Source organism: Kitasatospora papulosa (assembly GCF_000717245.1).
GTDB lineage: Bacteria > Actinomycetota > Actinomycetes > Streptomycetales > Streptomycetaceae > Streptomyces > Streptomyces papulosus.
The window spans coordinates 282,978-339,656 of sequence record NZ_JNYQ01000005.1 but is presented as its reverse complement, the minus strand read 5'-3'; the positions used below and the strand labels follow the sequence as shown (position 1 = coordinate 339,656).

Genomic DNA, 56,679 nt, shown 5'->3' with positions numbered 1-56,679 from the left:
AGGCGACGGGGGCGGTGTTGGCGACGAGGGAGACGACCGCGGCCTTCACCGGGTCGAAGCCGAGCGCGACGAGCATCACCGAGCAGATCGCGACGGGTGCGCCGAAGCCGGCCAGCGCCTCCAGCAGCGCGCCGAAGCAGAAGGCGATGACCAGCGCCTGGATGCGGGGGTCGCCGGAGACACGGCCGAACGAGCGCCGCAGGATGTCGAAGTGCTGGGTGCGGACGGTCATCCGGTACACCCAGAGGGCGTTGACCACGATCCACATGATGGGGAAGAGCCCGAAGAGGACGCCCTGCGCACCCGCGGACAAGGTCTGACCGAGGGGCATGCCGAAGGCCGGCCAGGCGACGAGCACGGCGACGGCGAGCCCGATGAGTCCGGCGCGGTGGGCCTTCATCCGGACGACGCCGAGCAGGACGAGAACGGTCACCAGCGGCAAGGAAGCGACAAGAGCGGACAGGGCGAGCGAATCGGCTACGGGTTCGAGTTGCTGGACAAACACACAGACCTCCCCGGATTCCGTGATGCGGAAGCGATCTCTCACGGGTGGGGGCATGGTCGTGTCCGCGACAAGCCGACGTCAATGCTCCGCACCGGAAAACTTCCCGCCGCCCGGCCCGGGACGGGTGTGACAGGCGGGACGGGCGGTGCGAGCGGAAGGAGTTCAGGACTCCGGGGAGCGCAGCACCCGGAGATGTCCGCGACGGGCGACCTCGACCGGGTCCGCCGCTCGCGGTCCCCGGCCGCCCTGCTGCCGGTCCTGGGGACGGGCCGCCTCACGCACGGCGTTGGCCAGGGCTTCGAGATCGTCGTTGCTGGGGCGCGTGGGGGCCGACGGGTCGGCGAGCCGGACTACCTCCCAGCCGCGTGGCGCGGTGAGCCGCTCGCCGTGCTCGGCGCAGAGGTCGTAGCAGTGGGGCTCGGCATAGGTGGCGAGCGGGCCGAGGACCGCGGTCGAGTCGGCATAGACGTACGTCAGTGTCGCGACGGCGGGACGGCCGCACGCGGTTCGCGAACAGCGACGTACAGGGCTCACGATGTTGGACGGTACCGCACTCTTGAGCGGGCTGCGACGACCCTCCCCCGGCTCACCCCCTCGTGTCGCCCCTCGGACCGGCTCCCGCACACCTCCCGCGCAACCGTTCCGACCTGCGCGGAAGGCGTTGAGCGCGGGCGCGTACGGGGGTGCGCGGGCGGGGTGGTGGTCATCGGGAAGAACATGAGCGGTCGTTCCGCGCCAAGCCGGCGATCGGAGCAGGGCCCGAAACAGCACTCGGTTCCGGCCCGAACGCTCATACCGGATCATCCGGCGGGCCGGACCGGAAGCCGTGATCGTCCCCGCCCGAGGAGGGTTACGCTGCGTCGGTGATGGACAGTTCCGTACCGCCCCTCCCGCCCGAGCCGCGGCCCCGCCGCCGCGACCGCCACGGCCGCGGCATGCGTGGACCTGTCGCACCGCCGCAGGTGCCGCTGTCCGTGAGCAGGGCCGAGAGCTTCCGCGATCTGGTGCAGGACTCCGTGGAGCGGCTGGAGCGGCGCTGGCCGCAGCTGACCGATGTCGACTTCCTGGTCCTCGACGTGCCCGGCTCGCTGGAGGACACCGTGCCCCTGGGGCGCGCCCTGTCCGCCGTGAAGGGGCAGCCCGCGCAGATCGTCGTCTACCGGCGGCCCGTCGAGATCCGCACCAAGAGCCGCGACGAGCGCGCCCTGCTGGTGCACGAGGTCGTGGTGGAGCAGGTCGCGGAGCTGCTCGGCCTCTCCCCGGAGTCGGTCGACCCGCGCTACGGGCAGGACTGAGCCGCCCGTAGCGCGCGCCCTCAGTCGTCCAGGACCGTCAGGTCCTGCTCCGCCGCGGGCACTTCGACCGTGCCCCCGTCGTCCGGCAGCGTCTGCACGGTGAACATGTCGATCCCGCTCTCCTTCAGCGTGAGCGTGCGGGCCGCGTGCACCGGTCCGCCCGACTCCGACTCCACCGTCAGGGCGTAGCCGCCCTTCAGGCCGGCCGGGATCTCGGGGGTGACCTCGAGCGTCGTACCGCTCTTGACCGTGTACGTCTTGACGGACGCCGAGCCGCCCTCGCTGCCCTCCGACGTCGTGACCTTGACCTTGGCCGTCTCTCCCGGGGCGGTCAGGGAGAGCACCGAGCCCTTGGCCCGGTTGTCGGCGACGGTCGCGCGCTCGCCCACGGGGCCGGTCGCGGGAATGAACGCCACTTCCTGCTTGGCGCCGGTACCGCGCACCACACGCAGCGCGGCGACCACCGGGGTCCGGCTGCCGTCGGCGGGGGACAGCCGGAGTGAGCCGGGTTCGCCCCGTGTGACGTCCTTGAGGTCGATGCTCGCGGTCATACGGGACTTGATGTGCAGGGTGGAGTTCCCGGCCGGGGAGAACGTCGCGTTCTTGCCCATGAGCTGCACCTTCACATCGGCGTCGTCCTCTCCGGGCGCGAAGGCCACCAGGCGTACGGAGGTCGCGTCGGCCGGGATGCCGGGCAGGATCTGGGTGCTCGCCGGGTCGGCGGAGGCAGCCAGCCAGTCGCTGCCCACCTCGTCCTCGGCGGCGCTCACCACCGCGCCGACTCGCCCCGTCCGGGTGGTGACATGGACGGTGACGTTCTCGGCGGCCTCGCTGGTCAGGGTCGAGATCAGCATGGGGACGCTCGACCTCGCCGGGACCGTGATGCCCTCCCCGACATCGGACTTGAGGGCGCCCTCGGCGCCGTAGAGCTCGATGTCGGCGACGGCGGCGGTGTCGTCGGGGTTGGTCAGGTGGACGTAGTCCTGGCGGGACGCCCCGGTGCTCGCGCCGGGGAACCAGAAGTCCGTGTCCGGGGCGGTGCAGCTGGCGCCGAGAAGGCCGCGGGCACCGCCGGCGGCGGCGACGGTGGTCTGCTGTGCGGCCCAGCCGGGGGCGAAGCTGCCGGTGGCGGTGCCGACCAGGGCGGGGGCGTCGGACTTGGAGGTCTCGGCGGTGGCGGGCTTCCCCAGGCCCTTGAGGGAGATGACGGGCTTGGAGTCCGCCGCCTTGTCCTCGTCCCCCTTGTCGCCCTTGGCGTCCTCGTCCTTCTTGTCGTCCTTCTTGGCCTCGTCGTCCTTGTCCGCGGGCGTGTCCTCGTCCGCGGGGAGGGGCTCCGCCGGCGTCAGCTCGGCCGCGCCGGCCTCACCGCCGCCCTCCCCCGCCGGGGTGAAGGACGTGTAGGTCGTGTCCGCCAGATCGGACGTGCTCGGCGCGGGGCAGAGCAGGCTGGAGCGCTCGACGGGAAGCCGGGCAGCCGCCTTCGCCTCCGTAACGCCCTCGTCGCCCGGCGCGGTGAGCGCGGCGAAACCGGTGACGGCGGCGAGGGCGACGACGCCCGCGACGAGGGACAGGGGGGTGGACTTCACTCGGTCTCGCCTCGCGATGCGTTGCCGTTGCCGTTGCCGTGCGGCCACGGGCCCTGGCCCGGGGTCGTGTTCTCGTCGTGCCCGTCATGCCCGTCATAGGGGGCGGCTTCGCCCGTCCCGGTGGCGTAGGGCTGCTGCTGGGCGTAGCCGTACGGGTCGTAGGCGCCCTGCTGCTGGTACGGGTCCTGCTGGTAGGGATCGGGCTGGTAGTACTGGCCGGCGTCCTGCCCGCCCTGGTACCGGCCGGTCTCCTGCCCGCCCTGGTACTGGCTGTAGTCGGCGCCCTGGTACTGCTGGGCGTCCCACTCGCCGTAGTTCTGCTGCGGCACCGCGGCGTAGGTTCCCGTCCCGTCCTGGTCGCCCGGGACGGCCGCGTAGGTGGCGGTCCCGTCCTGGTCGCCCTGGACCGCGTACGGATCGGAGCCGTCCTGGCCCCCCGGGACCGCCGCGTACGGGTCGGTGCTCTGCTGGGCCGGGATGTACTCCCCCGGCGCCTGCTCGGTGGTGCCACCGGTCTCGTCGCCGTGTCCCGGCACCGTGCCGTCGCCGGTGTACGCCGCCCCTGCCGGATCGTCGCCCACCGCGGCCGCTTCGGCCTGGGCGGCCGCGCGCAGCCTGCGTGCCCGGCGTCCCTCACCGGCGACCGGTTCGGCCGCAACGGCCTCGGTCTCCTCGGGGAGGTCGTCGTCGATCTCCCGGCGGCGGCCCGGCAGTGCCAGGACCACCAGGACCACGCCGAGCGCCACCTGCGCCCAGACCCAGGCGGTGTGTGTGAGGGGTGCGTCGTACGTCAGGTCCAGGGTGCCGCCCTCGGTGGGGAGCTCGAAGCCCTGCGCCCAGCCGTCCACCGTCTTCGGGGTCAGCGCACGGCCGTTGAGCGTGGCCTGCCAGCCCGGGTCGGCCACGTCGGCGACACGGAGGATCCGGCCGGTGTCACCCTCGGGAATCCTGGTGTGCGCCTCGACCGGCAGCGAACCGACGGGCACCGGCTCGGCGCCCTTGCCGGAGGGGACGATCGCGAGCCGGGAGACCTGCCGGTCCACCCGCCACAGGGCGCTCCCGTCCAGCTGGCTGAGCCTGCTCAGGCCCGGGGTCGAGTCCAGCACCCGGCTCATCTGCCGGGGCGCCCCGTCCCGTACGAGGACGTAGCGGATCGCGAAGCCGCTGAGCTGGCTTCCCTGGTCGGCGCCGGAGCCCGCGACCAGGTTGGCGACGACCTTGTCGAGGTGGCTGTTGCTGCCGCCGGCCTCGGTCAGCTCGGCGTCGCCCAGACGGGCGCCGGAGCCGCGGACCAGGGTGTAGGAGACGGCGTCCGGTGACGTGCCCCCGAGCACGAGGGTGCGGGCCTGGTCGCGGGTGCTGCTCTCCTCCGCGACGAACGCGGGCACCTGCACGGGGTCGCGGCGCTCGATCGGGCCGGCCGCGCCGCCGATCATCCAGCCGGCCGCGGCCAGGGCCGGGGCGAGCCCGGCGGCCAGGGCGATCAGCGCGGCGACCGGCTGACGCCAGCCGAAGCTCAGGGCTGCGACCCGGACCCGGGCGCCGTCGGCGCCGAGCAGCGCCGCGGTCAGCAGCGCGATGCCGTAGACCAGGGTGGCGGGTCCCGCCCAGGTGGAGCCGTTGGCGACCGCCGCGAAGAGCAGGGAGACCAGCACCACGACCCACGCGGTACGGATCGCGAACTGCCGTTCCCCGCGCAGCAGCGCGGCCAGCGCCGCCAGCACGATGCCCAGCAGCAGGACACCGCCCGCGGCCTTGGGGCCGCCGGGGCTGATGCCGAGCAGGTCGAGGGCCGAGGCGGTGCCCGCACCCATGTCGAGCCCCGCCTCCTTCAGGAAGCCGGACGGGCTCGACAGCAGGGACAGCGACCAGGGCGCGAGGACCAGGATCGGGGTCCCGGCGGTGGCCAGGAAACGCAGTCCGTACGCGGTGATGTCGCCCCGGCGGAGCACGAGCACCCCGAGGCCGAGGACCACCGCGAGCGGCCAGACGATCGGGGTGAAGGCCGTCGTGAGGGTGAGCAGCAGGGTGTACGCCCAGGTGGCGCGCCAGCTGCCGCGTGCGGTGGAGTCGTCCCCCCGCAGCCCGTGCGCGGCGACGGCGGCGCGGGCGACCAGCGGGAGCAGGACGGCCAGGACGGCCGTGCCGAGACGGCCGGTGGCGAGCGCTCCGGTGGCGGCGGGCAGGAAGGCGTACGCGACGCTCGCCCAGGCCCGCAGCAGCCGGGACTCGATCAGCGGCCGGGAGGCGAAGTACGCGGTGAGTCCGGCGAGCGGGACCGAGCAGACCAGCAGGAGGGTGAGCGCGAAGCCCGTGGAGCCGAGGAACAGTGCCGACAGGGCGGCGAGCACACCGAGGTAGGGGGGCGCGGTCTGGGTTCCGCCGGTACCGACGGTGTGCCAGGCGTCCGCGTAACGCCCCCAGAGGTCGGAGACGTCGGCGGGGGCGGGCAGCAGCGCGCCGCCCGCGAGGGCGCCGCTGCCGAGGAGACCCCGGCAGGCGACCAGCGAGACGAGGAGGAGGAGAGCGAAGAGCACGGGGCCGGGCTTGCGGCCGACCTTCTTGAGCCGTGCGAACTGTTCGACCTCCAGGAAGTCCGCGTCGTCACCGCCGGGCCCGGACTCGACGGCCCCGTGCCGTGAGCCGCCGGAGTCGGAGTCGGTGCGGTTGCCGAAGTTTCCGGCGACCTGCTCGACGGTGGCACGGACCGTGGCTCCGGGCGGTGGGAAGAGCGACCTCAGCTCGGACGCGTCCACCGCCCCTCTGCCGCGCGCGCGCCGGGCGGCGAGGATCCGTCCGGGGCGCAGCAGGGTGCCGAAGAGCCCGGCGACCTCGTCGAGCGCCTGGCCGGGCACCTTCCCGACGAGGTAGGCGAGGGTCCGGAGCAGGGTGCCGACGAGGAGGCGCAGCAGGGCCCACGGCAGCTGCTTGCCGCGGGCGTTGACGAGCATCGTGTAGACGGCGCCGGCCTTGTCGACACGGTGCGGGCTGGCGACCGAGCGTCCGGCGCAGTCGATGGGGCGGCGTTCCCTGGCGGAGGCCTCGGCGTGCCGGAGCACGGCGTCGGGGGCGACGAGCACCCGGTGGCCGGCCATGTGGGCACGCCAGCACAGGTCCACGTCGTCACGCATCAGCGGGAGCCTGCGGTCGAAGCCGCCGAGCTCCTCCCAGACGTCGCGGCGGACCAGCATGCCCGCGGACGAGACGGAGAGGACGGTGCGTACCTGGTCGTGCTGGCCCTGGTCCTGCTCGCGGCGGTCCAGCCCGGTCCAGCGGCGTCCGCTGTTGGCGATCGAGACGCCGACCTCGAGGAGCTGCTTGCGGTCGTACCAGCCGCGCAGCTTGGGGCCGACGATCGCGGCGTGCTTGTCGTTGTCGACGACGCGGAGCATCTCGGCGAGCGCGTCCGGCTCGGGGGCACTGTCGTCGTGCAGCAGCCAGAGCCACTGCACGGGTTCGCCGTGCGGGAGTTCCGGCAGGTCGTACGCGTCGTCGCGCCAGGTGCGGGTGACCGGGTCCCAGCCGCTGGGACGCTTCAGGTACGGCAGGTCGTCGGGGGTGAGGACGCCGGCCGTGCGGGTCGCCTCGTCGACGGCGGTGCCGAAGCTCGTACGCCGTGCCAGGTGGAGGACGCGCTCACCGCCGAGCGCCTCGGTGACCAGGCGGGCGGAGTCGTCGGCGCTGCCGGTGTCGGCGGCGACGACGTTCTGTACGGGGCGCTCCTGCCCGAGCAGTCCGCCGAGCACGTGGGGCAGCCAACGTGCGCCGTCGTGGGAGACGAGCACGGCGGTGACGACGTGCCGGGGGAACTCGGGGGCGGCGGCGGCCTCGTTCGGCGCCGCCGTGTGGCTGTGCACGGACATCGGGGTTCGGGCCCTCCGGCCGGATCCGGAGGGGGCTCCCCCGGGGGCTGCATCGGTGTACACGCGCGCCGCGGCGGGGCGTTGGCGCGTCTCTCGGACGGGGCCCCACACTAACGGTACGGATGTCCGCCCCGCGCCGATCGGTTGACCGGCGAGAACCGGGGGCCGCCGGAGATGCCGGAGATGGCCGGACATGCCGATGGCCCGGGGGTCACGCCCTGCGTACAGGGTGCGGCCCCCAGGCCACCGGAGTCACGGCGTGGTGGAGCGGCGTCAGATGGCCGCCTTCTTCAGACGTCGTCGCTCCCTCTCGGAGAGACCGCCCCAGATCCCGAAGCGTTCGTCGTTGTTGAGGGCGTACTCGAGGCATTCCGAGCGGACTTCGCAGGCGAGGCAGACCTTCTTGGCCTCCCGGGTGGAGCCGCCCTTCTCAGGGAAGAAGGACTCGGGATCGGTCTGGGCGCACAGCGCGCGCTCCTGCCAGCCGAGCTCCTCGTCCGCGTCGTCGACCAGCAGTTGCTGGAACAGCTCGGTCATGTGCGCCCCTCGTCTGTCTCTTGCGTCCCCGTGATGCGGCCGATGTCGATGCGGCCGAACAACACGAGTGAAATTACAAGTGTGTAGCTTCGGGCCAGTCAAGCGAAGATCTGCTATTGGCCTCGGTATTCACTCTGTGGAACCAAGCGTATGCAGAAAGTGTCCAAATCACCAAAAATCTGACATATGACACGAGTGTCGGCCTCGGCCACCTCTCATCGGGTGAGACGAACAGGACCGCCTCGATGTCTCGATCTGATCACCGAAGCGACCAGGATCACAGCAAGATCACAAGCCCTGAACCGCGTTTGGACACACGGCTGATGCGCCACCTTGCCGCTCCGGCGGCAGGTAAAACCTTTCTTCACCCCTTCAACCGGATGGAGTGAAACATTGCCGCCAAATCGGGCATTGAGTTGACAGAAAGCGCATCGTGCCGGTCTCCTTGGCTTCATGCCAGCGACCGCAGCGATGTACACGACCCACACCCGTGGGTTCCGTACCGCTGTCCAGGCCCGCTGTTGCTGTTCCAGCTGTCACAGCTGTTGAAGCCGTAGCGCTCCAGCTCTGATCCAGCCTTCTCCACCGCATTCCGGTCTTCGCGACACCCCCACGTACGCGCATCCACATGCCGAGGAACCACCGCACCCATGAACAGCGACAGCGACCTCTCCATCGCCGGCGACATCCTCGAGGTCCAGCACCTTCTCCAGCCGGCCCGTCCTCACCCCTCCACCGTGTCCGAGTTCGTCGGGCTCGCCCTCTCCATCGCCGCGGACCGCGACCGGTGGGCCCCGCTCGTCCGGTACGACACCACCACCCGCTGGTACCACCGGCTCCGGTCGGTTCCCCAGGCCCTCGGCTCCACCCGGGCGGAGGAGATCCCCATCGGCTACGAGGTCTGGCTGCTGAGCTGGGTCCCCGGCCAGGGCAGCGGACGCCATGACCACGGCCTCTCCTCCGGCGTACTCACGGTGCTGGAAGGCGAGTTGACCGAGCACACGGCACGCGGTGCGCAGCCTCTTGGCTCCGGCTCCCAGCGCGTCTTCGCGCCCGGCTACGTCCACGAGGTCGTCAACGACTCCCTGGAACCCGCCGTCAGCCTGCACATCTACTTCCCCGGCCTGACCGACATGCCGATGCACTCGGCACAGTGCGCTCCCGCCGCCCAGGACGTAGTACCGGCCTGACCACCCGGCGAAGGGCACTCGCAGCACGAAGGCCCGTCGCCCGCGACCACCCCCACAACGATCAGGCTCCGCCTGACAGACTGTGGGGCATGCGCATTGTGGTTCTGGCCGGCGGTATCGGTGGTGCTCGTTTCCTGCGTGGCCTCAAACAGGCCGCGCCCGACGCGGACATCACGGTGATCGGCAACACCGGCGACGACATCCATCTGTTCGGGCTGAAGGTCTGCCCCGACCTCGACACCGTGATGTACACCCTCGGTGGCGGCATCAACGAGGAGCAGGGCTGGGGGCGCGCCGACGAGACCTTCCAGGTCAAGGAGGAGCTCGCGGCGTACGGCGTGGGGCCCGAGTGGTTCGGCCTCGGCGACCGTGACTTCGCCACCCACATCGTCCGTACGCAGATGCTCGGCGCCGGCTATCCGCTCAGCGCGGTCACCGAGGCCCTCTGCGCACGCTGGAAGCCGGGGGTCCGGCTGATCCCGATGTCCGACGACCGCGTCGAGACGCATGTGGCGGTGGAAGCGGACGGCGAGAGCAAGGCGGTCCACTTCCAGGAGTACTGGGTGAAGCTGCGGGCCTCCGTACCGGCGCAGGCGATCGTGCCGGTCGGCGCGGAGCAGGCCAAGCCCGCCCCCGGTGTGCTGGAGGCCGTCGCCGAGGCCGACGTCATCGTCTTCCCGCCGTCCAACCCCGTCGTCTCCGTGGGCACCATCCTCGCCGTGCCCGGCATCCGTGAGGCCATCGCCGAGGCAGGGGTCCCCGTCGTCGGGCTGTCCCCCATCGTCGGCGACGCCCCTGTGCGGGGCATGGCCGACAAGGTGCTCGCCGCGGTGGGCGTCGAGGCCACCGCCGCGGCCGTCGCCCAGCACTACGGTTCCGGGCTGCTCGACGGCTGGCTCGTCGACACCGTGGACGCCGGAGCGGTCGACGAGGTCGAGGCGGCGGGCATCCGCTGCCGCGCCGTCCCGCTGATGATGACCGACGTGGACGCCACTGCGGAGATGGCCCGCCAGGCCCTGGCGCTGGCCGAGGAGGTACGGGCATGAGCGGTGGGCCCGCGGACGGGGCGCCCTCGTACCGGGTGTGGGCGCTGCCCGGGATCCCCGAGGTGCAGCAGGGCGACGACCTCGCGAAGCTGATCGCCGCGACGGAACCGGGCCTGGTGGACGGCGACGTCCTGCTGGTCACGTCGAAGATCGTCTCCAAGGCGGAGGGCCGGATCGTCGAGGCGACGGACCGGGAGGCGGCGATCGACGCCGAGACCGTCCGGGTCGTCGCACGGCGCGGGACGCTCCGGATCGTGGAGAACAGGCAGGGACTCGTCATGGCCGCCGCCGGCGTCGACGCGTCGAACACTCCGGCGGGGACGGTGCTTCTGCTGCCCGAGGACCCGGACGCCTCGGCCCGCGCCGTCCGGGACGGTCTGCGGGACGCGCTCGGGGTCGAGGTCGGCGTCGTCGTCACGGACACCTTCGGGCGTCCCTGGCGCAACGGTCTGACGGACGTGGCGATCGGCGCCGCCGGGGTCAAGGTGCTGGACGACCTCCGGGGCGGCACCGACGGGTACGGCAATCCGCTGAGCGCCACCGTCGTGGCCACGGCCGACGAGCTGGCCGCCGCCGGTGACCTGGTGAAGGGCAAGGCGTCCGGGCTGCCGGTCGCGGTGGTACGCGGTCTTCCCCATGTGGTGGCGGACGCCGACGCGTCCGGGGACGACGGGGCCCGGGCGATGGTGCGGGTCGCGGCCGACGACATGTTCCGGCTGGGTACGTCCGAGGCCGTGCGGGAAGCCCTGAGTCTCCGCCGCACCGTGCGGGAGTTCACCGACGAACCGGTCGACCCCGGCGCCGTACGCCGTGCGGTGGCCGCGGCGGTCACGGCCCCCGCGCCCCACCACACGACCCCCTGGCGGTTCGTGCTGCTGGAGTCGCAGGGCGCGCGGACCCGGCTGCTGGACGCCATGCGCGACGCGTGGATCGCGGATCTGCGGCGGGACGGCCGCAGCGAGGAGTCCGTCGCGAAGCGGGTGCGTCGCGGCGACGTGCTGCGCAACGCCCCGTATCTGGCGGTGCCGTGCCTCGTGACCGACGGCGCGCACACCTACGGGGACGAGCGCCGGGACACCGCGGAGCGCGAGATGTTCGTGGTCGCGGCCGGCGCCGGCGTGCAGAACTTCCTGGTGGCGCTGGCGGGTGAGCGACTCGGCTCGGCGTGGGTGTCGTCGACGATGTTCTGCCGGTCCGTGGTCCGCGAGGTCCTGGACCTCCCGGACACCTGGGACCCGCTGGGCGCGGTGGCGGTGGGGCATCCGAAGGGGGCGGCTCCGCCACGGGCCGCACGCGACGCCGAGGCGTTCCTCACTGTGCGCTGAGAACGGGCCGGCCCGGTGGCGTGGGCCTAGAGCCGGGCGATGTCGCGCGGCGTCATCTTGGGGGCACGGCGGGCCGGGGTGTGGCCCGAGAGCATGATCAGGCGGGTCGCGCGGTGCCGCTGGCCCTCGTACGGGGCGAGGAGCTCCAGCATCTCCTCGTCGTCGGCGTTCCGGTTGCCCGCGAGCGCGTGGCCGACGATCCCCGGCAGGTGGAGGTCCCCGACCGTGACCGCGTCGGCCGCGCCGTTCGAACGCTGGAGGGTCTCCGCCGCCGTCCAGGGGCCGATGCCCGGAATCAGCTGGAGCCTGGCCATCGCCTCGGGAAGGTCCATCGCGGCGGCCTCCTCCATGCGCCGGGCCACCCGGACCGCGCGGAGGATCGTCGCGGAGCGCTTGGAGTCCACACCCGCGCGGTGCCACTCCCAGGACGGGACGAGCGACCAGGTCCTGGCATCGGGCATCACGTAGAGGCCGTGCGTGCCGAACGTCACGCCGACGGGGCCCGGGGCGGGCGTCCCGTAGGTGCGGACCAGCAGGCGCCAGGCGCGGTACGCCTCGTCGGTGGTGACCTTCTGTTCCAGGATCGACGGGATCAGGGACTCCATGACGAGCCCGGTGCGCAGCAGGCGCAGGCCGGGCCGCCGGTGCTGGGTCAGGGCGAGCAGCCGGTGCCGCGGACGGAAGTCGTCCGGGGTGTCGCCCGCGCCCAGCAGCGCCGGGAGACCGTCCAGCAGCCACTGTGCGCCGGGGCCCCACGCCGTGGCCGAGACCGTGCCGTCGTGGGCCGCCGAGACGCGCAGGGTGCCGGGACCGGCCGGTGTGCGGGTCGCCCGCCAGAAGGTCCCGTCGGGCAGTGCGCGAAAGGCGGGGTCCGCCGGGCCGCGCCGCAGCGGGCTGAGGACCAGCCGCAGGTCGAGCGGCCCCGGCGGGGTCCAGGTCCGTGACGTGGCGGACGCCGCACCGGCACCGGACCCGGGCTCCTGTCGGGGCACGGCGGTGTTGCGGGGTACGAAGCGTCCTGCCACGGGTCGGTTCCTCGGTCGTCGGGGGGTGCCTATCGAGGGTAAGGCCGACGGGGCCCGGACACCGTCCGGCGGGAGTCCCGCACCGGACGAGGACGCCCGTCCACCGTCCGGTGGGGCACCCGCACCGGTGGAGGACGTCCGTTCACTGGTCGGACGAGAAGCGGACCGAGGCGTCGGGCAGGACCGCGCCGCACCAGATCCGGATTCCGTCGCGCAGTTCGTTGTCGGCGCCGACGTGGGCGCCGTCGCCGATCACCGCGCCGGTGAGGACCGAACGGCTGCCGATCCGGGCACCCGCGCCGATCAGCGAGTCCGTGACCACCGCGCCGGGTTCGACGACGGCGCCGTCCAGCACGGTGGAGCCCGTGATCCTGGCGCCCTCGCCGATCACCGCGCCCTCGCCGACGACCGTGCCGCCGGAGAGCTTGGCGTCGGCGGCGACGGACGCGGTGGGCAGGACGAGCCGGTCGCCGCAGCGCCCGGGGACGGCGGGGGACGGGGCGCGGCCGAGGACCAGGTCCGCCGAGCCGCGGACGAAGGCCTGCGGGGTGCCGAGGTCGAGCCAGTAGGTGGAGTCCACCATGCCCTGGAGATGGGCGCCGGAGGCCAGCAGCCCGGGGAAGGTCTCCCGCTCCACGGAGACCGGCCGCCCGGCCGGAATCGTGTCGACGACCGACCGGCGGAAGACGTACGCCCCCGCGTTGATCTGGTCGGTGACTATCTCCTCGGGTGTCTGCGGCTTCTCCAGGAAGGCCGTCACCCTGCCCGTGTCGTCGGTCGGCACGAGGCCGAAGGCGCGCGGGTCCTCCACCCTGGTGAGGTGGAGGGAGACGTCCGCCCCGGAGGTGGCGTGCGCGGCGACGAGGGCCCGGATGTCGAGACCGGTGAGGATGTCACCGTTGAACACGATGACGGGTTCGTCCGGGCCCGAGGTCAGCCGCGACGCCACGTTCCGGATGGCACCGCCGGTACCGAGGGGTTCGTCCTCGGTGACGTACTCGATGGAGAGGCCGAGCGACGAGCCGTCACCGAAGTACGGCTCGAACACCTCCGCGAGGTAGGACGTCGCGAGCACGATGTGCTCCACCCCGGCGGCCCTGGCACGCGCCAGTTGGTGCGTGAGGAACGGCACCCCGGCGGCCGGGACCATCGGCTTCGGGGTGTGCACCGTGAGCGGACGCAGCCGGGTGCCCTTGCCACCGACCAGGAGGATCGCTTCTCTTGCCTCTGTCACAGCACCGTCTCTGCTTCCTGCTGGGGCCGGGCCTCGTTTCGGCTGGCCAGTGTATGCAGACCGTGAGGAGGCCTCCCGGTCAGCGGCCCTGCAGCTTCGCCGAACTGGTCCGGGCCGTGCCGAGCTTCTTGTAGAGACGGATTCCTGGGCATTCGGTTGCGAAACCGTCGCGGTGCCCGGAGATGACGTTGAGTTTGGCCTTCGCACCCTTCTTGTACTTGCCGCTGCCACCGGAGACAAGCGTGACCTTGCCCTTGGGGTTGCGGCCGAACAGACCGAGCTTCCATGCCGTGAGCTTGGCGATGGCGGTGACGGCGGCGGCGGGCGGGTTCTTCGAGCTGTACGTCCCGAGTACGGCGATGCCCATGCTGTTGGTGTTGAACCCGAGGGTGTGGGCCCCGAGAACGGCCTTCGTCACGCCTCCGGCGCGGCCTTCGTAGATGTTCCCGCACTTGTCGACGGCGAAGTTGTAGCCGAAGTCCCGCCAGCCGCTGCTCTTGACGTGGTAGCGGTAGATACTGCGCAGGACGGAGGGCGCCTGGGCGCAGGTGTAGTTGTTGCCGGTGGCGCTGTGGTGGATGAAGGCGGCCTTGACGGTCGAGGTGTAGGCGAAGGCGCGTTCGCGCAGGCTCTCGTCGGCGCCCCAGCCCTTGCGGGTGACGATGCGGGGCCGCGGCCCCACGAACGGCTTGGCGCCCGCCGCGACGACCGCCTGCTCCTCCGACTCGGCCTTGCTCAGGGCGGGGATCTCGGCGGCGCCCAGCGGAGCGAGGTCCGCGTTGACCGCGGAGCTCTCGGCGGCGGCCATGGTGAGGCCCGCGAAGTCCGGGAGCGCGCCCGGCTGCGCCACCGCCGTGGCGGGCGTCGCGACCCCGGCCGACGGAGTGACGGCGGACGGGGTGCCCGTGGTGGGGGTGGCTTCGGCGCGCGGCTGTTCCGGGTCGTCGCCCGGGTCGACGAGTTCCACCTGGAGGCCGGCGGGGAGCGGAGCGGTGTCCGCGGAGCCGCTCCGCGGTCCGGCGTTCTCGGAACGGACGCGCACCTCGACGCCGTCCGAGTCGCCGACCCAGAGCGGGGCCGTGGAACCGCGCACCGTGCCCGACTCGCGCTCGGGGCTGCCCGCGTCGGCGGCGTGGTCGGTGTTGTGCGTCTCCAGCGACTGCCAGCCGGACCAGCGGGTCGTGCCGGTCGCACGGGTACGGACCTGGACGGTGCCGTGGAGCTCGGCGTCGGCGTCGTCCCAGACCACACCGACCAGGGAGAAGCGGTGGGAGTCGCGGCGCAGGAGGCCCCGGGCGGCGTCGGGGTGCAGGGACTCGGTGGGTTCACCGGTGGCCCGCGGGAGTGCTCCGGTGAGCGGCCGCAAGGGCAGTGACTGGGTCGAACCCGCGGGTTCGCCGGGGGATGCCGCGGGCGCCTGTGCGACCGGGGCCCGGGCGGGGGCGGGGGCGGCGGGAGCGGGCGCGGCGAGCGGAAGGGTGAGTGCCGTCGCGCAGGTTACGCCGATCGAGGTTGCAAGAAGTGCACGCATACAGGAAATAGTTGGCAGAGTCCGGCATGTCCGGCTACTGGAGTAAAGCCGCCACCAGTTGACGCACCGTCTGCCGACCGGTGTACGGGGCACCCGTCGGGCCCCGCCGGTCCGCCGCCCGCCGCGTACCCTTGCGCGGATGAACGCCAGTGATCGCACCCCCGCCGACCTGCTGCGATCCGCGCTCGCCGCGGACCCCGCCCGACCTCTGGTCACTTTCTACGACGACGCAACCGGAGAGCGCGTCGAACTGTCGGTGGCCACCTTCGCCAATTGGGTGGCCAAGACCGCCAATCTGCTCCAGGGCGACCTGGCCGCCGAGCCGGGTGACCGGCTCGCCCTGCTGCTCCCCGCCCACTGGCAGTCGGCGGTCTGGCTGCTGGCCTGCTCGTCCGTGGGTGTCGTCGCCGAGGTGCAGGGCGACCCGGCCGGCGCCGATCTGGTCGTCAGCGGACCGGACACGCTCGACCGGGCCCGTGCCTGCCGGGGCGAGCGGATCGCCCTGGCCCTGCGCCCGCTGGGCGGCCGTTTCCCGCAGTCGCCCGAGGGTTTCGCGGACTACGCGGTGGAGGTCCCCGGCCAGGGTGACCGCTTCGCCCCGTACGCCCCGGTGGACCCGGCGGCCCCCGCCCTGACCGTGGGCACAGTGAGCATGACGGCGGAGCAGCTGGTCGCGCGGTCCCGTGAGGACGCGGCGGAGCTGGGACTCGGCCCGGGGTCCCGGCTGCTGACAGGGCGTACGTACGACACCTGGGAGGGGCTGTCCGCGGGCCTCTTCGCGCCGCTGGCGGCCGGTGGCTCGGTGGTGCTCTGCCGTCACCTGGACCGGCTGGACGCGGACGGGCTGGCCAAGCGCGTCGAAAGCGAGCGGATCACCGGCACCGCGGTATGACAAGCGCCCCTGGGGCCACTCGTCCGGCCCATGGCGGGCCGAGCCCCCGGGACTGAGCACCGACGGCGGTACATGATCGGTCGTTGTGGGGCATCGTCGAGAACGCGGCCTGAATGCACAACCAAGCGTGAGGTTCAGCCGTCTACTTCTGCGACCGGCGGCCCCTCGCGCCGCCGAACGTGAAGGATGGACGCAGACGTGAGCGACAGCCCCGGCACCCCGGCCGAACCGGACCGCCCGGACGACCCGGCCGGGGGCGAGCCGGACGGGGAGTCGCGGGACGCGTCCGGCCCCGCCCCCCAGGACGGGACGTCCGCCGCGCCCCCCGGCGCCTCCGAGACCGGTGACGCCGGGGCGGGAGACGGCGGGAGCGACGGCGACGCGGCGCCCGGGACCTGGGGTGAACGCCCCGAGCGCGGGCCGGACGGCAGGCGCCACTGGCTGCGCTGGACCGCGCTCGCCGCCTCGTTCCTCGTCCTGGTCGCCGCCGGCGTCGGCTGGTGGCTGTACAAGAAGCTCGACGGCAACATCACGACCGACACGAGTGCCGCCGCCGAGCTCAAGGCCTACGAGAAGGACCGCCCGCTGCCGATCGCGCGGAACGCCCAGAACATCCTGCTCATCGGCTCCGACACCCGCTCCGGCGACAACAGCGCCTACGGGCGGGACGACGGCGGAAGCCAGCGTTCGGACACGACGATCCTGCTGCACCTCGCGGCCGACCGCAGGAGCGCGACGGCGGTGTCGATCCCGCGTGACCTGATGACCGACATCCCGAGCTGCCACACGGGCGAGGGCAAGGCGACGAAACAGCAGTTCGCGCAGTTCAACTGGGCCTTCGAACTCGGCGGCACGGCCTGCACGATCCGTACGGTCGAGAAGATGACCGGCATCCGCGTCGACCACCACATGGTCATCGACTTCAACGGCTTCAAGGACATGGTCGACGCCGTGGACGGTGTCGAGGTCTGCCTCAAGAAGCCGGTCGACGACGCCGACGCCCACCTCAAACTCCCCGCGGGCCGTCAGAAGCTCGACGGCGAGGAGGCACTGGGATACGTCAGGGCCCGTAAGTCGATCGGCAACGGCAGCGACACCGAACGCATGGACCGCCAGCAGAAGTTCCTGGGCGCTCTGGTCAACAAGATGCAGAGCAACGGGGTGCTGCTGAACCCGACGCGGCTGTACCCGGTGCTCGACGCGGCGACCAGGTCGCTCACCACGGACCCGGGTCTGGACTCCCTGAGGGACCTGTACGACCTGGTCCGCGGGATGCGGAACGTGCCGACGGAGAAGGTGCAGTTCCTGACCGTCCCCCGGACCGAGTACCGCGCCGACCCGAACCGCGACGAACTCGTACAGCCGGACGCCGACCGGCTGTTCAAGCAGTTGCGTGAGGACGAACCCGTCGCCGTGGTCCCCGCCGACCGGCTCGACGCGGGTGATTCACAGACGGGTCACAGTTCCGGGAAGGATCCGTCCGGCCAGGAGTCCGGCGATACGGCCGGGAGCCCGACCCCCGCCCCCACGTATTCGGGGTCGAATGCGGCGGACGACCCGTGCGACTCGTAAAACAATTGCCAAGCAGTGGACGACAATCGGAGCGGAATAGGCGTAATGCCCGGTTGTAAGGAGCGTGGAATGTGTCACGCGCGTCCCCTGTGGCCGATTCAGCCGGATAGTGTGACGCGATCCGGTGCTCGCGGCCAACAGGCCGCGCACGGCCGGACCGAGCGACCGAGCGTCCGGCCGGGGAGGGCGTCTCGCGTGGCACCAACAAAGGATTCAGGACACCGTGGACGGGCATAGCCGTGGACGGGCGGACGAAAGTCCCGCCGACCAGTGGGTGCTCAACCCACGGACCGGCAATTACGAATTGCGACTGGACAACTCCGGAAGAGAGTCGTCGGAACCTCCGCGCGCGCGGGACCGCTCGGGGGCTTCACGCCCACGGGAGCGTTCCGCGCCCTCACACCCACGCGACCGCTCCGGCAGTCGGCAGGAATCCGCTTCCCTCCGTGGCGAGGTGCCCGCGCAGCGGGCCCGGAGGCAGCCGGGACAGGGGCGCGGGCAGCAACCGCCGGCCGCCCGCAACGGCCGCAGGAAGTTCTCGGCGCGGCGGAAAAGGGCCCTGCTGTGGACCTGCGGGGTCACGGCGTTCGTGATCGTCGCCGGCTCGGCGGGCGCCTACGCGCTCTACCAGAAGTTCAACGGCAACCTGGACACCGTCGACGTCGGTGACGCGGGCAGCAAGAACGTCGCCGGCGAGGGCCCGCTCGACATCCTGGTCATCGGCACCGACAAGCGCACCGGCGAGGGCAACGAGGGCTACGGCGACAAGGGCAGCGCGGGGCACGCCGACACCAACATCCTGTTCCACGTCTCCGCCGACCGGACCAACGCGACGGCGATGAGCATCCCCCGGGACCTCGTCACGGACATCCCGGACTGCACCACCAAACAGGCGGACGGTTCGCGGAAGGTCGTACCCGGAACGCGGAACGCGCGTTTCAACGTCAGCCTCGGCCAGGAGGGCCGCGACCCCGGCTGCACCATGCGGACGGTCAAGAAGATCACCGGCGTGTCGGTGGACCACTTCATGATGGTCGACTTCAACGCGGTGAAGACCCTCTCCACGGCCGTCGGCGGCGTCGAGGTCTGCCTGGACAAGGCGGTGCAGGACCCGGACTCCCACCTCGACCTGCCGGCGGGCAAGTCCACGGTCCAGGGGGAGGACGCGCTGGCCTTCGTCCGCACCCGGCACAGCTTCGGGAACCAGAGCGACCTCGACCGGATCAAGGTCCAGCAGCAGTTCATCGGCTCGATGATCCGTCGGATGAAGTCCGACGACACGCTGAGCGACCCGGGCAAGCTCTTCGATCTCGCCGACGCGGCGACCAAGGCGCTCACCGTGGACTACGGGATCGGGTCGATCAACAAGCTGACCTCCCTCGCCCGGGAACTCGGCAGGATCGACACGAAGAACATCACCTTCGTGACGATGCCGGTGAAGGACAACCCGGCCGAGCCGACACCGGTCACCGTGGTCCTGGAGCCGCAGAAGGCCGGACAGCTGTTCGCCATGCTGCGCTCCGACACCTCTCTCAGCGAGGTGAAGAAGAAGGAGCAGGCCGCCAGGAGCAAGCAGCAGGCGGTCCTGGAGGGCAGCAGGGCCGAGGCCGCCGACATACGCGTCGACGTGCTCAACGGCGGCGACATCACCGGCGCGGCGGGCGCGACCGTCGAATGGCTGCGGAGCGAGCAGGGGGTCACACAGTCTACGAACCGGGCGAACGCCCCGGCGAAGATCGACAGGACGACGCTGGCGTACGCGCCGGCCCAGGCGGACCAGGCCCGCGCGCTCGCGGACATCATGGGCCTGCCCGCCACCGCACTCAAGCAGGGGACGTCGGACACCGAAGGCCTTCAGGCGATGGTGCTGACCCTGGGGGCGGACTTCGAAGGGGCGGGGGTCCCTCTCACGGGTCCGGCGAAGGCGCCGGAGGACATCCAGAGGGCCGGCGCCGACACGGCGGTATGCGCGAAGTGACGACGGGTCGTCGCGCCACATCGGAATTCAGACGAGCAGGGGGGCCCTGGTGGGACGAAGCAGCACGCGCGAGGAGGGGACACGGCCGCGCAAAGGGCACGACGGACCGCAGGGCGACCGCGGAACCTCCGCGTCCGGCAGCCGGGCCGCCGGACGCGGAGGTCGCGGCCGCCGGCAGCCGTCCGCCGCACCGGAGGGCGGGGAGCAGCCGGCCGGCCCCGGCCGGGGGGCACGCCGGCCCGCCAAAGGCGGCAAGCGACGCATACTGCGCTGGGCGGCGTCGGTACTCGCGCTGCTCATACTCGGCACCGGCGGCGCCGGTTACCTCTACTACCGCCACCTCAACGCCAACATCAAGAAGGAGGACCTGACCCTCGGCGACAAGCAGATGGCCGACCACAAGGCCAATGCCGCCGGGCAGACCCCTCTGAACATCCTGATCATCGGCTCCGACGCCCGGGACTCCAAGGAGAACCAGAAGCTCGGCGGCGCCAAGGAGACCTTCGGGGGCACTCCGCTCGCGGACGTGCAGATGCTGCTCCACCTGTCCGCCGACCGCAGCAACATCTCCGTGGTGAGCATGCCCCGCGACACGATGCTCACGATGCCGAAGTGCACGGACCCGGACACGAAGAAGGTGTACCAGGCCAGCACGAAGCCCGTGCAGACGAACGAGAGCCTCGGCCGTGGCGGGCCCGGCTGCACGGTGGCCGCCTGGTACGAACTCACCGGCATCACGATCGACCACTTCATGATGATCGACTTCGCGGGTGTGGTCTCGATGGCCGACGCCGTCGGCGGCGTACCGGTCTGTGTCGACGCCAACGTCTACTCGCACGGCCTCGACGGCAAGGGCTCCGGGCTGAAGCTGAAGGAGGGCACCACCCCGGTCAAGGGCGAGCAGGCCCTCCAGTGGCTGCGCACCCGGTACGGCTTCGAGGACAACACCGACCTGGGGCGGGCGAAGGCCCAGCACCAGTACCTGAACTCGATGGTGCGTGAGCTGCGCAAGGGCACGAAGCTCACCGACCCGGGCAAGCTGATGGACCTCGCCGAGGCCGCGACGAACGCACTGACCGTCGACAAGGGGCTCGACACGGTCAAGAAGCTCTACGACCTGGCCGAGGAGCTCAAGAAGGCCCCGACGAACCGCATCACCATGACGACGATGCCGAACGTCTACGGGACGGGCTATCTCAGCGGCCGGGTGTTCCCCAAGCCCGGCGAGGCCGAGCAGCTGTTCCGCATGGTCCGGGAGGACATCCCGCTGGACGGCAAGGCCTCCGAGCGGAAGACCCCGGTCGCCAAGGACACCTCCGCACCGGTGGGCGAGATCGCGATCACCGTGCGCAACGCGACCGGCACGGACACCCAGGGCCCCGCGCGGGGCCGGGCGAACACGGTCAAGGACCAGCTGACCGAGGCGGGCTTCGCCAAGGCCGGCGTCGACTCCCAGGACGTCGAACCGGCGGCCACGACGGGGATCCTCTTCCCGAGCGCGGACCTGGAGGGTGACGCCCAGGCGGCCGCGAAGGCTCTCGGGATCCCGGTCTCGCAGGTCAAGAAGTCGACCGGTGTCTCGGGCATCGTGCTGGCCGTGGGCGCGGACTGGCGCGAGGACGGGGCCTACCCGGCCAAGGCGGGCAAGGAGAAGACGCCCGATTCGGCGGGTGCGCTCAACGGCGCCGACGAGGAGGCGTGCATGCACGTCAACCCGGGCTACACCTGGTAGGACACCGACGAGGAGGGGCCCGCCGTGAACGGCGGGCCCCTCCTCGTTCTCCCGGTGCGGTCAGACCGTCTGCTCCCGCACGGCCGGACGGCGGCTGGCGATGACCTTCTTCGCGAGGGAGCGGGGGCTGGTCAGGAAGCCGTAGCCCCACGACATGTGCATGGTGGCCAGCGCCACCGGGATCTGTGCCCGCGCCTTGAGCGGCAGGCCCTTCCCGGCCGGCAGCGATCCGGCGACGATGGCGGCGGCGTACCCGGCCGGCACGACGAACGCCCACGGGGTGACGGCCGCGCCCACGACGAGGCCGGCCGCGATCGCGCAGACCGCGGTCGGCGGGGCCAGGTAGCGCAGGTTGATCGAGCCGGAGTGGTACCGGGCGACGACGTGACGCCAGCGGCCGTACTCCTTGTACTGCTTGGACAGGGCGCGGATGCTGGGCCGCGGGCGGTACTGGACCTTCAGCTCCGGGGAGAACCAGATCAGGCCGCCGGCCTCGCGGATCCGGAAGTTCAGCTCCCAGTCCTGGGCGCGGATGAACTCCACGTTGTAGCCGTCGGCGCGCTCCAGCGCCTCGCGGCGGAACACCCCGAGATACACGGTCTCGGCCGGGCCCGCCTTGCCTCCGGTGTGGAAGGCCGCGTTGCCGACACCGATCCTGGACGTCATCGCGGCGGCGACGGCGTCCTCCCAGGCGTTCTCGCCCTCGGCGTGCATGATGCCGCCCACGTTCTGCGCGCCGGTCTCCTCCAGGAGCCGCACCGCGGTCGCGATGTAGTTCGGCGAGAGCATGCCGTGGCCGTCCACGCGTACCACGATCGGGTGATGCGACGCCTTGATCGCGGCGTTGAGCGCGGCAGGGGTGCGGCCGGTGGGATTGGGGACCGTGTGGACCCGGGAATCCTCCCGGACCAGCTCGGCGGCGATCTCGTCCGTGCGGTCGTCCGACGGGCCGAGGGCGATCACGACCTCCATCTCGCCGGCGTACTCCTGCTCCAGGATGTGCCGGACCGAGTTCCTGAGATGGCGTTCCTCGTTGAGCACCGGCATGATCACGGAGACGGCGGGGTACTGCGCGGCAGACATGTGGTCCTCGGGGGGTCCTCGGGGGTTGCCGGTGTTCCGGGGGATGTCGCACCCCAGGAGGCGGCGTGATTCGGCCGCCACGTTACCGCGAACGGGGGACAGCGGCGCGCGCCGCCGGGTCTCCTCCCGGTCTGCAAGTCGTATGGGCCTACCGTGCGAAAGTCCCACTCGCTCGCGCGGAGGTGTCCCTCGTGCCCACGCCGCACCGATCGCCCCGTCCACCGCACCCCCGCACCGCTCCACCGCAGCGCAGGCCCGCACGGCAGCCCGGAGCGAAGGCCGCCCGCCCGGCCGGGCGGAACGGGAGGCGGAAGCCGCCGCCCCGGTGGGGCATGCGGATCGTCACCGGGCTGTCCGTGCTGGTGCTCGGCGCCGGCGGGATCGGTCATGCCGTGGTGAGCGGTCTGGAGACGGGCATCGACCGGGTCGACCCCTTCAAGGACATGAAGAACCGTCCCGCCGGCGGCCACGGCATGAACTTCCTGCTCGTCGGCACCGACGGCCGCGACAAGATCTCCCCGGCGGACAAGAAGAAGTACAGGCTGGGCGGCGCGCCCTGCCACTGCACGGACACCCTCATGCTCGTCCATGTCTCGGCCGACAAGCAGCGCGCCAGCGTCGTCAGCCTGCCGCGCGACAGCTACGCCGAGCTCCCGGAGCACACCGACGGCACGACCGGCAAGAAGCACTCCGCGCATCCGGTGAAGCTGAACGCCGCCTACGCCGAGGGCGGGCCCCACCTCACGGTACGGACCGTCGAGCAGATGACGGGAGTCAAGATCGACCACTATCTGGAGGTCGACTTCACCAGCTTCATGAAGACGGTCGACACCCTGGGCGGGGTGGAGATCTGCACGGCCAAACCGCTCAAGGACGCGTACACCGGCCTGGACCTGACCGCGGGCACCCACAAGCTGGACGGCGGCCAGGCCCTCCAGTACGTACGCTCCCGGCACCTCGACGGGGCGGCCGACCTGGGCCGGATGCAGCGCCAGCAGAGGTTCATGGCCGCGCTGATCAAGCAGACGACCAGCAGCGGGGTGCTGATGAACCCCGTGAAGTTCCAGGACGTCGCCTCGTCGATGCTCGAGTCGGTCCGCGCCGACAAGGGCTTCGGCACGGAGCAGATGCTGGAGCTCGGCAAGGCCATGCGCGGGTTCACCCCGTCCTCGTCGGAGTTCGCCTCCGTGCCCCTGGAGGAGGAGGGCTTCCAGGTCAAGGGCATCGGTTCCACCGTGAAGTGGGACGCCGAGAAGTCCAGGAAGATGTTCCGCGCCCTGCGTGAGGACCGGCCGCTCGCCCCGCACGTGCCGAAGCAGCCCAGGGCGACGCTCGTCGACGTGGCCCCGGAGCAGATCCGGGTGCAGGTCTACAACGGGACGTCGAAGGACGGGCTCGGTCAGGACGTCGACGAGGCGCTGCGCTCCACCGGCTTCAACACCACCCGCGCTCCGCTGGGCGGCGGGGCCGGTGAACTGGAGCGGACCCTGGTCTCCTACGACCCGCGCTGGGACCGGTCGGCGAAGTCCCTGGCCGCCGCGCTGCCCGGATGCGAGCTCCGGGCGGTGAAGGGGCAGGGCGGGACGATGAAGGTCACGGCGGGTTCGGACTTCACCGAGGTGCAGCGGGTGAAGGCGGAGGATCCGCAGCGAGGTGAGTTCGGCACGGTCACGGGCGACCAGGTGGTCTGTCCGTGACCGTGCCGGCGGGGTCACGCCTCGCGGCGCCGTGAGAAGGCGGTCGCCACGAGCGCGATGACCGCCGCGGCCGAGGCGGCCAGCCAGAGGGCGGTGTAGCCGCCCTCCCCCGGTTCGCCGGTGGAGGGCGAGAGGAACGCGCCGAGCAGGGCGGCGAAGACCCCGCCGGCCACGGCCCCGCCCAGTGTCTTCACGTTGTTGTAGAGCGCTGCGGCGATCCCGGTCCTGGACGGGTCGGAGGCCTCGACGATCACCGTCGGCATGGCGCCGAGGGCGAGTCCGATGCCCAGGCCGGTGAAGGCGGACCCGGCCGCCATCTGCCAGATCTCCTCGTGCAGGAACGCGAACTGCAGGAAGGTCAGCGCGACCAGCCCGAAGGCCGCCATGAGCGTGGGCCGGTAGCCGAACCGCCGGGCGACGGCCGCCGTGGCCAGCGAACCGACGACACTGCCGACGGCCCCGGGCAGCAGCACCAGCGAGATGGACAGCGCGCTCAGCCCGAATCCGTAACCGGTGGCCTCGGGGTCCGCCGCGTAGAAGGTCGAGTTGGGCGCCTGGCTCCCGAAGTAGAAGACGCCGAAGAGGAACGCCGCGCAGTAGAAGGGAGCGGTGGTCCGGGCGGCCAGCGCCCGCACGTCGACCAGGGGTTCGGAAGCCCGCAGCTCCACCAGCACCCACACCGCCAGCAGGACGAGCCCGAGCGCCACGGGTCCCAGGACCCGGACGGAACCCCAGGAACCGCCCTCCGCCCCGGAGACCCCGCCGAGCAGGGCCACCATCGCGCCGCCGAGCAGCACCACACCGGCCCAGTCCACACGGCCGCCGGCCCTCTCCCGCGATTCCGGTACGGCGACGAAGGACACGGGCACGCAGATCACGGCCAGCGCGGCGGGCACCAGCAGGGTCAGCCGCAGGTTGCCGAACACGGAGTCGACCAGTCCCATCACGACACCGCCCGCCATGGCGCCGAGCGTCAGCGCGCCCACCAGGCGGGCGATCGCCCGTCGTGCGTCGGCGACCGGGAGCCGGTCCCGTACGAGGGCGATCTCCAGCGGCAGCAGCGCGGCGATCGGACCCTGGAGCACCCGGCCGGCGAGGAGCGTCGGGTAGTCCGGGGCGAGCGCGACGACAAGCGTGCCCGCCGCGATCAGCGCCAGGGCGACGCGGAGCATCCGCCGGTGGCCGTAGAGGTCTCCGAGGCGTCCGAACAGCGGGACGCAGACGGCCGCGGCGAGCAGCTGCACGGAGACGACCCAGTTCAGGGCGGCCGAACCCATCCCCAGGTGATCGGCCAGGTCGGGCAGCAGCGGGGCGAGCCCGACCTGGAGGAATCCGCTGGTCACCTCGAAGAGGACCAGGAGCCCGACGACGGCGGTGACGGACGCGGGCAGCGGCTCGGCGGGGGCGGCGTCCGGCGGCGGGGTGGCGGTGGCTGTCATGGGCCTACTCCGCCGTGGAGGCCGTGAGCGGAGAGCCGGCCTCCGGTGCGAGCGGGGACCCGAGCCTGCGCAGCGCCAGTCCGGCGAGGAGGGCGGCGGCGTGCGGCAGGGCGTCGTCGTCGTAGACCGCCTGCGGGGAGTGGTTCATGGGGGCGGTGGCCGGGTCGGTGCCGGGTGGGCACGCCCCGAGGCCGACGAAGGCGCCGGGCACGTTCCGCAGCACGAAGGAGAAGTCCTCGGCCCCCGCCATCGGCTTGGGCGCCTCGAAGACGTGGTCGGCGCCCAGCACCTGCCGCGCGGTCTCCAGCGCGAACGCGGCCTCGTCCGCGTCGTTGACCGTCGGCGGGTACTGCTCGACGTAGTCGATGTCGGCGGTCACGCCGTGGGCGGCGGCCACCCCGTGCACGGTCCGCTCGAAGGCGGCCCGCACACGCGCGTGGGAGGCGTCGGAGAACGTCCGTACGGTGGCGGCGAACCTCGCGGTCTCCGGGATGACGTTGGCGGCGGTGCCGGCCTCGATCCTCCCGACCGTGACGACGGCCGGGTCGAAGACGTCGATCTCCCGGGTGACGGCCGTCTGGAGCGCCGTGACCATGGCGCACATCGCGGGCACCGGATCGGCGGCGGAGTGCGGCGACGAGCCGTGGCCGCCCCTCCCGCGCACCGTGACCTCCACCGCGTCCGAGGCGGCGAGCATGGGGCCGGGCCGGGTCGCGGCGAAGCCGGTGGGCGCGCCGGTGGAGATAACGTGCAGGGCGTAGGCGGCGACGACCCGCTCCCCGGCGGCGTCGAGCACCCCCTCGTCGATCATGATCTGCGCCCCGCCCTGGCCCTCCTCGCCGGGCTGGAACATGAGGACGACGTCCCCCGCCAGCTCCTCCCGGTGTGCGGCCAGCAGCCGGGCGGCGCCGACGAGACCGGTGACGTGCAGGTCGTGCCCGCACGCGTGCATCCGGCCGTCGAGGACGGAGGCGTACGGGAGCCCGGTGTCCTCCTGGACCGGGAGGGCGTCCATGTCGCCGCGCAGCAGGACGGCGGGGCCGGGCCTGCCGCCGCGCAGTACGGCGGTCACGGAGCTGAGCGCGGTGCCGGTGCGTATCTCCAGGCCGAGGCCGTCCAGTGCGGCGAGGATCTTCGCCTGGGTCAGCGGCAGGTCGAGGCCGAGCTCGGGTTCCCGGTGCAGGGTGTGCCGGAGTGCGGTCAGGGCGGGGGCGAGGTCACGGGCCTCGTGGAGCAAGGACATGGGCGTATCGTGCGGAGCGAGACCCCTCATCCATGATCGTCCGCAGGAAAGCGCTCCTCATGAGCCGATCGACGCACGAATCCGCCGGGCTCCCCGAGCGCCTGTTGCGCACCGCGCAGCCGGAGCCGCTGGACGAGCTGGACTATCTGCTGATCACCGCGCTCCAGACCTCCCCCCGGGCGGAGTGGGCGCAGATCGGGAAGGTGCTCGGGGTGGACGCCTCGACGGCGGCCCGCCGCTGGAACCGGCTCACGGAGGCCGGGCACGCCTGGCTCAGCTGTTACACGGTGGCGGTGGGGCCGACGGTGCCGATCATCGCGTTCATCGAGGTGGACTGTGCGGCCGGTGCGCTGCACGACGTGGCGGCCGAGATCGCCGACGATCCGCACCTGATCACCATCGAACACGTCACCGGCGCCCGTGACCTGGTGCTCACCGCCGCCTTCCCCGACCTGGCGATGCTGGCCCGCTACGTGGGCTTCCGCCTCGGCCGGCTGCCCGGGGTGTCGGCGACCCGCTCCCAGACCGCGACGGCCGTCCACACCGAGGGAAGCCGCTGGCGGCTGGACCGGCTGGACCCGGACAGCCAGGACCTGCTGGCGAAGGACCGGGCGCCGGTCATGCCGCGACGCGGTCTGCCCGCCCCCGACGCACTGGACACCCGGCTCTACCTGCTGCTGAGCGAGGACTTCCGCCAGCCCGCCGCCCGCCTCGCGGAACGTCTCGGCGTCAGCCCCACCACGGTGCGCCGCCGGCTGGACCGCATGCACCGGCAGGACGCGCTCATCTACCGCTGCGAGGTGGCCCGCTACCTCTCCGGGTGGCCCATCTCGGTCACTCTGTGGGGCATCGCACCGGCCGGCGAGACCGCGCGCATCACCGCCCAGCTCATCCGGATGCGGGAGACCCGGCTCTGCGCGTCGCTGACCGGCCCGCACAACCTGATGCTCACGGTGTGGCTGCGCTCCGCCGAGGACATCGGGGCGTTCGAGGCCCGGCTGGCGGAGCGCTTCCCCGAACTCACCGTCGCGGACCGGGCGGTGGCCCTGTGGCAGCTCAAGATCGCCGGCCATGTCCTGGACCCCCGGGGCCGCCACATCAGGGGCGTACCCGTCACGTTCTGGGAGGAGCCGGGGGCGGACCGGGCCGAGGACGCCCTGCTGGAACGGCTGCGGGTCCCCCGCTGACGGCGCCGGTACGACGGCCGTCGCACCGCGCGCTCAGTCGTCGATGCCCTCGGCCGCGCGCTGCTCCCGCAGTTCCTTGATCGCGCGCCGCCTGGCGAGGCGGTGCGTGCGCCTGATCTGCGCCTCCTGGTAGCGCCGCTTGTCCCGCTCCGTCTCGGGCACGACCTGCGGAACCCGGCGCGGTTTGCCGTCCTCGTCGACCGCCGCGAACACCAGATAGGCGCTGCCGACCTGCTGGGCCGGGGTCGACTCGTTCCAGCGCTCCGCCATGACGCGGACGCCGACCTCCATCGAGGAGCGGCCGGTCCAGTTCACCTGGGCGCGGACGTGGACGAGGTCACCGACCCGGACCGGCTCCAGGAAGACCATCTCGTCCATGGAGGCCGTCACGGCGGGACCGCCGGAGTGCCGGCCCGCGACCGCCCCCGCCGCGTCGTCGACCAACTTCATGATCACGCCGCCGTGCACCGTGCCCAGGAGGTTGGTGTCGTTGCCGGTCATGATGTGGCTGAGGGTGGTCCGGGAGGCCGAGGTGGGCTTGCCCGGAATCTCGCCCTCCGGTGGCTGGGGCTGATCTGTCATACCGTCCACCTTATGCGGGGGCTTGCCCCCGGTTGCATTGCATCAGCTTCGCAACAGCCGTGACCCGATCTCCGGTACACCCTGTAAGAGGCACAGGTCGAGACGGCACACTGTTCGGCATGAGCGAATGGCCCGAAGGACGGAACGGCCGACCCGACGAGCGCTACGGGCGGGGAAGTACGAACCCGCAGCCCGAGGGCGCCCGTGCCATGCCGCACGTCCGCCGGCGCCCCGCGCCTCCGCAGTCCCCGCCCCGGATCCCGCCGCAGCAGGGCCAGGGCTACGACGGCTACGGCGAGGCCCCCGGCTACGACAGCGGCTACAACACGGGCCAGGTCTACGGCGGCGGCCAGCGAGGCGGCGGTCACGGCGGCGGCCAGGGCGGTGGCGGTTTCGGCGGCGACGGCGGCTACGTCCAGTCCCGCCCCGCCCCGAACTGGGGCAGGCGCCTCAAGGTCGGCACCCTGACCCTCGTGGTCGCGCTGCTCGCGGTCTCCATCGGCACGTACTTCTGGGCCGACGGCAAGCTCAAGCGCGAGGTCGACCTCTCCAAGGTCATCGAGCGCCCCTCCGAGGGCGACGGCACGAACTACCTCATCGTCGGCTCCGACAGCCGCGAGGGCATGACGGCCGAGGACAAGAAGAAGCTGCACACCGGCTCCGCCGAGGGCAAGCGGACCGACTCGATGATGATCCTGCACGACGGCTCCAACGGCCCGACGCTGATCTCCCTGCCCCGTGACTCGAACGTGGAGATCCCCTCGTTCGTCGGGTCCGAGTCCGGCAAGAAGTTCGCCGGCACGGGCCGTACGACGAAGCTGAACGCCGCGTACGCCGAGGACGGCCCGGAGCTGCTGGTCCGCACGGTCGAGTTCAACACCGGGCTCCGCATCGACCACTACGTCGAGATCGGCTTCGGCGGCTTCGCCAAGATCGTGGACGCGATCGGCGGCGTGGAGCTGGACATCCCCAAGGCGTTCAAGGACAAGAAGTCCGGCGCCGACTTCCAGGCCGGGAAGCAGACGCTGAACGGCGAGCAGTCCCTCGCCTTCGTCCGCACCCGGTACGCCTTCGCGGGCAGTGACCTGGACCGCACGAAGAACCAGCAGAAGTTCCTCGCGGCCCTGGCCTCCCAGACGGCGACCCCGTCGACGATCCTCAACCCGTTCAAGCTGTACCCGACGATGGGCGCGGGCCTGGACACGCTGATCGTGGACAAGGACATGTCGCTCTGGTCGCTCGGCAACATGTTCTTCGCGATGAAGGGCGTGACCGGCGGCGAGGGCACGTCGATGAACATCCCGCTCTCGGGCCGGAGCGTGAACGGCAACCTCGTCTGGGACAAGGACAAGGTCAAGCAGCTCGTGGAGCAGCTCAAGAACGACGAGAAGGTCACGGTCAAGGGCAGCTGACCGGCGGCACCACACGACGAGGGCGGGCCGGGGACATCTCCCCGGCCCGCCCTCGTCGTACGTACCGCCGTCGCCCGGTCAGCCCCGGGAGGCGTGCTCCAGGAACGCGGCCCAGGCGGACGGGGCGAAGCCGAGCCGGGGGCCGGACGCGTCCTTGGAGTCGCGGACCAGGACGGAGTGCGGGCGGGCGGCGACCTCGACGCAGTCGTTGCCGTCACCGCTGCTGCTGTAGCTGCTCCTGGTCCACTTCGGCTCGGAGGCGTCCTCGGCGCAGGTTCTGCGGATCATGTCTCTCCCAGCACTCGCTCGACGAAGATCAGTGAGTCCCTTGGCGTGAGCGCCTGAGCCCGGATCATCCCATAGCGCATCGAGAGGATCCGGAGCTGCTTCGGATCCGTGACGGGACGACCGCCGAAGGCTCCCTCGGATCTCCCGACCGCGCTGCCGTCCGGAAACCTGAGCACCTCGATCAGGCCGCCGGTCCCGGGGTGTTCCTCGCAGCGGGTCGGCATGATCTGAATCGACACGTTGCGCAACCTCCCGATCTCCAGCAGGCGTTCCAGCTGCCTGCGCAACACCGCCTTGCCGCCCACGGGACGGCGGAGAGTCACCTCTTCCTGGACGAAACTGAGGGCGGGGAGGGGGTCCCTGTCGAAGATGGTCCACCGGGCCATACGTGCAGCCACCATCCGCTCGGTGTCGTCCGCCGAGTAGGCGGGCAGCCACGACGCGAACAGGGCCCTCATGTGCTCCTCGGTCTGGAGCAGACCGTTGATGTTGTGGTGGTGGTACGCCTCCAACTCGACCGCCTTGGCCTCCATCTTCGCCAGGTCCCGCACCTTCTTCGGGTACCGCACCTCCGCCACGTCCCGCTTCATGGCGGCGAGCTTGCCGCCCGCGCGCAGGACCTCGTCAGCCCGGTCCAGGAACTCGGGGCGGGGGATGCGCCGCCCGCCCTCCACCTTGTAGACCAGGTCCTCGCCGTACCCGATGGCCACCCCGAACTCGCCGGCCCGCATGCCCGCCGACTCCCGCCAGGCCTTGATCTGGCGGCCGACCGCGGCGATCACCGCGGCCCCGGACTCGTCGTCGGGATCGACGTCCCAGCCGGGCTCGTCCGCTCCGCCGTCACCGTGCTGCGTACCGGCCCCGTCCACGCTCATCCGTGCCCCGCTTCCCACGTCCATGCCGTCACCGTTCAACCCCGGAGGACCCCCGCACGTCACTCGGGACAGCCAGGACAACACCGGACGGGCACCGGACATCCTCCCCGGATCGGCACGCACCGGGTCGCGGGAATCCACGACCCGGTGACCCACGACCCGGTCGGCCGCGACGTGGTCACCCACGACGTAAAAGGCTTTCAAGTACGTGGGAGAAGAACTTCCCCCACCACACCCGACCCCACCCTCGCCCCAGGTCACCCGCGCGGGTGACATATGGCAACTGGGCTGGATTTGAGATGGGTTGGGTGTCATATGCTCGCCGCGACAACCCCAGACATGCGACGGCCCCCGTCGGGACTGCAATCCCGGACGAGGGCCTGACCACCGAGGAAGAAGAGCCTTCCCGATGGATACCCGGCAGGATATCGCGCCCCCGTGCGCCCCACCCGGCACGACCGAGGATGCCAAGCCGTCCTCCGGCATCGTCCACATCAACTCCCGGCACACCACCGACTTCACCGTCATCGGCAACCACCTCAGCCGCCATCGCGCGTTGTCCCTGGTGGCCATCGGGCTCGCCGTGCACATCCAGTCGCTGCCCGCCGGAGCGAGGATCGGCATCAAGCGGCTGGCCGAGCGGTTCCCGGAGAGCGAGACACGCATCGCCGCCGCCCTGCGCGAGTTGGAGGCCGCGGGCTATCTGCACCGCAGCCGGGTGCGGCTTGCCGACGGCCGCGTCGTGACCCGCACCGTCTCCCGAAACCGGCCGGACACGGCACAGGCCGCACCGTCACACCCTCGGCCACCGGCCCGGCCCCCGGAGCCGACAGCCGCGCTGCCCGTGCCACTTGAACCCGCGCCCGCACCCGAACCACCGCCGTCACCGCCGCACCTCCCGGCCGTCTGCGTGCCCGCACCCACGGCACGTACGACGCCACCCCCTCCCGTCCCCCGTCCCGTTACCGAGACCCCGGAGCTGCTGCGCGCGGCCGGAGCGCTCCTCGCGGACCTCCGCCGCCTGTCGCCCCAACTCGTTCTGCCGGAGCGCGACATCGCGATCCTCGCCCCCGGCGTGGCCACCTGGCTCGAACGCGACGCCCACCCCGACACGATCCGCCACGCCCTCACCGCCGACCTGCCCGTGCCCCTACGGCACCCGGCCAAGCTCCTGAGGCACCGGGTCACGGCCCTGCTGCCACCGCCGCTCCCCGGCGCCCACGACCTCGCCCGCCCGCAGCGCCCGGGCGCGATCGTCATCCCGCTCCAGAACTGCGACCGCTGCGACCGCGCCTTCCGCTCCCGCCACCCCGGCCACTGCCGCGACTGCCGCGCGGAGGCACCTGCGGCGGCCTGGCCCGGCACACCATCCGCCAACCCGAACGGACCTCCATGGTCAGCGCACCCCACGAGGCGATGCACCGCGTCTTCCAGGAGTACCCGGAGCTGTTCTCCCGGGTCTCCGAAGTGCTCGGAGTCGCCTTCCCGCCCTTCGTGTCCGCCGATGTCGTCACCACCGACCTGACGGAGTCCCGGCCTGTCGAACGTCGCGTGGACACCTTGCTGCGCATCGAGACGGAGGACAACGGGCCCTTTCTCCTCGCGGTGGAAGCCCAGGGCAAGAAAGACCCCGACAAACCGACCAGCTGGGCGTACTACGTCTCCTACCTGTTGGAGAAGTACCGGCTGCCCACCATGCTGCTGGTCGTCTGCCAGGATCGGGCCACCGCCGCGTGGGCTGCCCGTCCGGTGCCGCTCGGCTCACCTCAATGGCCTGTACTGACCCTCCGACCGCTCGTCGCGGGCCCGCACAACATCCCCGCCGTCACCGATGTGGCCGAAGCCCGCAAGGACCTGGCACTCGCCACGCTGTCCGCCATCACACACGCGGGCGAACCGGACGTCGGTGCCATACTGAAAACGCTGTCAGCAGCCCTTCGGGGCGCTCCGGACGACATCGCCGCCCCCATCATCGAACTCACCGCACAAGGCCTGGGCAACCGCCCCGCCGCACAACAGTGGAGGAACCTGGTGGCCGTGGATCTCTCCTTCTACATCTCGCCCCTCTCCGAAGAAATCCGGGACGAAGGCCGTGCCGAAGGCGAGGCACGGGGTCGCGCCGAGGGCGAAGCGCGGGGCCGCGCCGAAGACATCCTGCTCGTGTTCGACGAGCGCGGCATCGAGGTCCCGGACGGGATCCGCGACACGATCACCGGCTGCCGCGACCTCGACGTCCTGCGCCTGTGGCTTCGCCGAGCCGCCACCGCCGACTCCGCCGAAGAGATCCTTGATGGGGACCGGCCCGCCTGAGCCGGCCGGTCACTCCTGGGCGCGACAGAAAAGGGAGCCCCCGCCGAAGCGGGGGCTCCCTCGTCCGATGCGCAGAGGACTACGGCAGGTTGCGGGCCATGACGATCCGCTGGACCTGGTTCGTGCCCTCGTAGATCTGGGTGATCTTGGCGTCGCGCATCATGCGCTCGACCGGGTAGTCCCGCGTGTAGCCGTAGCCGCCGAGCAGCTGCACGGCGTCCGTGGTGACCTCCATCGCGACGTCGGAGGCGAAGCACTTGGCCGCGGCACCGAAGAAGGTCAGGTCGCCGTCGACACGCTCGGACTTGGCCGCCGCCGAGTAGGTGAGCTGACGGGCGGCCTCCAGCTTCATCGCCATGTCGGCGAGCATGAACTGGATGCCCTGGAAGTCGGCGATCGGCTTGCCGAACTGCTTGCGCTCCTGGACGTAGCCCTTGGCGTAGTCCAGGGCACCCTGGGCGATGCCGAGCGCCTGGGCCGCGATCGTGATGCGGGTGTGGTCCAGGGTCTTCATCGCGGTGGCGAAGCCGGTGCCCTCCTCGCCGATCATGCGGTCGGCGGGGATGCGGACGTTGTCGAGGTAGACCTCGCGCGTCGGGGAGCCCTTGATGCCGAGCTTCTTCTCCGGGGCGCCGAAGGAGACGCCCTCGTCGGACTTCTCGACGACGAACGCCGAGATGCCCTTGGAGCGCTTCTCCGGGTCCGTCACGGCCATGACCGTGTAGTACTCGGACTCGCCCGCGTTGGTGATCCAGCGCTTCACACCGTTGAGGACCCAGAAGTCGCCGTCGCGGACGGCCTTGGTCTTCATGCCCGCGGCGTCCGAGCCGGCGTCCGGCTCGGAGAGGGCGTACGAGAACATCGCGTCGCCCTTGGCCAGCGGGCCCAGGTACTTCTTCTTGAGGTCCTCGGAGCCGGAGAGGATCACCGGGAGCGAGCCCAGCTTGTTCACGGCCGGGATGAGGGAGGAGGACGCGCAGACGCGGGCCACCTCCTCGATCACGATGACGGTGGCGAGCGCGTCGGCACCGGCGCCGCCGTACTCTTCCGGGACGTGGACCGCGTGCAGGTCGGAAGCGACGAGGGCGTCCAGCGCCTCCTGCGGGAAGCGCGCCTCCTCGTCCACCGCCGCGGCGTGCGGGGCGATCTTCGCCTCGGCGAGCGAACGGATCGTCTCGCGGAGCATGTCGTGCTCCTCGGCCGGACGGTACAGGTCGAAATCGGTCGAACCCGCCAAGACGTTCACTCCCCAAGGATGCTAACTACCGTTAAGTAACCCAATTTTAGTGGCCTCGTCGAGCGGAGGCATACGGGCGCGGCACGTGAGCTTGCCGACAGCCATGCCGACGGCCACCTCGACGGCCGGAAAACCGCGTTCCGCCCGCCCGGATATGCTCGGCTCCGCACGTCTGTCCGCATCGTTCAGGAGCACCCCATGGCCCTCAGGATCACCGTGATCGGCACCGGATACCTCGGCGCCACCCATGCCGCGGCCATGGCGGAGCTGGGCTTCGAAGTCCTCGGGCTCGACGTGGTGCCGGAGAAGATCGAGATGCTCTCCGCCGGCCGGGTGCCGATGTACGAACCGGGGCTCGAGGAGATCCTCCAGAAGCACGTGGCGGGCATCGAGGGGTCCACCGGGCGCCTTCGGTTCACCACCTCCTGGGAGGAGGTCGGCACCTTCGGCGACGTGCACTTCGTCTGCGTGAACACGCCGCAGAAGCACGGCGAGTACGCCTGCGACATGAGCTACGTGGACAGCGCCTTCGAGTCGCTCGCCCCGCACCTGACCGGGCCCGCGCTGGTCGTGGGCAAGTCGACCGTCCCGGTGGGCTCCGCCGCACGGCTGGCGGGCCGGCTGGCCGAACTGGCACCGGCGGGCGCGGACGCGGAGCTGGCCTGGAACCCCGAGTTCCTGCGCGAGGGCTTCGCGGTGAAGGACACCCTGCACCCGGACCGGATCGTGGTCGGTGTCGAGAGCGAGCGGGCCGAGAAGCTGCTGCGCGAGGTGTACGCCGGACCGATCGCCGAGGGCTCGCCCTTCGTCGTGACGGACTTCCCGACCGCCGAGCTGGTGAAGACCTCCGCGAACTCCTTCCTGGCGACCAAGATCTCCTTCATCAACGCCATGGCCGAGGTCTGCGAGGCCGCCGACGGCGACGTGGTGAAGCTCGCCGAGGCCATCGGACACGACGAGCGCATCGGGAAGAAGTTCCTGCGGGCCGGGATCGGTTTCGGCGGGGGCTGCCTGCCCAAGGACATCCGGGCCTTCATGGCGCGCGCCGGTGAGCTGGGCGCCGACCAGGCGCTGACCTTCCTGCGGGAGGTCGACTCCATCAACATGCGGCGCCGGGGCCACATGGTCGAGCTGGCCCGCGAGGCCGTGGGCGGCGGGTCCTTCCTGGGCACGCGCGTCGCGGTGCTGGGTGCCACCTTCAAGCCGGACTCCGACGACGTACGCGACTCGCCCGCCCTGAACGTCGCCGGGCAGATCCATCTGCAGGGCGGCCAGGTGACGGTCTTCGACCCGAAGGGCATGGACAACGCCCGACGGCTCTTCCCGACCCTCGGCTACGCGGACACGGCGCTGGACGCGGTGCGCGGTGCGGACGTGGTGCTGCACCTGACGGAGTGGCGTGAGTTCCGCGAGCTGGACGCCGCGGAGCTGGGCGAGGTGGCGGGGCGCCGGATCATCCTCGACGGACGCAACGCGCTGGACCCGGCGGTGTGGCGCGAGGCCGGCTGGACCTACCGGGCCATGGGCCGGCCGAAGGCCTGACGCGAGGAGGCGGTGGCCACCGGGCCACCGCCTCCTCCGCGCTCCCGTGCGGGACTCAGTTCGCCGGACCGTCCAGCTCGTCGATCGTCGCGTGCGACGGACCGACGCGGGCGCTCAGGTCACGGGACACCGCTTCCGCGTCGCGCAGGACGCGCACGGCGTTCTGCCACGTCAGCTTGGCAAGGTCGGTCTCCGACCAGCCGCGGGTGAGCAGCTCCGCGATCAGGTGCGGGTAGCCCGAGACGTCCTCCAGCCCCTGCGGGAGGAAGGCGGTGCCGTCGTAGTCGCCACCGACACCGATGTGGTCGATCCCGGCGATCTCCCGCATGTGGTCGAGGTGGTCGGCGATCGTCGCCACGGTGGCCATCGGGCGCGGGTTGACCGCTTCGAAGTCCGCGTGGATCCGCATGGCGGCCGGGGTGGTGTCCAGGTGGTGCAGGCCGTGCTCCCGCATGTTGCGGTCGGCGGCGAGCGTCCACTCGACGGCCGCGGGCAGGACGAACTTCGGCACGAAGGTCGCCATGGCCACACCGCCGTTGGCCGCGAGCATCCGCAGCACGTCGTCGGGGATGTTGCGCGGGTGGTCGCAGACCGCCCGGGCGGAGGAGTGCGAGAAGATCACCGGCGCCACCGAGGTCGCGAGGGCGTCCCGCATGGTGGTGGCCGCCACATGGGAGAGGTCGACCAGCATCCCGACGCGGTTCATCTCGCGCACGACCTCACGGCCGAACTCCGACAGCCCGCCGACGCGCGGGGAGTCGGTCGCCGAGTCCGCCCAGTCGGTGTTGTCGTTGTGCGTGAGCGTCATGTAGCGGACGCCCAGGGTGTGCAGGGCCCGCAGGGTGGCCAGGGAGTTGTTGATGGAGTGGCCGCCCTCGGCCCCCATCAGGGAGGCGATACGGCCCTCGGCGCGGGCCTTCTCCATGTCGTCCGCGGTCAGGGCGCGGCGCAGGTCGTCCGGGTAGCGGGCCAGCATCTCGCCGACGACGTCGATCTGCTCCAGCGTGGCGCTCACCGCGTCGTCGCCGGCCAGATGGGGTGCGACGTAGACGGACCAGAACTGCGCGCCGACGCCGCCGGCCCGCAGCCGCGGGATGTCGGTGTGCAGGGTGCCGGTCTGGTCCCGGGAGATGTCGCGGGCGTCGAGGTCGTAACCGACCTGCTCGCGCAGCGCCCAGGGGAGGTCGTTGTGGCCGTCGACGACGGGGTGGCCGGCGAGGAGCTGCCGGGCTCGGTCCAGGTGGTCCACCGTGTGCCTACTTCCCGAAGCCGAAGTGGTCCGCGCCCTGGGTCTTGGCGCGCAGCCGCTTGCCCTTCTCCGTCGCCTGGTCCTTGAGCTCCTGCTGGAAGTCCTTCATCCGGGCCAGCAGCTCACCGTCGTGGGCGGCGAGGATGCGGGCGGCGAGCAGACCCGCGTTGCGGGCGCCGCCGACGGACACGGTGGCGACGGGGACGCCGGCGGGCATCTGGACGATGGAGAGCAGGCTGTCCATGCCGTCGAGGTACTTCAGCGGGACCGGGACGCCGATCACGGGCAGCGGGGTGACGGAGGCGAGCATGCCGGGCAGGTGCGCCGCGCCTCCCGCTCCCGCGATGACCGCCTTGAGGCCGCGGTCCGCAGCCGACTCGCCGTACGCGATCATCTCGTGCGGCATGCGGTGGGCGGAGACGACGTCGACCTCGTAGGGGATCTCGAACTCGTCGAGGGCCTTGGCGGCCGCTTCCATCACGGGCCAGTCGGAGTCCGAGCCCATGACGATGCCGACGACGGGGGCGGAGCCTGGTGCGGTCATTCGGTGATCGTTCCTCGCAGGTAGTCGGCCGCGTGCCGGGCGCGCTCCCGCACGTCCGCCAGATCGTCGCCGTAGGTGTTGACGTGGCCCACCTTGCGGCCGGGCTTCACGTCCTTGCCGTACATGTGGATCTTGAGCTGGGGGTCGCGGGCCATGCAGTGCAGGTACGCCTGGTACATGTCCGGGTAGTCGCCGCCGAGGACGTTGGACATGACCGTCCAGGTGGCGCGCGGGCGGGGGTCGCCGAGCGGGAGGTCCAGCACGGCCCGCACGTGGTTGGCGAACTGCGAGGTGACCGCGCCGTCCTGGGTCCAGTGCCCGGAGTTGTGCGGGCGCATCGCGAGCTCGTTGACGAGGATGCCGGGCTCCCCGTCGGGTCCGCGCGTCTCGAAGAGCTCGACCGCGAGGTGGCCCACCACACCGAGCTCCGCCGCGATCCGCAGGGCGAGCTGCTGGGCCTCGCCCGCGAGGCGTTCGTCGAGGTCGGGCGCCGGGGCGATGACGGTGTCGCAGACCCCGTCGACCTGGATCGACTCGACCACGGGATAGGCGACGGCCTGGCCGTGCGGCGAGCGGACGATGTTGGCCGCCAGCTCGCGGACGAAGTCGACCTTCTCCTCGGCGAGGACGGGGACACCGGCGCGGAAGGGCTCGGCGGCGTCCGCCTCGGAGCGGACCACCCAGACGCCCTTGCCGTCGTAGCCGCCGCGGACCGTCTTGAGGATGACGGGGAAGCCGCCCACCTCCTCGGCGAAGGCCGTGGCGTCCGCCGGGTCGGCGACGATGCGGTGGCGGGGACAGGGTGCGCCGATCTCGGTGAGCTTGGCACGCATGACGCCCTTGTCCTGGGCGTGCACCAGGGCGTCGGGGCCGGGGCGCACGGGGATGCCGTCCGCCTCCAGGGCCCGCAGGTGCTCGGTCGGCACGTGCTCGTGGTCGAAGGTGATCACATCGCAGCCGCGGGCGAAGGCGCGCAGCGTCTCCAGGTCGCGGTAGTCGCCGACGACGACCTCGCCGACCACCTGGGCGGCCGAGTCCTGGGGAGTGTCACTGAGGAGCTTGAATTTCAGGCCGAGGGGAATGCCCGCCTCGTGGGTCATACGGGCGAGCTGACCGCCGCCGACCATGCCGACTACAGGGAACGTCACGCGTACCAGGGTATCGGGCGTGCGGAAGGTCCCCCTCACCCTCTCCCGCCAGGTACCCTCGCCCTCCCCCGCCGGGCCCGCTCCGGCTCCCGGGAAGGAGCCCCGTCGGGCGGTCCTCCCGGCTCACAGGCATCACACGGGAGGGCTGGTTAGCATGGCCGGGTTGACGCAACCAATGGACGGGGCTGAGCGATCACCATGAGCGAACGGGGCGCACTGCGGGCCCGGCTTGATCTGCTGGCACGGGAGGTCGCCAAGTTCGGCGCGGTCGGCGCACTCGGGCTGGTCGTCAACATCGCCGTCTCCAACCTGATCTGGCGCACCACGGAGATCCCGGTGGTGCGGGCCGGGCTGATGGGGACGGTCGTCGCCATCCTCTTCAACTACGTCGGCTTCCGCTACTGGACCTACCGGGACCGCGACAAGACCGGCCGGACCCGGGAGCTGACGCTGTTCCTGCTGTTCAGCGCCGTCGGTGCGGTGATCGAGACGGGCGTGCTCTACGTGGCGACGTACGGCTTCGGGTGGAACAGCCCGGTCCAGAGCAACATGTTCAAGATCCTCGGCATCGGCATCGCCACGCTGTTCCGCTTCTGGTCCTACCGCACCTGGGTGTTCAGGGCGCTGCCCGCCGAGGAGGCCGTGCTCGACGCGGAGCGATTTCTGGAGCAGCGACGACCCTCCGACGAGGTAGCACCCGGCCCGGTGGCCCACTGACGACGGCGGCGGCGTCCCGCGTGCTCAGCGCACCGGGCGCACGTACTCCTTGCGGCTCGGCACGACCCTGCTGAGGAAGAGGGCGAAGACCGGGGGCTGCTGCTGGAGCAGTTCCAGCCGGCCCCCGTCGGCCTCCGCGAGGTCCCGGGCCACCGCCAGGCCGATTCCGGTGGAGTTCCGGCCGCTGATGGTGCGCTCGAAGATCCGCGCCCCGAGGTCGGCGGGGACACCGGGGCCCTCGTCCGTGACCTCGACGACGACCTGGTTGCCGGTGACGCGGGTGCGCAGCGCGACCGTGCCACCGCCGTGCATCAGCGAGTTCTCGATCAGGGCGGCGAGCACCTGGGCGACGGCGCCGGGCGTCCCGACGGCCTCCAGTCCGTGCTTGCCGGAGCAGACGACGGCGCGGCCCGCGCTGCGGTAGGCCGGGCGCCACTCCTCGATCTGCTGCTTGACGATCTCGTCGAGGTCGAACACGACGGCCGAGCCGGTACGCGGGTCACGGGCGTTGGTCAGCAGCCGCTGCACCACGTCGGTGAGCCGCTCGACCTGGGTGAGCGCGATGTTCGCCTCCTCCTTCACCGTGTCGGGGTCGTCGGTGACCGAGATCTCCTCGATCCGCATGGAGAGGGCCGTCAGCGGCGTACGGAGCTGGTGCGAGGCGTCCGCGGCGAGGCGCCGCTCCGCCGTCAGCATCCGGGCGATCCGTTCGGCGGAGGAGTCCAGGACGTCGGCGACCCGGTCCAGCTCCGCCACCCCGTACCGCTTGTGCCTGGGCCGCGGGTCGCCCGATCCGAGGCGCTCGGCCGTCTCGGCGAGGTCGGTGAGCGGGGAGGTCAGCCGGTCCGCCTGGCGCACGGCGAGGAGTACGGCGGAGATGATGGCGAGCAGGGCCACCGCTCCGATGATCAGCAGGGTGCGGCCGACCTCCCGGGTCACGGTGGAGCGGGACTCCTCGACGGTGACCTTCTCGCCCTGCTCCCCCGTCTCCGTGCTGCGGATCGAGTCGCCGTCCGCGGGGCGCTCGCCGACCTCGATCGGGGACCGCCCCGGGATCTCGACGCGGGCGTAGCGGCTGGGGTCCACCTGCTCGGCGAGGACCTGCGGGGTGATCCGCTCGGCGCCGAGCAGCCGGCTCTCGACGACGCTGATCAGCCGGAAGGCCTCCGCGTCCACGCTCTCCTGGGCGCTGTTGCTGATGGTGCGGGTCTCGACGATGACGAGGGAGACGCCGAAGACGGCGATCACGACGAGCACCACGGCGAGCGTGGAGTTGATCAGTCGGCGGCGCATGAGTGTTCTGTACGTCAGCTCTTCTCGAACCGGAAGCCGACGCCCCGGACGGTGGCGATGTACCGCGGATTGGCGGCGTCGTCCCCGAGCTTCTTACGGAGCCAGGAGATGTGCATGTCGAGGGTCTTGGTGGAGGACCACCACGTGGTGTCCCAGACCTCACGCATCAGCTGGTCGCGGGTGACGACCCGGCCGGCGTCCCGGACGAGGACCCGGAGCAGGTCGAACTCCTTCGCCGTGAGCTGGAGTTCCTCGTCGCCCATCCAGGCACGGTGGGACTCGACGTCGATCCTGACGCCGTGCGTGGCGGGCTGCGGGGCCGGCTCGGCCGCGCCGCGCCGCAGCAGGGCGCGGACCCGGGCGAGGAGCTCGGCGAGACGGAAGGGCTTGGTGACGTAGTCGTCGGCGCCGGCGTCCAGACCGACGACGGTGTCGACCTCGTCGGCGCGGGCGGTCAGCACCAGGATCGGCACGGCGTGGCCGTCGGCACGCAGCCGCCTGGCGACCTCCAGGCCGTCCATGCCGGGGAGCCCCAGGTCGAGGACGACCAGGTCGACGCCTCCCTGGAGTCCGGCGTCGAGCGCGGTCGGTCCGTCCTCGCGGACCTCGACCTCGTAACCCTCTCGACGCAGGGCGCGGGCCAGTGGCTCCGAGATGGATGCGTCGTCCTCGGCGAGCAGTACACGGGTCATGCAGTGATGGTAGTCCGCGCAGGCCCGCCGGGGTGAGGCACTGGTGAGGCCCTACGGGTCAGGTCCACGAATCGGTCATCCTCCTTCGAATATGCGACCGTGGTTCCACGTAGACCTGTGATCCATCTCTCAAGTCCTTCCATATCCCCGCGTGTCGTGTCGTATGGTTGCTCGACGCCTGTTGCACCGCTGAATGACCTTTGGGCAGCTTTTCGCGCCAAGGGTCACTTTTGCGTATGGGCCGGTTCCCGCCGGCCCCGACCAGTGAATGACCTGTGGGCCGGGCCCGGAGCGCGAGGACGCGCCCCGGGCGTGGATCCCGGAGCGGTCTGTCCCACGAGTCCGCCCCCGCACTCCCTTCGGATCGGGCGGCCGGATCGAATCCCCTCGAGGCGTCAGGGGTGGGGCGCTCCCGCACCGGTGCCGGCTACCCCCCACCGGGCGCGTACCGCTCACGAGGCGAACGCGTCCCGACCAGCAAGGATCGACCATGGCGTCCAGCCTGACGAAGGACTCGGCCAGTACTTCTGGTTCGGAGAAGACCTTCTTCGGCCACCCCCGCGGCCTGGCCACTCTCTTCATGACGGAGATGTGGGAGCGCTTCAGCTATTACGGCATGCGCGCCCTTCTCCCGCTCTACCTGATCGCTCCCAACGGGCTTCACATGAACCCCGCCACGGCCACGGCGATCTACTCGGTCTACCTGTCGCTGGTGTACCTGCTCGCCATGCCCGGCGGCTGGTTCGGCGACCGCGTCTGGGGCCCCCGCAAGACCGTCGCCATCGCGGGCGGCGTCATCATGCTCGGCCACCTGACGCTGGCGCTCCCCACCGAGGGCACCTTCTTCGCCGGTCTCGGCCTGGTGGCCATCGGCTCCGGTCTGCTGAAGTCCAACATCTCGACGATGGTCGGCCACCTCTACGACGGCCCGGACGACCCGCGCCGTGACGGTGGCTTCACGATCTTCTACATGGGCATCAACATGGGTGCCTTCGCGGCGCCCCTGGTCATCGGCACCGTCGGCGAGAACGTCAACTGGCACCTGGGCTTCGCCCTGGCCGCGCTCGGCATGGGACTCGGCGTCGCCCAGTTCCTGCTCGGCACGCGCCACCTGAACGAGCGCAGCCTCGTCGTGCCGAAGCCGCTCTCCGCGGACGAGCGCGCCTCCACGCTGCGCAAGTCGATGATCTGGCTCGGCATCGCGGCCGTCTTCTACATCGGCACGGTCGTCACCGGCGTGTACACGCTGAACTGGCTGCTGGTCCCGATCACGATCGCCGGTCTGATCATCCCGGTCATGGTCCTGGTGCGCATCAAGCGCGACAAGGAGCTCAGCCGGACCGAGCAGAAGAAGATGTCCGGCTACATCTGGTTCTTCGTCGCCGCCGCCATCTTCTGGATGATCTACGACCAGGGCGGTTCGACCCTGGCGATCTTCGCCGACTCCTCCGCGGAGAACTCGGTCCTCGGCTGGGACTTCCCGGTCTCCTGGTACCAGTCGGTCAACCCGGTCCTGATCATGGCGCTGGCCCCGGTCTTCGCCGCCTTCTGGCTGGCGCTGAACCGGCGGGGCAAGGAGCCGAGCACGGTCGTGAAGTTCAGCTCCGGTCTGGTGCTGGTCGGCGCGTCGTTCTTCCTCTTCCTGGCGCCGCTGACCATCGCGGGCGACGGCCACAAGGCCGCCGCGATGTGGCTGGTCGCGATCTACTTCGTGCAGACCGTCGGCGAGCTGACGCTCTCCCCGGTGGGCCTCTCGGTCACCACGAAGATGGCCCCGGCGAAGTACGCCAGCCAGATGATGGGTGTCTGGTTCCTGGCGGTGACCGCCGGTGACTGCACCACGGGCCTGCTCTCCCTCGCGGGTGTCGAGCTCAACGGCACCGGGGTCGTCGCGCTCCAGGCCGCGCTCGCCGTCCTGGCGGGTGTCGCGATCTTCATGTACCGCGGCAAGGTCAAGGAACTCATGGGCAACGTCCGCTGACACGGACCCGCCCCCACGGACGAGGCCCCGCACCGATCGGTGCGGGGCCTCGTCCGTGCGCGTACGGGAGATCCTGGCGGAGCGGGGGCGGGCCGTTACGCCGGCGCCGCGAGCTCCGCCCAGACCGTCTTGCCGGGCTGGTCCGGTGTGCGCGACACGCCCCAGTCGAGGCAGAGCCGCTGCACGATGAACATGCCGTGCCCTCCGGGCCGCCCCGCGCGGTGCGGGGTGCGGGGCGCCGGCTGTCCCGCGCCGCCGTCGACGACCTCGACCCGCAGGCTCTTGGGGGAGCAGCCGATACGGAGCTCCTCAGGGCCCTCCGCGTGCAGGCAGGCGTTCGTGACGAGCTCGGAGACGACCAGCAGGACGTCCTCGGCGGCCGCGCGCCGGTCGGCGCTGGACGCGGGCAGCCAGCCCCAGTCGTGGAGTGCGGACCGGGCGAAGTCGCGGGCCATCGGCACGATGCCGCTGGCGTCTCTCAGCGAGAGCGCGCGCCACTGCCGGTCGGACGGCACGGCAGAGGCGGGGCCCGTGCCGTCCGGCTCGCGGCCGAGGCCGCCCGGCGGATGCTGCCGGGTGGTGCTCATCAGCGCTTCACCTCACCGATTCACCGTGTGTTGCCATCGAACAGATATTGGTCAGATACAGAGTGTGCGGGCTTCATGACCCCGACGAGATCTCTCCTGCCCGGCCGAATGGTGACGACACCCACTTCCGCTACGCCAACAGCGTGACGCGCGCGATAGTCGGTGCACCTGGTGCCGGACGGACGCATGGAAAGCGCCTTTTCAGGTGCCCAGAGCGTCTTCGAGCGAGGCGTGGACGGTGAAGACCGCCTCCGCCCCCGTGATCTCGAAGACGCGAGCCACCACGGGCTGCATTCCGGCCAGATGAACCGCTCCGCCGGCCGCCTCCGCCTTCAGGCGGGCGCCGAGCAGCACGTTGAGCCCGGTCGAGTCGCAGAAGTCGAGCCCCGAGCAGTCCACCACCAGGCGTGTACGCCCGTGCTCGACAGCGCTCTCCAGAGGTTCGCGCAGCAGATCGGCGGTGTGGTGATCGAGCTCACCCACCGGTGTCACGACTTCGCTTCGGCCCTCGGTCCGGACGTCGACCTGTAGCCGACCCCGGTTCGCGCTGCCGACCGTCCCGCGGTCCATGCCGTTCCTCTTCGCCGTCCGTCACTACCCGCGCCCCTGTGTGCGCGGCTTCATCGTGGCTGCCCCCGACGTGCGTGAAACATTACGCGTTTCCCTCGCCACACGGTAGTCGGAGAACTCCACAAAGCGGACATTCAGGCGGATTTGGCGCTTGTAACTCGTGGCTGGAACCGGGTAAGGGTAGAGGGGACATCACCACCAGGAATCTCGATCGGCTTCGGAGGCGCCGCTTCACCGCAGGAACACGTATGGGCATCGGCAGCCATATGCCGAGAACGATGGAGGAGAACCATGTCACCCCGGCTCGACGTATCGCGTACCCACCTCGCGACGTCGGCATGTCCTCAGGGACCGACCGATTCCGACTCCGCTGCCGCGAGCGCCGTACCCGGCCCGCGCACCAGCACCCGCACCACCGCCCCGGACGCCGACGACCACCTCCCGGTCGAGGAGTTCGAGGGCCTCGAAGGGCTTCCCGACATCCCGCACTACGCCGAAATCGGCGCGGTGGACGCCAGGGCCCTGTCGAAGACGCTCTTCACGCGGCTCGAAGCCCTCGAGGAGGGCACCCACGAGTACGCGTACGTCCGCAACACCCTCGTCGAGCTGAACCTGGCCCTCGTCAAGTTCGCCGCCTCCCGCTTCCGCACCCGCAGCGAGCCGATGGAGGACATCGTCCAGGTCGGCACCATCGGCCTGATCAAGGCGATCGACCGCTTCGAGCTCAGCCGCGGCGTGGAGTTCCCGACGTTCGCGATGCCGACCATCGTCGGCGAGATCAAGCGCTTCTTCCGTGACACCAGCTGGTCCGTGCGCGTCCCGCGCCGGCTCCAGGAGCTGCGTCTGGACCTGGCCAAGGCGGGCGACGAGCTGTCCCAGCAACTGGACCGCGCGCCCACCGTCGCCGAACTCGCCGACCGTCTCGGCCTCAGCAGGGACGAGGTCGTCGAGGGCATGGCCGCGAGCAACGCGTACACCGCGAGCTCGCTGGACGCCAAGCCCGACGACCACGGCGACGGCAACGAGGGCGCCCTCGCCGACCGTCTCGGCTACGAGGACAACGGGCTCGAAGGCATCGAGTACATCGAGTCCCTCAAGCCGCTCATCGCCTCGCTCCCCCTGCGTGACCGCACGATCCTCTCGATGCGGTTCGTCTCCAACATGACGCAGTCCGAGATCGGCGAGGAGCTCGGCATCTCCCAGATGCACGTGTCCCGGCTGCTCTCCCGGACCCTGGTCAAGCTCAGGAAGGGCCTGACCGTGGAGGAGTGACCCGGCCTCACCGGAACCCCCCGGTACGCCTTGCGGAAGGACCTGCCCAGGACAACGGGCGGGTCCTTCCGCATTGTTGACGAAGCGCCACGGACTGGGTCACATTGGGCGGGTTTCTGGGGGGAACACATGGTTCATGGGGAGAACGGTCCTGCGGACCGTGCCGTGACGGAAGCGCTGGAGACGGCGATGCGCGCCCGGCTCGGCCGGGAGTGCCTGTACGTCCCGTCCTGCCGGCTCGGCCTCTACGTGGCACTGCGCCACGGGTGCGAACCCGGCGGGAAGATCCTGATGTCCCCGGTCAACGACGACGTCATCCTCTTCGTCGTCCTCGCCGCCGGTCTGCGCCCCGTCCAGGCCCCGCGGTCCGCAGCCGACGGTTCGACGACGTGGACGCCGTGCCCGACTCCGTGTGGAACGGCCTCCGCGCCGGCCTCACCACCAGTCTGTACGGAAACCCCGACCCGGCCCTGCGGCTGCGCGAACGCTGCGACCGGCTCGGCATCCCGCTGATCGAGGACGCCGCACACGCCATCGGCAGCGTCACCGACGGCGACCCGGTCGGCTCGTTCGGGGACGCCGCCGTCTTCAGCCTCTCCAAACACGTCGGTGCGAAGGCCGGAGGCTTCCGTCGCGGACCCGGCCCGGCGCGCCCCGCTGGAGCGGGCCCGGGACACGCTGCTCGACCCGGCCCGCCTCACCGCCGAACTCGCCTACGCCGTAAGCCCGTACGCCGAGTCGGCCGTACGCGGGCTGCGGCCGGCCCCGGCGGCCTGGTGGACCCTGCGCCTCCTCGGCCTCCAGGAACGGGAGGAGATCCGGATGCCGCTGCGCCCCGGGGAACTGGAGCACGCCCTGGGCGCCACGCCCTCGCTGGCCACGGATCCACGGCTTGGCGAAGCGGTCGCCGCGGCCGGTCCTGCGGTACTGGGCGGACTTCCACCCCATCAGGGTCCGCAGCGCCTCCGGGTCACGCTCGTCGAGGACGAACCGCACACCTCACCGGCCTCGCGGCCGAGCTTGCGCTCCTTGGCCAGGGTCGTCCTGAGGAACTTCGGCGATCCGGCACGCAGCGCCTTCTCGTAGCTGTCGTAGCCGTCGCGGGATCACACCTCTCTCTCGCCTGCCCTGCGCACCCGTCACACGACCCGCGCCCCCGCACGCCACACCGCACGGACCAGCGGGACTCCCGGCCGGTAGGCGAGGTGGACGTGGCTCGGCGCGTCGAGGAGCACCAGGTCGGCGCGTGCGCCGGGGGTGATGCGGCCGATGTCGGTGCGGCGCAGCGCGGCGGCGCCTCCGGCGGTGGCGGACCAGATCGCCTCGTCCGGGGTCATGCCCATGTCCCGTACGGCGAGGGCGACGCAGAACGGCATGGAGGAGGTGAACGACGAGCCCGGGTTGCAGTCCGTGGACAGCGCGACCGTGGCACCCGCGCCGAGGATGCGGCGGGCGTCGGGCCAGGCCGCGCGGGTGGAGAACTCTGCGCCGGGCAGCAGGGTGGCGACGGTGGAGCCCTGGCCGAGGGCGTCGAGGTCGGCGTCGTCGAGGTGGGTGCAGTGGTCGGCGGACGCGGCGTCCAGCTCGACGGCGAGACGTACGCCGGGGCCGTGGCCGAGCTGGTTGGCGTGGACGCGGGGGTGCAGGCCCTTGGCCAGGCCGGCGGTGAGGATCGTGCGCGCCTGGTCCTCGTCGAAGGCGCCCCGCTCGCAGAAGACGTCGATCCAGCGGGCGTGCGGCGCGCAGGCGTCCAGCATGGGCCCGGTCACGAGGTCGACGTAGCCGGCGGGGTCGTCGGCGTAGTCGGGGGACACGATGTGGGCGCCGAGGAAGGTGACCTCGTCGGTGTGGCGGGCGGCGATGCGCAGGGCTCGCGCCTCGTCCTCGACGGTGAGGCCGTAGCCGGACTTGGTCTCGAAGGTGGTGGTGCCCTGCCGGAGCGCCTCGCCCAGGTAGCGCGCGACGTTCGCGGAGAGCTCGTCGTCGGAGGCGGCGCGGGTGGCCGCCACGGTCGTGCGGATGCCGCCCGCCGAGTAGGGGCGCCCGGACATGCGGGCGTTGAACTCGGCGGTCCGGTCGCCCGCGAACACGAGGTGGGAGTGGGAGTCCACGAAACCGGGGACCACCGCACGGCCACCCGCGTCGACGGCGTTGTCGGTGGCGGGTGCCCTGCTCGACTCACCGGTCCACACGACACGGTCGCCGTCGATGACGACGGCCGCGTCCCGGATCAGGCCCAGGGGGGTCCCGTCGCCGAGGGAGGGGTCGTTGGTGACCAGGTTCGCGATGTGGGTGAGGGCGGTCGTGGTGGTCGTCGTCATCCGGACACAGCTCTCTTCGGGTTCGCCCGGCTGGGCTGCCGGGGTGGTCGGCCGGGTTCGTCGGCCCGGGCGGACATCCGGTGCGCGGCTCGCCCGGTCGGTCGTCGGGCGGGCCGGCCGGGTGGTCAGCGGTGCAGGGCGGCGACGGCCGAGGCGAGTGCTCCGGGCACGTCCTCGATCCGGGTGTGCCGTCCGTCCCGCACGATGTGGCGTCCGGCCACCACGGTGTGCCGCACGTCGGCGGCCGTGGCGGCGAACACGGCCGCTTCGGCTCCCAGCCGCGGCACCGGCCCGGCCGTCCTGACGGAGTCCAGGGCGACGGTCGTGAGATCGGCGGGCGCCCCCGGTTCCAGCGTCCCCCCGTCCGGGCGGCCGAGGGCGGCGTGCCCGTCGGCGGAGGCGGCCCTGAGCAGGGCGGACGCCGTCCAGTGACCGCGTACATGGGTGCGCAGGCGTTCGTTGAGCTCCATGGCCCGGGCCTCCTCGAAGAGGTCGATCACGGCGTGGCTGTCGCTGCCCAGCGAGAGGGGGGAACCCGCCCGCTGAAGGGCTTCGGCAGGGCCGATGCCGTCGGCGAGGTCGCGTTCCGTCGTGGGGCACATGCAGGTGCCGGTCCGGGACGCGCCGAGCAGTTCGATGTCCTCCGGGGTGAGGTGTGTGTTGTGGATGCCGGTGGTGGCCGGGCCGAGGACCCCGTGGTCGGCGAGGAGCCGTGTGGGGGTGCGGCCGTGGGCAGCCAGGCAGGCGTCGTTCTCCGCCGTCTGCTCGGAGAGGTGGACGTGCAGCGGGACACTCCGCTCCCGGGCCCACCGGGCGACGGTGGCGAGCTGCTCCGCCGGAACGGCCCGTACGGAGTGGATCGCGGCGCCGATCACCACCAGGTCGTCGTCGCCCTGGAGGAGGGAGGCACGCTCGGCCCAGGCGTCGGCGGTGCCGTCGGAGAAGCGCGTCTGGTGCCGGTTGGGTTTCTCCCCGAACCCGGCGGCGAGGTAGGCGGTGTCGAGCAGGGTGATCCGGATGCCGGCCTCGGCCGCCGCGGCGATGAGCGCCTCGCCCATGGCGTTCGGGTTGTCGTAGGGCGTGCCGCCCGGCGAGTGGTGCAGATAGTGGAACTCGCCGACCGCGGTGATCCCCGCCAGCGCCATCTCGGCGTACGTGGCCCGGGCCAGGTCGTAGTAGGTGTCGGGGGTGAGCCGCGAAGCCGTCCGGTACATCGTCTCGCGCCACGTCCAGAAGGTGCCGGAGCCGACCTGGACGGTGGAGCGCAGCGCCCGGTGGAAGGCGTGCGAGTGGGTGTTGGCCAGTCCCGGGACGGTCAGTCCGTGCAGCGCGGTGGCACCGGGCGGCGGCGTGTCGACGCCCGTCCGGACGCCGGCGACGCGCCCCCCGGACACCTCCAGGAGCACACCCGGCTCGACATGGGTGCCGAGCCAGGCGTGCGACATCCAGTACGTCGCGGTGACCGGGGTGCCCGTCGGTTGCGTCGTCAGCTGCACGCGAGGCCTTCCAGTACGTCGGCGAGCGCCCTCACTCCGGCCACGCAGTCGTCCTCCGCGGCGTGTTCGGCAGGTGAGTGCGAGATCCCGGTGGGGTTCCGTACGAACAGCATGGCGGTCGGCACGGAAGCGGACAAAATACCCGCGTCGTGTCCGGCCCCCGTCCCGAGCACCGGAACGGCCCGTCCCCCGGTGTCGGCACCGCCGCGCCCCCGCTTCTCCAGCACGCGTCGGATCTCGTCCCGCAGGGCGTGCTGGAAGTCCACCACCGGGGTGAACGACTCGCGTACGACGTCGAGATCGACCCCGGCCCGCTCGGCGTGCTCCCGCGCGGCCCGCTCGACACCGCTCACCACGGCGTCGAGGGTGCCCTGGTCGGCGGCCCGCGAGTCGAGCCAGCCCCGCACGAGGGACGGGATCGCGTTGACCCCGTTCGGCTCGACGGCGATCTTGCCGAAGGTCGCGAGGCCTCCGGCGAGCTCCGCCTCCCGCCGGGCCGCCAGCACGGTCTCGGCGTACGGGAGCATCGGGTCCCGGCGGTCGGCGAGCCGCGTGGTGCCCGCGTGGTTGGCCTCCCCCCGGAAGTCGAACCGCCAGCGGCCGTGCGGCCAGATGGCCGAGGCGACACCGACCGGGTCACCGCTCAGATCGAGGGCGCGCCCCTGCTCCACGTGGAGCTCGACGAACGCGCCGATCCGGGCGAGGCGCTCTGGGTCGGGCCCGATGGCGTCCGGGTCGTACCCCGCCGCCTCCATGGCCCGGGGCAGCGGGACCCCGTTCCCGTCGCGGAGCCGGTGCGCGTCCTCGACGGTCAGCTGTCCCGCGGCGAGCCGGGAGCCGACGCAGGCGAGCCCGAAACGGGCCCCCTCCTCGTCGCCGAAGTTGACGACGGCGAAGGGCCTGGCGAACTCCGCTCCCCTGCGGCGGAGTTCGTCGAGGGCGGCGAAGGAGGACACCACGCCGAGAGGGCCGTCGAAGGCTCCGCCGTCGGGTACCGAGTCGAGATGGGAGCCGGTGACGACGGCGTCCCCCGCTCGGGGGTCACCGTGCCAGGCCCACTGGTTGCCGTTGCGGTCGACCTCGTGGACGAGCCCCCGGGACTCGGCCTGTGCGCGGAACCACTCCCGGCACTCCGCGTCGGCCCCGCTCCAGGCGTACCTGCGGTACCCGCCGCTGCCCCGGTCGAGGCCGAGCGGCGCGAGGCCGCGCCACATCTCCTGGAACGACTCGGGCTCACCGGGCCGGGGGCCGGGCGCACCCGCCCCCGGCGCCACCCGCTCCGGGCCGCCGCCCTCGGACCCGTTCATCAGGCGTCGCCCTCCGCCATCGGGACCCGCACGCCCTGGTCCGAGGCGACGGACTCCGCGATGTCGTACCCAGCGTCGACGTGCCGGATGACGCCCATCCCGGGGTCGTTCGTGAGGACCCGCCGGATCTTCTCGCCCGCAAGCCGCGTGCCGTCGGCGACCGTGACCTGCCCCGCGTGGATCGAACGCCCCATGCCCACACCGCCACCATGGTGCAGGGACACCCAGGACGCCCCCGAGGCCACGTTCACCATGGCGTTGAGCAGCGGCCAGTCCGCGATGGCGTCGGAGCCGTCGAGCATCGCCTCGGTCTCACGGTAGGGCGAGGCGACCGATCCGCAGTCCAGGTGGTCGCGCCCGATGGCCAGGGGCGCGGCGAGCTCGCCGCTCGCCACCATGTCGTTGAACCGCTCGCCGGCACGGTCGCGTTCGCCGTAGCCGAGCCAGCAGATACGGGCGGGCAGGCCCTGGAAGTGAACCCGCTCGCCGGCCATCCTGATCCAGCGGTGCAGCGACTCGTTCTCCGGGAAGAGTTCGAGCAGCGCCTTGTCGGTCTTGTGGATGTCCGAGGCCTCCCCCGACAGCGCCGCCCACCGGAAGGGCCCCTTGCCCTCGCAGAAGAGCGGCCGGATGTAGGCGGGCACGAAGCCGGGGAAGTCGAACGCCCGGCCGTATCCCGCGAGCTGGGCCTCTCCCCGGATCGAGTTGCCGTAGTCGAAGACCTCGGCGCCCGCGTCCATGAAGCCGACCATCGCCTCGACGTGCGCCGCCATCGACTCCCGGGCACGCCGGGTGAAGTCGGCGGGCTTCTCCGCGGCGTAGGAGGCCATGTCGTCGAAGTCGACGCCGACCGGCAGATAGGCGAGCGGGTCGTGCGCGCTGGTCTGGTCGGTGACGATGTCGACGGGAGCGCCCTCGGCGAGCATCCGGGGCAGCAGCTCCGCCGCGTTGCCGAGCAGGCCGATGGAGAGCGGACGCCGCGCGTCACGGGCCTCGACGGCCAGCTGGAGCGCGTGTTCGAGCGAATCCGCGCGTACGTCCAGGAAGCGGTGCTCGATACGGCGCTCGATGGCGCGCGGGTCGCAGTCGACGCAGAGGGCCACACCGTCGTTCATCGTGACGGCCAGCGGCTGCGCGCCGCCCATGCCGCCGAGCCCGGCCGTCAGCGTGATGGTGCCGGCCAGCGTCCCCCCGAACCGCTTCGCGGCGACGGCGGCGAACGTCTCGTACGTGCCCTGGAGGATGCCCTGGGTCCCGATGTAGATCCAGGAACCCGCGGTCATCTGCCCGTACATGGTGAGCCCGAGGGCCTCCAGACGGCGGAACTCCTCCCAGTTCGCCCAGTCGCCGACCAGGTTGCTGTTGGCGATCAGGACGCGCGGCGCCCACTCGTGGGTCTGCATGACGCCGACCGGCCGCCCGGACTGGACGAGCATCGTCTCGTCCTGCTTGAGCGTCCGGAGGGTGCGGACCATGGCGTCGAAGGACCGCCAGTCGCGGGCCGCCTTGCCCGTGCCGCCGTAGACGACGAGCTTGTCGGGGTGTTCGGCCACCTCGGGGTCGAGGTTGTTCTGCAGCATGCGGAGGGCGGCTTCCTGCTGCCATCCCAGGGCGCTCAGTTCCGTACCGCGCGGTGCCCGTACGGGGCGGGGTCCTGACATGGGGCTGCCTCCTCGCGAATGTGACTCACCTATTCACATCCTGGCTTCATGAATACTCCTAGTCAACAGGCGCACCGCCACCCCGCGGACGACGGGAAGGACGGGCGACGGGCACCGGAGGGCGGAATTCCGCCACTCGAAGGGTGGTCGGCCGGACAACTTCCGACCACTGCCACGCGCCCACCAGCGGCTCTTTACACGGCAGTTCGCATGTACCACTGGAAAATGCCAGAACTCCCACCAGGAATGCACACGTTGCGTAGCCTCTCCATTACATCCGTACGCCACGTCGGGAGGGGAGTCCGCGTTGCCCGGAATCGACGAGTGCCTGATCGAAGTCATGAGGCTGCCCGGTGCCCGGGGTGCCTCGGTGGTCGACTGGACGAGCGGCCTCGCGCTCGGCACCATCGGCGAATCACCCAACGGCGACCACGAGGCCACGGCCGCCGAGACGGCCGAGGTGGCGAGGATGGCCGCCGAACAGCCGGTCTTCGCGCAGGCCGGACCGTACGCCGGATCCACGGGCCCACCCGTCCCCGCCGTCGAGGACGTCATCGTGACCACCGCCCCCGGCTACCACATCCTCCGTTTCGTCGAGACGGCCTTCGACAGCAGCGTCTTCCTCCACCTCTGGCTGGACCGCGCGGAGGGCAACCTGGCGATGGCGCGGATACGGCTCGGCGAGATAGCGGAGCGGCTGGTCCTGGCATGAGTCCCACCGTCGCCGACCGGCCCGGCACACCGGAACGGGCCGCTCCTTCGCCGATGTTGCAGCGGCTCGCGGCGGAGCGCGCAACCGGCGCACTGATGCGCGACCGAGGGACCCTGTATCTCGCCGACGGCCAGGTGGTCCACGCGGAGAGCCCCGCCACCCCCGGAATCGACGTCCTGCTCACCACGGGCGGCGCGCTGCGCTCCGAGGGCTGGTGGGACGCGGTCGCCCAGGCGGGCGCCGGACAGCGGGTCGCCCGCTACCTCGTGGACAGCGGCCGGGTACCCGGTGGCGCCCTGGAGCTCTGCCACCTGGGCGCGCTGTACGACGCGGCCTTCTTCGCGCTGGCCCCCACGCACACACCGGCACGCTTCCGCTACGGGGTCTCCCACTGGATCGGGACCGTCCGTCCCGTACCCGTGCACGCCGTGCAGCGCGAGACGCTCCGGCGCCGCGAACTCCTGGACCGGATCTGGCCGGACGCGCTCACCGACAGTGCGCCGCTCGCGCCCACGGCCCACGCGGCCGACGCGCCGGTACCCGCACGCCAACGGCACGTACTGGCGCTGGTGGACGGCGAGCGCACGGCAACCGACATCGCCCGGCACCTGGGCCGCTCGGCCTTCCACACCCTGGTCGACCTGCGTCGGCTGGCGGCCGCCGGACTGGTCGAGGCGGTCCGCCCGGCCGCCTCCGGGTCCGCGTCGGCATCCGGGCACGGCCGCATCACGCTGCCGGAGGTCACGAACGACCCCGACGTCGCCCTGCTGCGCCGGCTCAGAGACGCATTGGAGGCCCTGTGATTCGCGCGCTCAGACAGCGTGCCGGGAGGAGACAGCTGATGGTGCCCGAGGCAGAGGTCAAGGACGTCCTCGACGAGCTCCAGCGGTTACGCGCCCGGGTGCCGCTCCTGACCGGCGCGCTGGCCGCCAGCACCGACGGTCTGGTCGTGGCCCAGGACACCCCCGGCATCGAGGCCGAGGGCGTCGCCGCACTGACCGCCGCCGCACTCGGGGTCTCGATCCGGATGTCCGACGCCACCGGCCGCGGCGGCTTCCGCGAGCTCCTGATCCGCGGCGAGAACGGCTACATCGCCACCTACGCGGCGGGCCGCTCCGCCGTCCTCACCCTGCTGGCCGAGGACCGCATCAACGTCGGCCGGCTCCACCTGGAGGGCCGCCGCGCGGGCGCGCGCATCGGCGAGGTCGTCGACGCCGCGCAGGACCACGCCGAACGCCCGGTGCCGCCACCGCGCCCGCAGCAGTCCGGCACCCTGCCCCGCCGGGGCACCACACCGGATCCCACGTGACACCCGCACCCGCCGCGGACGGCGCCGGCCGTCCGCGGACCGACCGGAAACGCCCCACGAAGTTACGGACCGGCCACCGGGCCGGCCAGGGAAAGGAAACGAACACCATGGCCAACACCGAAGCGTCACTGAAGGATGCGATGGCGTCGATCGAGGGGACCCTCGGTGTCGCTCTCGTCGACTACACCAGCGGCATGGCCCTCGGCACCCTCGGCGGGGGCAAGGACTTCAACCTAGAGGTCGCGGCGGCCGGCAACACGGACGTCGTACGAGCGAAGCTCCGGACCATGGAGCACCTGGGCATCAAGGACGAGATCGAGGACATCCTGATCACCCTCGGCAGCCAGTACCACCTGATCCGGCTCCTCAAGACCCGTGGCAGCAACGGCCTGTTCCTCTACCTCGTCCTGGACGGCGGCAGGGCCAACCTCGCGATGGCCCGCCACCAGCTCCGGAAGATCGAGGCGGACCTGGAGGTCTGACCTCCACGTCCTCACCGGCGGCGACGCCGCGCCCCTCCAGGTGCGGCGTCCCCCGCCACGGGCCCGGTCGTCCGGTAGCCCTCGACCTTCCGGCCCGCGGGCCGGCCACGCCCGGCCCAGTCGGTGCGCACCCAGTACAGGACGTCGTCCCGCCGCTCCCGCTGCCCGATGCGTACCGCCTTCAGCCACAGCCCGGCACCGGCCCCGGCCAGCACGCACCCTCCGGCACCCGGCAGGACGTACGCGCTCGCGACCGCCACGAGGAACGCTCCCGCCAGCCACCAGCGGTGCGCCCGCCGCCAGTTCCGGACGGTGACGTCCCGGTTCTGGAGGAAGTCTCCGCGCCCGGCCCGGGTGGCGCCCTTCGCGAGCTCCGCGTACCGGCCCGTCCGGGTGAACGCCACGGCTCCCAGCACCACCAGGAACAGCGCGGCACCGGCAAGCAGCCCGATCCGCCGTCCCGTGAGCCCCGGGACGAACGCCCCGACGGCCGCCGCCAGCAGCCCCGGCCACCACAGCGGCGCGGCTCCGGCCCGCACGATCACGGCCACTCTCGCCAACGACTGCGCTCCGCGCCCCACGTCCGTACCCCTCTCCGGTTCCCTGTGGACCCTCCGGGCGCGGAGATTAGTAGGCACAGATGAGCGGCGTCTGAGAATCGGCGGTGCGGTGCCGCCGGGCCGCGGCTACTCGACGAACAGCCCGCGTGCGGCGGCCCTCGCGTCGAACTCCTCCAGCCGGGCCTGCGCCTCGGGCAGCCCGTCGCACATGGCCTCCAGCAGCACCCGGCCCATCAGCATCGGCGCGCACGCGGTGTCGAAGGCCAGTCCGGTGCCCACGGCGGCGGGGATGAGCACATCGCTGTGGGCCGCCACCGGCGCGAACGCCGAGTCGGCCACGGTCACGACGGTCAGCCCCTGCTCGCGCGCGTACGCCAGCGCGTCCACGACCTCGCGCGGGTGCCTCGGCAGGGCGAAGCACATCAGCGTGCTCGCGCCCGCCCGCCGGGCCGCGTCGACACGGTCGTGCAGCATGCTGCCGCCCTCGTCGACGACGCGTACGTCCGGGTGCACCTTGGCCGCGAAGTACCCGAATCCCCGGGCCTGCGAGGAGGCCGCCCGCAGCCCGAGCA

The 56,679-nt window shown here is 71.7% G+C and carries 48 protein-coding genes and 3 pseudogenes (2 of these 51 running past the window's edge); 22 read left to right on the top strand and 29 right to left on the bottom strand.

Translation table 11 applies throughout. The features are described from left to right. A protein-coding gene (locus IA22_RS0118790) for an L-lactate permease (protein ID WP_030124230.1) crosses the window boundary here: on the bottom strand, positions 1-505 show its beginning. Its footprint begins 1,112 nt before the window's first position; the window shows 505 of its 1,617 coding nt (coding positions 1-505); the start codon lies at positions 503-505; its stop codon lies beyond the left edge, outside the window. A gap of 162 nt (positions 506-667) precedes the next feature. Beyond that, on the bottom strand, positions 668-1,039 hold the full coding sequence (locus IA22_RS0118785) for a DUF3499 domain-containing protein (RefSeq protein ID WP_014155912.1): 372 nt from the start codon (positions 1,037-1,039) through the stop codon (positions 668-670). 332 nt (positions 1,040-1,371) lie between these two features. On the opposite strand from IA22_RS0118785, the gene IA22_RS0118780 reads away from it, so the two are divergent. Further along, complete coding sequence (locus tag IA22_RS0118780) at positions 1,372-1,800, top strand: metallopeptidase family protein (RefSeq protein ID WP_014155911.1); 429 nt, start codon at positions 1,372-1,374, stop codon at positions 1,798-1,800. Positions 1,801-1,820: 20 nt separating this feature from the next. On the opposite strand, the gene IA22_RS0118775 is transcribed toward IA22_RS0118780, so the two are convergent. The 3 genes from IA22_RS0118775 to IA22_RS0118765 form a co-directional block, all read right to left on the bottom strand. Next, the gene (locus tag IA22_RS0118775; RefSeq protein ID WP_030124229.1) at positions 1,821-3,386 is read right to left on the bottom strand and encodes a DUF5719 family protein; all 1,566 of its coding nucleotides are present in this window, start codon (positions 3,384-3,386) and stop codon (positions 1,821-1,823) included. Then, positions 3,383-7,249, bottom strand: coding sequence for a glycosyltransferase family 2 protein (locus IA22_RS0118770; protein ID WP_030124228.1), 3,867 nt, complete (start codon positions 7,247-7,249; stop codon positions 3,383-3,385). The genes IA22_RS0118775 and IA22_RS0118770 overlap by 4 nt, the downstream gene beginning before the upstream one ends. A gap of 273 nt (positions 7,250-7,522) precedes the next feature. Beyond that, positions 7,523-7,786, bottom strand: coding sequence for a WhiB family transcriptional regulator (locus IA22_RS0118765; protein WP_014155908.1), 264 nt, complete (start codon positions 7,784-7,786; stop codon positions 7,523-7,525). 650 nt (positions 7,787-8,436) lie between these two features. Between IA22_RS0118765 and IA22_RS0118760 the strand changes: the two genes are divergently transcribed. The 3 genes from IA22_RS0118760 to IA22_RS0118750 all read left to right on the top strand — a co-directional run bounded on the left by IA22_RS0118760 (position 8,437) and on the right by IA22_RS0118750 (position 11,347). Beyond that, the gene (locus IA22_RS0118760; protein ID WP_030124227.1) at positions 8,437-8,976 is read left to right on the top strand and encodes a cysteine dioxygenase; all 540 of its coding nucleotides are present in this window, start codon (positions 8,437-8,439) and stop codon (positions 8,974-8,976) included. 89 nt (positions 8,977-9,065) lie between these two features. Then, positions 9,066-10,022: a 2-phospho-L-lactate transferase gene (cofD, locus tag IA22_RS0118755; RefSeq protein WP_030124226.1), complete on the top strand. Its 957-nt coding sequence runs from the start codon at positions 9,066-9,068 to the stop codon at positions 10,020-10,022. Further along, positions 10,019-11,347: a coenzyme F420-0:L-glutamate ligase gene (locus tag IA22_RS0118750; protein ID WP_030124225.1), complete on the top strand. Its 1,329-nt coding sequence runs from the start codon at positions 10,019-10,021 to the stop codon at positions 11,345-11,347. The genes cofD and IA22_RS0118750 overlap by 4 nt, the downstream gene beginning before the upstream one ends. Before the next feature lie 26 nt (positions 11,348-11,373). Here IA22_RS0118750 and IA22_RS0118745 read toward each other — a convergent pair whose 3' ends face one another. The 3 genes from IA22_RS0118745 to IA22_RS0118735 all read right to left on the bottom strand — a co-directional run bounded on the left by IA22_RS0118745 (position 11,374) and on the right by IA22_RS0118735 (position 15,137). Next, complete coding sequence (locus IA22_RS0118745; RefSeq protein WP_030124224.1) at positions 11,374-12,372, bottom strand: DNA-3-methyladenine glycosylase family protein; 999 nt, start codon at positions 12,370-12,372, stop codon at positions 11,374-11,376. Between the two features lie 142 nt (positions 12,373-12,514). Then, positions 12,515-13,606, bottom strand: a complete 1,092-nt coding sequence (gene manB, locus IA22_RS0118740; RefSeq protein ID WP_014155903.1) for a mannose-1-phosphate guanylyltransferase — start codon at positions 13,604-13,606, stop codon at positions 12,515-12,517. 79 nt (positions 13,607-13,685) lie between these two features. Beyond that, positions 13,686-15,137 (bottom strand): peptidoglycan recognition protein family protein, encoded by a 1,452-nt coding sequence (locus IA22_RS0118735; RefSeq protein WP_014155902.1) that lies wholly within the window; start codon positions 15,135-15,137, stop codon positions 13,686-13,688. A 139-nt stretch (positions 15,138-15,276) separates the two neighbouring features. Here IA22_RS0118735 and IA22_RS0118730 point away from each other — a divergent pair, with 139 nt between their 5' ends. From IA22_RS0118730 to IA22_RS0118715, 4 genes are all read left to right on the top strand, one after another. After that, on the top strand, positions 15,277-16,029 hold the full coding sequence (locus IA22_RS0118730) for a TIGR03089 family protein (RefSeq protein WP_030124223.1): 753 nt from the start codon (positions 15,277-15,279) through the stop codon (positions 16,027-16,029). A gap of 186 nt (positions 16,030-16,215) precedes the next feature. Further along, complete coding sequence (locus tag IA22_RS0118725; RefSeq protein WP_030124222.1) at positions 16,216-17,601, top strand: LCP family protein; 1,386 nt, start codon at positions 16,216-16,218, stop codon at positions 17,599-17,601. Between the two features lie 223 nt (positions 17,602-17,824). Further along, the gene (locus IA22_RS0118720; RefSeq protein ID WP_209443741.1) at positions 17,825-19,579 is read left to right on the top strand and encodes an LCP family protein; all 1,755 of its coding nucleotides are present in this window, start codon (positions 17,825-17,827) and stop codon (positions 19,577-19,579) included. Positions 19,580-19,628: 49 nt separating this feature from the next. After that, the gene (locus tag IA22_RS0118715; protein ID WP_015577445.1) at positions 19,629-21,311 is read left to right on the top strand and encodes an LCP family protein; all 1,683 of its coding nucleotides are present in this window, start codon (positions 19,629-19,631) and stop codon (positions 21,309-21,311) included. A gap of 60 nt (positions 21,312-21,371) precedes the next feature. Here IA22_RS0118715 and IA22_RS0118710 read toward each other — a convergent pair whose 3' ends face one another. Beyond that, positions 21,372-22,394, bottom strand: coding sequence for a glycosyltransferase family 2 protein (locus IA22_RS0118710; protein WP_015577446.1), 1,023 nt, complete (start codon positions 22,392-22,394; stop codon positions 21,372-21,374). A 191-nt stretch (positions 22,395-22,585) separates the two neighbouring features. On the opposite strand from IA22_RS0118710, the gene IA22_RS0118705 reads away from it, so the two are divergent. Further along, the gene (locus IA22_RS0118705) at positions 22,586-24,091 is read left to right on the top strand and encodes an LCP family protein (RefSeq protein ID WP_445023782.1); all 1,506 of its coding nucleotides are present in this window, start codon (positions 22,586-22,588) and stop codon (positions 24,089-24,091) included. Positions 24,092-24,105: 14 nt separating this feature from the next. Here IA22_RS0118705 and IA22_RS0118700 read toward each other — a convergent pair whose 3' ends face one another. Together IA22_RS0118700 and IA22_RS0118695 are read right to left on the bottom strand one after the other, a co-directional pair. Further along, positions 24,106-25,530 carry an MFS transporter gene (locus tag IA22_RS0118700; protein WP_030124219.1) on the bottom strand — a complete coding sequence of 475 codons (1,425 nt, stop codon included), beginning with the start codon at positions 25,528-25,530 and terminating at the stop codon, positions 24,106-24,108. 4 nt (positions 25,531-25,534) lie between these two features. Continuing rightward, positions 25,535-26,773, bottom strand: a complete 1,239-nt coding sequence (locus IA22_RS0118695) for a M20 metallopeptidase family protein (protein WP_037830164.1) — start codon at positions 26,771-26,773, stop codon at positions 25,535-25,537. 59 nt (positions 26,774-26,832) lie between these two features. On the opposite strand from IA22_RS0118695, the gene IA22_RS0118690 reads away from it, so the two are divergent. Then, positions 26,833-27,960: an Lrp/AsnC family transcriptional regulator gene (locus tag IA22_RS0118690; RefSeq protein ID WP_051694814.1), complete on the top strand. Its 1,128-nt coding sequence runs from the start codon at positions 26,833-26,835 to the stop codon at positions 27,958-27,960. 33 nt (positions 27,961-27,993) lie between these two features. Here the strand turns inward: IA22_RS0118690 and IA22_RS0118685 are convergent, their stop codons facing one another. Next, positions 27,994-28,542 (bottom strand): acyl-CoA thioesterase, encoded by a 549-nt coding sequence (locus IA22_RS0118685; protein ID WP_015577451.1) that lies wholly within the window; start codon positions 28,540-28,542, stop codon positions 27,994-27,996. A 119-nt stretch (positions 28,543-28,661) separates the two neighbouring features. Here IA22_RS0118685 and IA22_RS0118680 point away from each other — a divergent pair, with 119 nt between their 5' ends. Then, positions 28,662-29,954: an LCP family protein gene (locus IA22_RS0118680; protein ID WP_078605502.1), complete on the top strand. Its 1,293-nt coding sequence runs from the start codon at positions 28,662-28,664 to the stop codon at positions 29,952-29,954. Positions 29,955-30,032: 78 nt separating this feature from the next. Here the strand turns inward: IA22_RS0118680 and IA22_RS0118675 are convergent, their stop codons facing one another. Beyond that, entirely contained in the window at positions 30,033-30,242 is a 210-nt protein-coding gene (locus IA22_RS0118675) for a DUF397 domain-containing protein (RefSeq protein ID WP_014155890.1), read from the bottom strand. Beyond that, positions 30,239-31,117 carry a helix-turn-helix domain-containing protein gene (locus IA22_RS0118670; RefSeq protein WP_030124216.1) on the bottom strand — a complete coding sequence of 293 codons (879 nt, stop codon included), beginning with the start codon at positions 31,115-31,117 and terminating at the stop codon, positions 30,239-30,241. The genes IA22_RS0118675 and IA22_RS0118670 overlap by 4 nt, the downstream gene beginning before the upstream one ends. Before the next feature lie 409 nt (positions 31,118-31,526). Here IA22_RS0118670 and IA22_RS0118665 point away from each other — a divergent pair. Further along, positions 31,527-32,471: pseudogene (locus IA22_RS0118665) on the top strand (hypothetical protein); the annotation flags it as partial. Between the two features lie 38 nt (positions 32,472-32,509). Further along, entirely contained in the window at positions 32,510-33,427 is a 918-nt protein-coding gene (locus tag IA22_RS0118660; RefSeq protein ID WP_015577455.1) for an RpnC/YadD family protein, read from the top strand. A gap of 79 nt (positions 33,428-33,506) precedes the next feature. On the opposite strand, the gene IA22_RS0118655 is transcribed toward IA22_RS0118660, so the two are convergent. Further along, the gene (locus IA22_RS0118655) at positions 33,507-34,664 is read right to left on the bottom strand and encodes an acyl-CoA dehydrogenase (protein WP_014155886.1); all 1,158 of its coding nucleotides are present in this window, start codon (positions 34,662-34,664) and stop codon (positions 33,507-33,509) included. A 198-nt stretch (positions 34,665-34,862) separates the two neighbouring features. On the opposite strand from IA22_RS0118655, the gene IA22_RS0118650 reads away from it, so the two are divergent. Next, a complete protein-coding gene (locus tag IA22_RS0118650) occupies positions 34,863-36,206 on the top strand; it encodes a UDP-glucose dehydrogenase family protein (RefSeq protein WP_015577456.1) in 1,344 nt (447 codons plus the stop codon). 55 nt (positions 36,207-36,261) lie between these two features. Here the strand turns inward: IA22_RS0118650 and IA22_RS0118645 are convergent, their stop codons facing one another. Genes IA22_RS0118645 through IA22_RS0118635 form a run of 3 tightly spaced genes read right to left on the bottom strand, consistent with a single transcriptional unit; the run spans position 36,262 to position 39,147 of the window. After that, the gene (locus IA22_RS0118645) at positions 36,262-37,455 is read right to left on the bottom strand and encodes a dipeptidase (protein ID WP_014155884.1); all 1,194 of its coding nucleotides are present in this window, start codon (positions 37,453-37,455) and stop codon (positions 36,262-36,264) included. A 7-nt stretch (positions 37,456-37,462) separates the two neighbouring features. Further along, positions 37,463-37,999, bottom strand: a complete 537-nt coding sequence (gene purE, locus IA22_RS0118640; RefSeq protein WP_014155883.1) for a 5-(carboxyamino)imidazole ribonucleotide mutase — start codon at positions 37,997-37,999, stop codon at positions 37,463-37,465. After that, positions 37,996-39,147 carry a 5-(carboxyamino)imidazole ribonucleotide synthase gene (locus IA22_RS0118635; RefSeq protein WP_015577457.1) on the bottom strand — a complete coding sequence of 384 codons (1,152 nt, stop codon included), beginning with the start codon at positions 39,145-39,147 and terminating at the stop codon, positions 37,996-37,998. Before IA22_RS0118635 ends, purE begins: the two co-directional genes overlap by 4 nt. A 198-nt stretch (positions 39,148-39,345) precedes the next feature. Between IA22_RS0118635 and IA22_RS0118630 the strand changes: the two genes are divergently transcribed. Further along, positions 39,346-39,864: a GtrA family protein gene (locus IA22_RS0118630; protein ID WP_030124214.1), complete on the top strand. Its 519-nt coding sequence runs from the start codon at positions 39,346-39,348 to the stop codon at positions 39,862-39,864. A 24-nt stretch (positions 39,865-39,888) separates the two neighbouring features. On the opposite strand, the gene IA22_RS0118625 is transcribed toward IA22_RS0118630, so the two are convergent. After that, the gene (locus IA22_RS0118625; protein ID WP_015577458.1) at positions 39,889-41,157 is read right to left on the bottom strand and encodes an ATP-binding protein; all 1,269 of its coding nucleotides are present in this window, start codon (positions 41,155-41,157) and stop codon (positions 39,889-39,891) included. A 14-nt stretch (positions 41,158-41,171) separates the two neighbouring features. Continuing rightward, positions 41,172-41,849 (bottom strand): response regulator transcription factor, encoded by a 678-nt coding sequence (locus IA22_RS0118620; protein WP_014155879.1) that lies wholly within the window; start codon positions 41,847-41,849, stop codon positions 41,172-41,174. Positions 41,850-42,339: 490 nt separating this feature from the next. On the opposite strand from IA22_RS0118620, the gene IA22_RS0118615 reads away from it, so the two are divergent. Further along, positions 42,340-43,830, top strand: coding sequence for an oligopeptide:H+ symporter (locus tag IA22_RS0118615; RefSeq protein ID WP_014155878.1), 1,491 nt, complete (start codon positions 42,340-42,342; stop codon positions 43,828-43,830). 95 nt (positions 43,831-43,925) lie between these two features. Here IA22_RS0118615 and IA22_RS0118610 read toward each other — a convergent pair whose 3' ends face one another. Next, the gene (locus IA22_RS0118610; RefSeq protein ID WP_014155877.1) at positions 43,926-44,417 is read right to left on the bottom strand and encodes an ATP-binding protein; all 492 of its coding nucleotides are present in this window, start codon (positions 44,415-44,417) and stop codon (positions 43,926-43,928) included. A gap of 201 nt (positions 44,418-44,618) precedes the next feature. Beyond that, positions 44,619-44,987, bottom strand: coding sequence for an STAS domain-containing protein (locus tag IA22_RS0118605; protein WP_014155876.1), 369 nt, complete (start codon positions 44,985-44,987; stop codon positions 44,619-44,621). Between the two features lie 291 nt (positions 44,988-45,278). Here IA22_RS0118605 and IA22_RS0118600 point away from each other — a divergent pair, with 291 nt between their 5' ends. Together IA22_RS0118600 and IA22_RS34145 are read left to right on the top strand one after the other, a co-directional pair. Beyond that, on the top strand, positions 45,279-46,259 hold the full coding sequence (locus IA22_RS0118600) for an RNA polymerase sigma factor SigF (RefSeq protein ID WP_014155875.1): 981 nt from the start codon (positions 45,279-45,281) through the stop codon (positions 46,257-46,259). A gap of 189 nt (positions 46,260-46,448) precedes the next feature. Then, positions 46,449-47,135, top strand: a pseudogene (locus tag IA22_RS34145) (DegT/DnrJ/EryC1/StrS family aminotransferase); the annotation flags it as partial. Between the two features lie 6 nt (positions 47,136-47,141). Here the strand turns inward: IA22_RS34145 and IA22_RS37610 are convergent. From IA22_RS37610 to hutU, 5 genes and pseudogenes are all read right to left on the bottom strand, one after another. Continuing rightward, a pseudogene (locus tag IA22_RS37610) lies at positions 47,142-47,356 on the bottom strand (GNAT family N-acetyltransferase); the annotation flags it as partial. Positions 47,357-47,398: 42 nt separating this feature from the next. Further along, positions 47,399-48,580 carry an imidazolonepropionase gene (hutI, locus tag IA22_RS0118590; RefSeq protein WP_014155873.1) on the bottom strand — a complete coding sequence of 394 codons (1,182 nt, stop codon included), beginning with the start codon at positions 48,578-48,580 and terminating at the stop codon, positions 47,399-47,401. Between the two features lie 125 nt (positions 48,581-48,705). Further along, positions 48,706-50,076, bottom strand: a complete 1,371-nt coding sequence (locus IA22_RS0118585; RefSeq protein WP_030124213.1) for a formimidoylglutamate deiminase — start codon at positions 50,074-50,076, stop codon at positions 48,706-48,708. After that, positions 50,067-51,383, bottom strand: coding sequence for an allantoate amidohydrolase (locus tag IA22_RS0118580; protein ID WP_030124212.1), 1,317 nt, complete (start codon positions 51,381-51,383; stop codon positions 50,067-50,069). The genes IA22_RS0118585 and IA22_RS0118580 overlap by 10 nt, the downstream gene beginning before the upstream one ends. Then, the gene (gene hutU, locus IA22_RS0118575) at positions 51,383-53,044 is read right to left on the bottom strand and encodes a urocanate hydratase (protein ID WP_014155870.1); all 1,662 of its coding nucleotides are present in this window, start codon (positions 53,042-53,044) and stop codon (positions 51,383-51,385) included. Before hutU ends, IA22_RS0118580 begins: the two co-directional genes overlap by 1 nt. A 307-nt stretch (positions 53,045-53,351) precedes the next feature. On the opposite strand from hutU, the gene IA22_RS0118570 reads away from it, so the two are divergent. The 4 genes from IA22_RS0118570 (at position 53,352) to IA22_RS0118555 (ending at position 55,547) form a co-directional block, all read left to right on the top strand. Continuing rightward, a complete protein-coding gene (locus IA22_RS0118570) occupies positions 53,352-53,756 on the top strand; it encodes a hypothetical protein (RefSeq protein ID WP_014155869.1) in 405 nt (134 codons plus the stop codon). Further along, entirely contained in the window at positions 53,753-54,559 is an 807-nt protein-coding gene (locus IA22_RS0118565) for a helix-turn-helix domain-containing protein (protein ID WP_030124211.1), read from the top strand. The genes IA22_RS0118570 and IA22_RS0118565 overlap by 4 nt, the downstream gene beginning before the upstream one ends. Before the next feature lie 38 nt (positions 54,560-54,597). After that, positions 54,598-55,065, top strand: coding sequence for a roadblock/LC7 domain-containing protein (locus IA22_RS0118560; protein ID WP_030124210.1), 468 nt, complete (start codon positions 54,598-54,600; stop codon positions 55,063-55,065). A 107-nt stretch (positions 55,066-55,172) separates the two neighbouring features. Further along, entirely contained in the window at positions 55,173-55,547 is a 375-nt protein-coding gene (locus IA22_RS0118555; protein WP_014155866.1) for a hypothetical protein, read from the top strand. 11 nt (positions 55,548-55,558) lie between these two features. On the opposite strand, the gene IA22_RS0118550 is transcribed toward IA22_RS0118555, so the two are convergent. Both IA22_RS0118550 and IA22_RS0118545 read right to left on the bottom strand, forming a co-directional pair. Beyond that, a complete protein-coding gene (locus IA22_RS0118550) occupies positions 55,559-56,098 on the bottom strand; it encodes a hypothetical protein (RefSeq protein WP_030124209.1) in 540 nt (179 codons plus the stop codon). A 135-nt stretch (positions 56,099-56,233) separates the two neighbouring features. Then, positions 56,234-56,679 carry the 3' portion of a MurR/RpiR family transcriptional regulator gene (locus IA22_RS0118545; RefSeq protein ID WP_030124208.1) on the bottom strand. 403 nt of this gene lie beyond the right edge of the window, so only the last 446 of its 849 coding nucleotides appear in the window; the start codon falls outside the window, past its right edge; its stop codon occupies positions 56,234-56,236.

Bases quoted from the DNA above. Each gene is read 5' to 3' on its own strand.
- purE (WP_014155883.1), bottom strand. From the start codon at position 37,999: ATGACCGCACCAGGCTCCGCCCCCGTCGTCGGCATCGTCATGGGCTCG.
- IA22_RS0118630 (WP_030124214.1), top strand. From the start codon at position 39,346: ATGAGCGAACGGGGCGCACTGCGGGCCCGGCTTGATCTGCTGGCACGG.
- IA22_RS0118660 (WP_015577455.1), top strand. From the start codon at position 32,510: ATGGTCAGCGCACCCCACGAGGCGATGCACCGCGTCTTCCAGGAGTAC.
- IA22_RS0118695 (WP_037830164.1), bottom strand. From the start codon at position 26,773: ATGTCCTTGCTCCACGAGGCCCGTGACCTCGCCCCCGCCCTGACCGCA.
- IA22_RS0118560 (WP_030124210.1), top strand. From the start codon at position 54,598: ATGGTGCCCGAGGCAGAGGTCAAGGACGTCCTCGACGAGCTCCAGCGG.
- IA22_RS0118690 (WP_051694814.1), top strand. From the start codon at position 26,833: ATGAGCCGATCGACGCACGAATCCGCCGGGCTCCCCGAGCGCCTGTTG.
- IA22_RS0118770 (WP_030124228.1), bottom strand. From the start codon at position 7,249: ATGTCCGTGCACAGCCACACGGCGGCGCCGAACGAGGCCGCCGCCGCC.
- cofD (WP_030124226.1), top strand. From the start codon at position 9,066: ATGCGCATTGTGGTTCTGGCCGGCGGTATCGGTGGTGCTCGTTTCCTG.
- IA22_RS0118675 (WP_014155890.1), bottom strand. From the start codon at position 30,242: ATGATCCGCAGAACCTGCGCCGAGGACGCCTCCGAGCCGAAGTGGACC.
- IA22_RS0118625 (WP_015577458.1), bottom strand. From the start codon at position 41,157: ATGCGCCGCCGACTGATCAACTCCACGCTCGCCGTGGTGCTCGTCGTG.
- IA22_RS0118620 (WP_014155879.1), bottom strand. From the start codon at position 41,849: ATGACCCGTGTACTGCTCGCCGAGGACGACGCATCCATCTCGGAGCCA.
- IA22_RS0118650 (WP_015577456.1), top strand. From the start codon at position 34,863: ATGGCCCTCAGGATCACCGTGATCGGCACCGGATACCTCGGCGCCACC.
- IA22_RS0118615 (WP_014155878.1), top strand. From the start codon at position 42,340: ATGGCGTCCAGCCTGACGAAGGACTCGGCCAGTACTTCTGGTTCGGAG.
- IA22_RS0118605 (WP_014155876.1), bottom strand. From the start codon at position 44,987: ATGGACCGCGGGACGGTCGGCAGCGCGAACCGGGGTCGGCTACAGGTC.
- IA22_RS0118750 (WP_030124225.1), top strand. From the start codon at position 10,019: ATGAGCGGTGGGCCCGCGGACGGGGCGCCCTCGTACCGGGTGTGGGCG.
- hutU (WP_014155870.1), bottom strand. From the start codon at position 53,044: ATGTCAGGACCCCGCCCCGTACGGGCACCGCGCGGTACGGAACTGAGC.
- hutI (WP_014155873.1), bottom strand. From the start codon at position 48,580: ATGACGACGACCACCACGACCGCCCTCACCCACATCGCGAACCTGGTC.
- IA22_RS0118710 (WP_015577446.1), bottom strand. From the start codon at position 22,394: ATGTCTGCCGCGCAGTACCCCGCCGTCTCCGTGATCATGCCGGTGCTC.
- IA22_RS0118555 (WP_014155866.1), top strand. From the start codon at position 55,173: ATGGCCAACACCGAAGCGTCACTGAAGGATGCGATGGCGTCGATCGAG.
- IA22_RS0118700 (WP_030124219.1), bottom strand. From the start codon at position 25,530: ATGACAGCCACCGCCACCCCGCCGCCGGACGCCGCCCCCGCCGAGCCG.
- IA22_RS0118670 (WP_030124216.1), bottom strand. From the start codon at position 31,117: ATGAGCGTGGACGGGGCCGGTACGCAGCACGGTGACGGCGGAGCGGAC.
- IA22_RS0118760 (WP_030124227.1), top strand. From the start codon at position 8,437: ATGAACAGCGACAGCGACCTCTCCATCGCCGGCGACATCCTCGAGGTC.
- IA22_RS0118735 (WP_014155902.1), bottom strand. From the start codon at position 15,137: ATGCGTGCACTTCTTGCAACCTCGATCGGCGTAACCTGCGCGACGGCA.
- IA22_RS0118730 (WP_030124223.1), top strand. From the start codon at position 15,277: ATGAACGCCAGTGATCGCACCCCCGCCGACCTGCTGCGATCCGCGCTC.
- IA22_RS0118565 (WP_030124211.1), top strand. From the start codon at position 53,753: ATGAGTCCCACCGTCGCCGACCGGCCCGGCACACCGGAACGGGCCGCT.
- IA22_RS0118600 (WP_014155875.1), top strand. From the start codon at position 45,279: ATGTCACCCCGGCTCGACGTATCGCGTACCCACCTCGCGACGTCGGCA.
- IA22_RS0118765 (WP_014155908.1), bottom strand. From the start codon at position 7,786: ATGACCGAGCTGTTCCAGCAACTGCTGGTCGACGACGCGGACGAGGAG.
- IA22_RS0118780 (WP_014155911.1), top strand. From the start codon at position 1,372: ATGGACAGTTCCGTACCGCCCCTCCCGCCCGAGCCGCGGCCCCGCCGC.
- IA22_RS0118610 (WP_014155877.1), bottom strand. From the start codon at position 44,417: ATGAGCACCACCCGGCAGCATCCGCCGGGCGGCCTCGGCCGCGAGCCG.
- IA22_RS0118725 (WP_030124222.1), top strand. From the start codon at position 16,216: ATGGACGCAGACGTGAGCGACAGCCCCGGCACCCCGGCCGAACCGGAC.
- IA22_RS0118685 (WP_015577451.1), bottom strand. From the start codon at position 28,542: ATGACAGATCAGCCCCAGCCACCGGAGGGCGAGATTCCGGGCAAGCCC.
- IA22_RS0118680 (WP_078605502.1), top strand. From the start codon at position 28,662: ATGAGCGAATGGCCCGAAGGACGGAACGGCCGACCCGACGAGCGCTAC.
- IA22_RS0118580 (WP_030124212.1), bottom strand. From the start codon at position 51,383: ATGAACGGGTCCGAGGGCGGCGGCCCGGAGCGGGTGGCGCCGGGGGCG.